The organism is Streptomyces sp. NPDC048600, from assembly GCF_055587025.1.
In genome coordinates this window covers 230,554-286,754 of record NZ_JBVJGZ010000005.1, presented here as the reverse complement: position 1 = coordinate 286,754, position 56,201 = coordinate 230,554, and the positions used below count along the sequence as shown (strand labels likewise).

Sequence of the window (56,201 nt, the reverse complement as noted above, 5' to 3'; positions counted from 1 at the left end):
TGATGCTGGCGGTGGTGCTCGGCGGCGCCCGGCTGACCGTCCGCGCCCAACTCCTCATGTCCGGCGTGGAACTGGTCGTCCTGGTCCTGTTCGTGGGCCTCGCACTGTTCCACTCCGGCGGCGCCCGCGCCTTCGACTGGTCCTGGCTCGGCTTCGGCCACTTCGACGGGGTGTCCGGCTTCGCCGCGGGCGCGCTGGTCGCCGCGTTCTGCTACTGGGGCTGGGACGTCACCGGCAATCTGAGCGAGGAGACCCGGGACAGCCGCCGCACGACGGGACGGGCGGCACTGATCGGGATCGTGATCGTCTTCCTGCTGTACGAGGCGTTCACGATCGCGGTGAACGTGATCCTCACCCCGCGGCAGATCCAGGAGAGCGGGGCGGACGTCCTGGCGGTGCTGGGCGAGGAGCTCTGGCCGGGCTGGGGCGGCCGGCTGCTGATGCTGGCGGTGATGCTGTCCACCGTCGCGACCCTGGAGACCACGCTGATCCAGGTGACCCGGTCGCTGTTCGCGATGGGCCGGGACCGCACCATGCCGTCGGCGCTCGGCCGGGTGCACCGGCGGTGGAACACCCCGTGGGTGGCGATCACCGTGGTCGGCACGGTGGCGCTGGCGATGTTCCTCGCCGCGGGCACCCTGGGCTCGGTCGGCGACATCCTCACCGAGGCGATCAGGGCGATGGGCCTGCAGATCGCCGTCTACTACGGGCTGGCCGGGATCGCGGTCGTGGTCGCCTACCGCGGGGTCCTGCTCAGTTCGCCGAAGCGCTTCCTGCTCGGCGGGGTGTGGCCGCTGTTCGGCTCGCTCTTTATGTTCTGGATTCTCGTGGAGTCGCTCGGCGAGCTGAGCGGCGCCTCGATCGCGATCGGTGCGGGCGGACTGGCGCTGGGGCTGGTGCCGATGTTCTGGTACCGGGGCAGCGACTACTACCGGCCCGCCCGGCTGGACGCGGCCCGGGTCATCGCGACGGAGTACGTGCCCGACCGCCGCGCGGCCGAGGCCGCCCATGTCCACGAGGGCCTCCCCACCGACTTCTGAGGGGACCCTCGATGGCACGCGACCGTTTCTCCCCCGACTTCGACCCCGACTGCGGCGACGCCGCGCTCACCGCCGCCCGGCAGGACATCCTCATCGGCCGCTGGCAGGGCCTGCGCGAACTGCTGCGGGCGACGGGCCCGCACTTCGCCGCGCGCGGCCATCGCGTCCGGCTGCTGGCACAGGCCTGCGCGGGCCGCTCCATGGTGGAGTCCTGGCTGGCCGCCGAGCCGCACAGCGCGGACGCCCTGGTGCTGCGGGCGGCCACCGAGACCGCCCGGGCCTTCAATACGGCCATCGCGGCGGGCCGGGGCGTGCCCATCGACCAGGACCGCGTCGACGCCGTGGTGCGGGCCTGTCTGACGGCGGCCGAGGCGGACCCGGCCGACCCGACGCCGTGGATCTCGCTGATCAGCGTCGCCCGGCTGTACGCCTCGGGCGCACGGCGGCGCGAACTGGCCCGCTGGTGGGACGAGTTGCACCGGCGCGACCCCTACAGCGTCGAGGGCCACCTCCAGGTGCTGCACTACTACTCGGCGCGCTGGCACGGCACGCACGGCCAGATGTACGACTTCGCCCGGGACGCGGCCGGCGCGGCACCGTTCGGCTGCCCGCTGCCGGTGCTGGTGCAGTACGCTCGTGCCGAGGAGTACCGCTACGCCCTGGACGCCGCCCGGGGCGATCACGCCCTGCTCCGTCTCGGCCAGCACTGGAGCCACGAGGTGGCCGTCAGCGATGTACGCCGCACCTGGCAGCGCTGGATCCCCGGGCGGTCGCGGGAGGCGGTCGAGCCGTGGGAGCTGCGTGACCTCAACCATCTCGCGCACGCGGCCTGTTACGCCGGCGCTCCGGACATCGCCGCCGCGCTGCTGGGGATGCTGGGCCGCCGTGCCACGCGCACCCCGTGGGTCTGCACGGGCGATCCGGGGAAGGAGTTCGCGCGGTGGCACGGCCAGGTGCGGCGCTGAGCGGCATCGCGGCGGGCGGCCGTGGGGGTCACAGCGCCCGGCGGCGCAGCAGCAGTCCCAGCACCAGCAGGCCCGGGAGCAGCGGCAGCCAGACGGTGAGCAGCCGGTATCCCATGACGGCGGAGGCGGCCGCGTCGACGGGGGCCCCGGCCGCCGTCAGCGCCAGGGCGAGCACCGCGTCCAGCGAGCCGAGGCCGCCCGGCGAGGGCAGCAGGGCCGCCGCGCTGCTCGCCGCGAGGTAGAGCAGGGCGACCCGGGCGGGCCCCAGCGGCAGGGCGACTGCCTCGGTGACGGCGACCAGGATCGCCACGTGCAGCAGCGCGAAGGCCAGCGAGCCGCCCCACAGCGCCGCCGCACGCGACGGACGACCGTGCACCTCCCGGAGGTCCTCGCGCACCCCCGCCAGCACCCGTCGGCAGCGGGGCGCGAGCGGGCCGGCCGACAGCAGGGCCAAGGAGACGGCCACCGCGAGGACGACGGCCACCGCCACGGGCGGCACGCGGGGCACCTGGAGGACACCCGGGCAGGCGAGCGCCAGCACGACGATGAGGACGCCGCGCACCAGGGCACCCGCGGCGGCCTTCACCCCGAGCGCGGTCATCGCGCGGGCACAGGGAATCCCGCAGCGCGTCAGGAAGCGCAGGTTCACCGCGCCCGCCCCGAGGCCCGCCGGCAGCAGATGGTTGGCGGCCGAGGCGGCGAACTGCGTGGCCACCAGTCGCCTCGGCGGCAACGGGCGCGCGATCGCGCCCTGTTGGGCCAATGCCGAGAACATCCAGGTCAGCAGCGTCGCGGCCGCGCCCACCAGCAGCCACCCCTGGTCGGCGACGGCCAGCCGCACCGCCCCGCTCTCCAGCACCGGCCAGTGCCGGTGGGCGAGGAACGCGGCGACCGCCACGACGGCGAGCGAGCCCGCGGTGCGCCAGTAGGCGCGCCCGCGGGCCGGGGCGACGGTGGTGTACTGCTGCGAGGTCATACGGCTTTGCCCTCCGGGACGACCCTCCACGGCTGTCCCCTCATACGGATCCGCCCTCCCGGATCGTCAAGCGGCGCGGTGTTCTCATCCGGCCGTGTCCTCCCGGACCGCCGGTGCCACGCGCACGTCGAACCCGCCGAAGCGGTGCTCGGACCAGGAGCGGGCGTAGCCGGGCGGTGGTCCGCCGGGCCTGCTCAGCGCGGCGACCGGGATCCGGCGGGCGGTGCGCAGGACGTCCGCGTCGGTGCTGTTGGCGTTGTGGCCGTGGGTGTTGGCGGAGGCGCATCCCGTGTAGTGGGCGAGCGGGATGGCCTGGTGGCCGGTGAGCAGACAGGGCGGGCGGACGCCCAGCCGGTGGAGCTCGCCCGCCGTGCGCGCCCAGTCCCGGCGGTCGCCCTCACTGCGCTCGGCCACGTGCCGGGCGATGAGGAACTGCACGCCGAGGTGCCCGGCGACCGCGACGAGGACCAGGGCCGTGACGAGGGGGCGCGGGGTGCCGCGCGGGCCTCGCACCAGATGCCACAGCGCATCCGCGACGGGGATCGCGACCAGGGCGTAGGCGGGCAGCAGGAAGCGCGGTGCCGCGTAGCCGATCATGAACAGATAGGGGAAGGCGGCGGTGCAGGCGCAGATCAGCGGGACGAGGGTGCGTTCGGTGCGCCGGGCCCGGACGGCGATCCACAGGGCGAACCCGGCCAGCAGAGGCAGCGCGAGCCACCACAGGGTGATCACCGGGTTGGGCAGCTCGCCCGTGCAGGGCCGGCACAGGGTACGGCCGGCGAGACCGCGCAGCTGGTCGCCGACGGCGACGTTCCAGCCGAGGCCGCCCTGGATGCGGGAGGCCTCGTCGAGGCGCTCGCCGAGGCCTCCGTGGCTGACGCGGGCCTCGATCACCCAGTCGGCCGCTCCTGCGGCGAGGCCCCCGAGGAGTGCGGCGAGCAGCCGCCACTGCCGTACCGCGAGGGCGAGGACGAGCAGCGGCACGGTCACCCAGACCGCGTCGGCGGGCCGCATCAGCGCCATCAGGGCGGCGCTCGCGGCGACGCCCCACAGGGCCGCCCGGTCGTGACGGTCGGCGCGGGCCCGCAGCAGGCAGCCGGCGCAGCTCAGGGCGCCGAGCGCGACCCAGTGGTTGGGCATGGCCTGCGGGCCGTAGAAGAGGGTCACCCACAGGGTGGCGAACAGGGCGCCCGCGGCGGCGAGGACCCGTTCGGGGAACAGGCCGCGCCAGGCGCGCAGCGCCAGGTACAGACCGAGTCCGGCGAGGACCGCGAGGTAGACGCGCAGCAGGGCGACGGAGTCCGACCAGGAGGCGACGGGCGCCACCAGCAGGGTGACCCCACGGGCGCGGGGTGCGCTGAAGAAGGCCGCGGGGGCGTGCTCGTCGACCTGGCTGACGTAGACGATCTCGTCCCAGCCGAGGCCCATGCGCGGGGAGACCAGGAGGAGTTGGACCAGTACGAAGCCGGCCGCGACGAGCGCGGTCGGGCCGGGGCGGGCCAGGCGCAGGGTCCCCGCGCGGGTGGCGCTCGCGGTGTCGGCCATCGCCTGTCCCTCCCCACGGCTCGCACGGCTCGCCGGACGGTCGGCCGGTATCAGGGAAAACAAGCAAAAACTAACCCACTTCACCGGCATGTGCCGACCGCCGTACGGCCGACCGCATGACCCGGGCCGGACCCGACGAGGTCCCGCGGCCCTGACGGGGCGGGTCCGCGGGACCACTGCCGGTGCGGTCAGCGGCTGTCCGGGCGGCGGCGCGGGCTGCCGCGGCGGCGGGAGCGGCACCGGCCAAGGGCCCTGGGTCCTGTCGTCGAACTCCCGTCGGCGCCCGGAGGGCGGCCCTGCGGCGTCAGGTGCGTGCTCTGGGGGTCCCCCCTCTGGGGGAGTGCCGGGTGCAAGCCCTCGTACCGGACGCACTCGGGCTGGTGCCCGGTGCGGCGAGTGGGGGCACCTCCCACGAAGTGGGGGAGCGTGCAGGGCGTCGCGGGGCAGGCGGGAGTTCGACGACAGGGCCCAGGCGTGGTGGGCGATCACGCCGTGTCTCCCAGTTCGGCGAGGTCCCGCACGACGACGTCGGCGCCGTGTGCGTACAGCGCGTCGGTCTGGCCGGTGCGGTCGAGGCCGACGACATAGCCGAAGCCGCCGGAGCGCCCGGCGTCCATGCCGGCCAGCGCGTCCTCGAACACCGCCGCCCGCTTCGCCGCCACGCCCAGGTCACGGGCGGCGGCGAGGAAGGTGTCGGGGCGCGGCTTGCCGGGCAGGCCGCGTTCGGCGGCCACGATCCCGTCGATCCGTACGTCGAACAGCTCCTCGGCGTGGACCGCGCGCAGCACGTCGCGGCAGTTGGCGCTGGCCGAGACGACGGCGGTGCGCATCCCCGCGGCGCGGACCGCGTCGATGTAGCGCAGTGTGCCGTCGTACGCCTGGACTCCGCCGGTGCGGATCCTCTCCAGCAGCAGGGCGTTCTTGCGGTTGCCGAGGCCGTGCACGGTGTCCGCCTCCGGGGGGTCGTCCGGGCCGCCGTCGGGCAGGGTGATGCCGCGCGCCGCGAGGAAGGTGCGCACGCCGTCGGCGCGGGGGCGTCCGTCCACGTACTCGGCGTACTCGGCGACCGCGTCGAACGGCCGGAAGCCGGGTCCGTCGCGCTCGCGCAGGAAGGCGTCGAACATCTCCTTCCAGGCGGCCGCGTGCACCACGGCCGTCTTCGTCACCACGCCGTCGAGGTCGAACAGGCAGGCCTGGATTCCTTCGGGGAGACCGAGATCCGTCACAGAGGTCACCCTTGCCCGCTCGGCGGCTTCCTGTCACCGACCCGCCCGCGGGCGGGTGTACTTCGCGACGTCCCGGGCGGGCCGCGGGGGCGGCTGCGAGACTCCCTCGTGTGGCTGTGACCTTCGACGACCTTCTCGACCGTGCCCGTGCCCTCGCCGCGGGCGGCGGACGTGCCCTGCTGGGCATCGCGGGCGCTCCGGGCTCGGGCAAGACGACGCTGGCCGAGGGGCTGGTCCGCGCGCTGGAGGCGGGGGGCGAGCCGTGGGTGGCGCATGTCCCGATGGACGGGTTCCATCTCGCCGACGTGGAGCTGGACCGGCTGGGCCGACGGGACCGCAAGGGCGCCCCGGACACCTTCGACGCGGCAGGGTACGCGGCTCTGCTGCGGCGTCTGCGGGTCGAGGCGGACGGCCCGGACACGGTGTACGCGCCGGGATTCGAACGGAACCTGGAACAGCCGCTGGCGGGCGCGGTGCCGGTGCCGCCGTCGGCGCGACTGGTGGTCACGGAGGGCAACTACCTGCTGCTGGGGACGGGTGCCTGGGCGCGGGTGCGGGCGGAGCTGGACGAGGTGTGGTTCTGCGAGCTGGAGGAGACCGAGCGGATCGGACGGCTGGTCGCCCGGCACAAGGAGTTCGGCAAGGCCCATGAGGAGGCGGTGGCCTGGGTGCTGGGCACCGACCAGCGCAACGCCGACCTGATCGCGACGACCCGGCAGCGGGCGGACCTGGTGGTGCCGGGGACGGCCGTGCCGGTGTCGTAGCGCGGGACCGGCACGGCGGTGCCGTGGCGCGGGGCCGGGCACGGCCGTACCGGTGCCGTTGCGCGGGGCGCCCGGCCCGGTGATCGTCCGCGCTTGAGTGTCCGGCCGCCTTTCGCCCGTACCCCTGCCCGGGGGGCGACTTATAGGGCGGTTCCGGTCTTCTCGCGGCGACCGGTGCGAAGGTGGGGTAATGCGGCGTTCACTGCTCATCGGGCTCCGGCGTGTCCTGCGGTCGCGCCGGGCGGTCCGCCTGGTCGTGGCGGTGCTGCTCGGGCAGATGGCTCTCGCCATGGTGACCACGGCCGTGCGGCAGACCCCCACCATCGACGAGCCGGTGTACGTGGGCGCGGCCGTCGCCCAGTGGCGCGAACACAGTCTGCGTCACAACCCCGAGCATCCGCCGCTGGGCAAGCTGCTGATCGGCGTCGGCGCGGCGTTCGCCGGGCCCCGGCTGGAGCCGCCGCTGCCCTCCCACCAAGGGCTTCTGGGACGGCGGCTGTTGTACGAGTCGGGCAACGACCCGTGGCGGGTGATGCTCTGCGCCCGGCTCCCGGTGATCGCGCTCACCCTGCTGTTCGGCCTGGTGGTCTTCGCCTTCGCCTGCGAACTGACCGGCCCCGCGGGCGGGTTGGCGGCACTCGCGCTGTACGCCTTCTCCCCCGACGTCATCGCCCACGGCTCGCTGGCCACACTGGACGTGCCCGCGGCCGGGTTCCTGCTGACGTCGGCGTGGCTGGCGTGGCGGGCGCGTCGCCGTCCACGGCCGTGTCTGCCGCTCGCGGGGGTCGCGCTGGGGGCGGCCGTCGCCACCCGGATGAACGCGCTGGCCGCGGTGCCGGTGCTGCTGGCCGTGGCCGCGCTGTCCGTACGGCACGCATGGCCGGGCACGCGGGCGAGGTCACTGGCAAGGGCGCTGTCGGGCGCGGGAGTTGTGGCACTGACCGCCCTGGCGACCGTCTGGGCGGTGTATCTGACGGTGGATCCGCGGCTGCGGTGGGCGCCGGAGCAGGTGCCGGACGTACGGGGGCTGCGCGGGACGCTGGTCGGTCTGCTGCCGCTGCCGGAGCCGTTCCGGGACGGGATGCGCATCCAGTTCGCCCTGGAGAACCGGCCCTGGAAGGGGTTTCTGTTCGGCCACCTCTACACCGGCTCTCTCTGGTACTACCTGCCGGCCGCGCTGCTGGTGAAGACCCCGCTGGGCATGCTCGCCCTGTGGACGGCCGGCTCGGTGTCGCTGCTCGCGGTACGGCGGCTGCGGCCGGCCGCGCCCTATCTGCTGGCGCCCGCCGCGGTGCTGCTGGCGGCGGCGATGTGGGGCTCGCGGGACTTCGGGACGCGGTACGCGGTGTTCCTGCCGATGTTCCTAGGGGTTGCGGCGGCCGGGGTGCTCGCGCTCGGAAGGCGGTGGGTGCCGGGCGTGGCGGCGACGCTCGCGCTGTTCGTCGCGGTCAGCTCGGTGCGGGCGTACCCCTTCTATCTGCCGTACTCCAACGAGGCGTTCGGCGGTCCGGCCGCCACCCGGCTGCGGCTGCACGACTCCAACGTCGACTGGGGCCAGGACCTGGGCAGGCTCGCCGAGCGGCTGCGCGAGCGCTGGCCAGGACAGCGTGTGTGGCTCGTCTACAAGGGCAGCGGGGTGCCCTCCCACTACGGGATCAGGGCGGCCGACCCCCGGCATGTCCCCGTGAACCGGGTGCGCGGACTGCTGGTCGTCTCCGACTCGGCGGCGGCGAAGGCACGGGGGCGTCTCGCCGAGCTGCTGGACAGCAGCCGGGCGGTGGAGGACGTGGGCCACTCCATCACGGTGTACCGGCGCTAGCGCCGCGACGCGCGGTGCGTGCGACGGGGTGAACGTCCTCTGCGCGACGGGCGGTGTGTGCGACGGGGTGAACGTCCTCTGATCGGGCGCTAGCGCGCTGGTCAGAGGGTTCGGTGAGCTATGTTGAACGTCTGTGGGCAATGAAGGAGGCACACCGGTGCCATCGCAGCAGCAAGCACGCGCACAGGCGTCGGCGATCAGCTCGGGCAAGGCGGCCGCCGAGAAGGAGGCCGCACCGGCCTCACAGCTCAGGACGCTCTTCGACAGGCCGCGGCTCTCCCCCGGCCAGCGTCGCATCGCCCAGTACCTGATCGACCATCTCACCGAGGCCGCGTTCCTGTCGATCACCGACCTCGCGGACCGGGTCGGGGTGAGCCAGCCGTCGGTGACCCGGTTCGCGGCGGCGGTCGGCTTCAGCGGCTACCCGGCGCTGCGCGAGAAGTTGCAGGCCATCGCGCTGGGCTCGATCGGCGGGCCGTCGGTCACCGAGGAGACCGGCAACGAGCTCCAGGCCGCGGTGGACGCGGAGATCGAGAACCTGGAGAACCTGCGCCGCGACTTCGCCGCCCCCGGCCAGCTGATCGACATCGGCCGCAAACTGTCGCAGTCGACCCCGCTGACGGTCCTCGGCCTGCGCATCTCCGCCTCGCTCGCCGAGTACTTCGCCTACGCGGCCCGCCGCATCCATCCGGACGTACGCCTGGTGACGCGCGGCGGCAGTGTCGCCTACGACGCGCTGCTCCAGTCGCACGAGGCGGGCGGCACCTGGGTGCTGGCGTTCTCCATGCCCCGGCACGCGCAGGAGACCCTCACCGCGGTGCGGGTGGCGCGCGGGGCGGGGCTGCGGGTGGCGCTGATCACCGACCTGGCGCTCGGCCCGCTGGCCGACGAGGCCGATGTCACCTTCGCCACCGGAACCGGGTCCCGGCTGGTGTTCGACTCCTACGCGGCACCCGGCCTGATGGCCTCCGCCCTGCTCCAGGCCATGACCGACGCGGACCCCGAGCGCACCCACGCGCGGCTCGAGGAGTACGAGCAGATCTCCGAGCAACATCAATTCTTCCTCAAGGACTGAGGTCGTCGAGGGCCTCTCTTCGGCATGCTTCACCGCAAAAGCCGCATGAATTTTTTCATGCTTATTGCATACCCGGCGGTATATATAAATACTGTCGCGGACACCCGGCCCCGCCGTCACCTACCCGCGTCGGCAGCTGGGTGTCCGGTCGGGCATCGCTTGCGATAGCCCCCGTGGACGGCCCCGGTCATCCCCTAGGCCGGGGCCGCCCACGACCCCGTCGAGATCCCCACGACGCCGCACGACCCGGAAGCGATGATCATGACCATGATGACGATGCGCACAGGCCCGGACTGGCCGTGCCAGGTCAAGACTCCCGGCAGTTACGACTGGGAGCGCTCGGCCGCCAAGTGGCTGCGCGAGCTCGTGCCGGCGCGCTACGCCAGTTATCCCGCGCTGATGCGTCATCCCGTCCTGCTGGCCCGGCACGCGCAGATCCAGGTCCAGCAGGAGATCCGGGTCGCCCGTACGGCACTCCAGACCGCCCGCGCCGACCTGCCGCGGCTCGGCATGCCGGAGTCGGTCATCGAGCACACCATCAAGCTGTACGCGGCCGAGGTCATGCAGTTGCAGCACATCGCGCGCAGTGTGCGGGCGGTGAGCGAGGCACTGGCCGGCCGCACGACCGCGGGGCGCTGACACCCCGGTCGGCTCACCGACCGCGCCGGACTTTCCTCCGCCGGGCGCCGACCGCCCGGGCCGCACCCCCCGTACGCCGGCTGGGTCCCCGCTCGGACCTGCTCCCCATCCCACAGGTCCGGGCTCAGCCGGGCCGACGCCCGGGCCGACTCCCCTTGAGGCCCGGGCCGGTCGGCTGCCCGCGCGGGGCCCGGCCCGTCAGGCCTCGGCCAGGAAGCGCCGCAGGGACGCGGACATCGCCGCGACGAAGGCGTCCTGGCGCTCCTGCGGCAGGGCGTCGAGCGACAGATACGGGTTGAGGTCCTCCAGCTCCACCAGCAGCAGCTCACCGCCGGGCGCCCGGCAGGCGTCGACGCGCTGGATGCCGTGCGCGAGGCCGTTCCAGTCGATGAAGGACCGGGCGAACTCCAGGTCCTCCGCGGTCGGTTCGTACGGCCGCAGCTCCCAGCGCCGGTCCGGGTCGGGGGCGTGGAGAGCGTACTGGAAGTCGTGGTCGACGAAGTAGAACGAGACCTCGTACGTGAAGTCGATGTGCGGCTGGACCAGGACCTCGCCGTCGGTCACGTCGTCCGGTCCGACGGTGGTGACGATCCGCAGGCCTATGGAGTCGGCGCCGAGCTTGGGCTTGATCACATAACGCCCGGCCGGCGGCAGCCGGTGCAGGTCGGCCGCGCGGTCGACGGTCGGGATCACCGGGTACCCGGCCGCGCTGAGGTCCGGCAGATACTGCTTGCCCGCCATGTCCGCCTTGCCGGTGAGCGGGTTGTAGACCCGCACCCCGTCGCGCAGGGCGCGGGCGCGGAAGTCGTCGTGGGCGTCGAGGTGGCCGAGGACGGGGCCGCTGTTGCGCACGACCACGGCGTCGAAGGCGTACATCAGCGCCGCCGCGTCGCGCGGATGGCACAGCGCGAGGTCGAAGTCCTCCCGCAGCCGGGCGGTGAGCCGGATGTCCTCGTCGCAGTAGCGCCGCCCGCGCGCCGGGTAGGCCAGGTCGGTGACGTACAGCAGGCGGTGCCGGGCGCCGGTCATGCGGGACTCCTCGATGGTGCGCGCCCGGGGCGGTCACCGGGCCCGGTCAGGCTACTCGGACGGTCCCGTCGGTATACGCGCAGGTGGGAACCCTGCGAGTGATCAAGGGCACTCAGTTCCCCGTTCTGCCTGCACTGAGTGCCATTCGGCCCCTCCCGACTGCTACGTTTCCCGTCCATGAGCTCCAGCAGCACGGCGCCCCGGCGCGACGAGAGGTCCGGCGCGGCCGGGAATCCGCCCATGCGGGACGCCCTGGTCGAGGCGGCGTTCCGGCTGTTCACGGAACGGGGGTACGAACGGACCACCGTGGACGACATCGTGGCCCTGGCCGGTGTCGGACGGCGTTCGTTCTTCCGGTACTTCCCGTCCAAGGAGGACGTGGTCTTCCCCGACCACGAGCGCTGTCTGGCCGACATGACGGCGTTCCTGGCCGAGGGCGACGGCACCGAGGAGCCGGTGCGCCGGGCGTGCGACGCGGCCCGGCTGGTGCTGCTGATGTACGCCGGGGACCCGGGCTTCTCGGCCCAGCGCTACCGGCTCACCAGGAAGGTGCCCGGCCTGCGGGCGTACGAGCTGTCGGTCGTGTGGCGCTACCAGCTGGCGCTCGGCGACTATCTGCGCCGACGGCTGCGGCACCGTCCGGACGGGACCCTCCGGGCCGACGTGATCGCGGCCGCGGTGGTCGCCGCGCACAACAACGCCCTGCGTTCCTGGCTGCGTTCCGACGGCGCGAGCGATCCGGAGGCGGCGGTGGACCACGCGCTGGGCCTCGTGCGTTCCGCGTTCGACGCGGGCCCGGCGGCACCCGCCGTACGGACCGAGGAGGCCGAGGACGTCGTGATCGTTCTCGCCCGGCGGGACGCTCCGCTGTGGCGCGTGGTCCAGGAACTGGAGACCACGCTGACCCGCGGCTGAGGCCCCGGAGAACGCCTGGAACCCAGTACCGAAAATACTGGGACCGAGTACCTTTACGCCTGGCACTCAGTGCCATACGCTGTGGCCGTGCACGGTGGCACGGTCAACCGCGCACAGTCGTGCGCGGCCTGCCGCGTGCGGGATTCCGGCCGAGCGCAGGGAGTTGACCAGCGTGTACCACCACTCAGGAAGCGTCGCTCAGCAGGCGGGCGGCTTCGCCGCGGGCGTTCTCGACCACCGCCCCCTCGGCCGCGCCGCGGAGGCCGTCCCCGAGACGATCCACTTCCAGCGTTGCAACTGGTGCGGCACCGCGATGTACCACCGGCTGCTGTGTCCGGTTTGTCAGGGCAGCGACCTGCGCACGGAGCGCAGCGAGGGCGTCGGCACGGTCCGCCACTCCACGGTGGTGCACCGCAACACCCCCGCCGCGCGCAATGTGTCGCTGATCGAGATGGCCGAGGGCTTCGTGATCCGCGGGCGGGTGATGGGCCCGCCGATCGGCATCCACAGCGGCGACCGCGTCCGGCTCTCCACGGCCAAGGACCCGGTGCGCGGCGAGCCCGTCTTCCAGCTCGTCGACGAGCCCTACCGCGCCTGGACCTGACCGGACCCCGGCGTCAGCCGGAGGTGAGCACGACCCGGATGCCGAGAGTGCCACCGGTCCCGCGGCGCAGCCGGCTGCCGAGCAGCGTGAGCCGGCCGAGGACGCCGTACTTGCGGGCGACGAGCTTGCGGTAGCGGGCGCTCGCCGCCTCGTCGCAGATCTCGGCCGTACCGGGGACCTGCTCGCCGGTCGGGTTGCCGCGCATGTCGCAGGGGCCGACCAGGACGTCGGCCCGGTTGCGGATCCGCTTCACCTTCCAGGAGTCGGCGGCCGTCCAGACTCCCAGCGCGTCGCCGTCGCGCACGACCCACACCGGGGTCGGGACCGGGGTGCCGTTCTTGCGGTAGCTGGTGACCAGGAGGTACTTGCCCGCGGCGAGCCGGTCGAGTGTGGTGGTGTCCATGCCCGGCAGTCTAGGGTCCTGGTGCCGTCGCGACCGGTGGCCCGTGCGGGACCATCGCCCGCCGAGGAGTACAAGGCCGGCCATCTGCCGCGGGAGAAGAACCGCCCGGTCCTGGAAGCGGACAGTTCCTGGGGTCCGCCGACCGGCTGGTCGACGACGAGCGGAACATGCTCGCCCCGGGAGCGCGTCGCCCTGATCGTGGCGCGGGCCCGGCGCGCGGGCGTCGCCCTCGAATCGGTGCGCCGTGTCGACTCGCGCGACGGCGCGCGCGTCCAACTCGCCGCTTCCTCACGGGGACAGCCCGCAGGATCGCCTCCGAAGAGCCCGGCGGACACGGCGGCCCCCGGCTCACCGCGCTGCTGCGGCCGTACGCCGGCGCCGATTCGGTGCGGGACGGCGAACCGAGCCGGTCCCGACCGGGCATGGATGTGGCGGAGATCAACTGAGCTGTCTAGATTGCTCGTTGCCCCCCGTTTCGACCCGGCATCCCAGGAGCTGAATCCCGTGACCGAGAACCCGGCGGCCGCAGAACCCACCATGGAGGAGCTGCGAGCCCGCATCAACACCTCGCAGCCGCACACCGCGCGGATCTGGAACTACTGGCTCGGCGGCAAGGACAACTACGAGGTCGACCGCGCGGCCGGTGACCAGATCCGCCAACTCCACCCGGGAATCGGCGAGTACGCCCGCGCCGACCGGCTGTTCCTGGGCCGGGCCGTGCGTCATCTGGTCGCCGACCAGGGCATCCGCCAGTTCCTGGACATCGGCACGGGCCTGCCCACCGCCGACAACACCCACGAGGTGGCCCAGCGGACCGCCCCCGAGTCCCGGATCGTCTACGTCGACAACGACCCGCTGGTCCTGGCCCACGCCCGCGCGCTGCTCACCAGCACCGACGAGGGCCGTACCGACTACCTCGACGAGGACCTGCGCAACGTCGACGCGATCCTCGAACACGCCTCCAGGACACTGGACTTCAGCAAGCCGGTGGCACTGATCCTGCTCGGCGTGGTCATCTTCGTCGGCGACGACGAGGACCCGTACGGTCTGGTGAAGCGGCTCACGGACGCGCTGCCCTCAGGCAGCCACCTTGTGCTCTCGCACACCATCACCAGCCCGTCGATGCCGGACGTGGACGAGGCCGTGAAGTTCTGGAACGAGCACGGCACCCCGAAGCTGACCCAGCGCACGCCCGAGGCCGTGACCCGCTTCTTCGACGGGCTCGACCTGCTGGAGCCGGGCGTGGTGTCCTGCTCGCGCTGGCGGCCCGAGCGGACGGACGGCGCGGAGCCGGAGGAGGTCGCGATGTTCGGCGGGGTGGCCCGCAAGGCCTGACCGGCTGAACACCCCGGGGACGCGGTGCGTATGGAGGGTGGGCGCTCGACTGCGGAAGCGCCCGCGCGGTGTGAATGCCGCGTCCTTGAGGGGTTTTGGAGCCATGCATGGGGCACGCACGACGACGGATCGTCCGGCGAGTGACACGGCTGGCGGCCGTCGGCGGCCTTCTTCTGGGGGGCACCATGGTCGGCAGAGCGGTCGCGAGCGAGCCCGCCCCGCCGAACGCCTCGGTCACGGCCGCGCCCGGTGCCGCCGGGGCGGATCTGGTGGCCCGGCTCGGTGACTCCCGGGCGGCGGGCAGCTGGATCGACGCCGACGGGCGGCCGGTGGTCGCGGTCACCGACTCCCGTGCCGCCGCCGAGGTGCGGAAGGCGGGTGCCACGGCGAAGGTCGTCCCGCACAGCCTCGGCGAGCTGAGGTCGGCGACCACGGCCCTGAACGCGATGCCGGTGGTGGCGGGCACGGCCTGGGCGGTGGACTACCGCGCCAACGAGGTCGTGCTGCGTGCCGACCCCACGGTCTCCGCAGCCGACTGGGGCAAGCTGAAGGACCTGGCGGACGACCTCGGCGCCCCGGTGCGCATGGAACGCACGGACAGCGTCTTCACCACCCGGCTGAACGGAGCGCGGCCGATCCTGTCCACGGCGGGGCGCTGCTCGGCCGGCTTCAATGTCACCGACGGCCGCTCGGACTTCATCCTGACGGCCGGTCACTGCGGGCCCACCGGCTCGGTGTGGTTCTCCGACGCGCGGGGCAGCCAGGAGGTCGGCCGGACCGTGCGCAACAGCTTCCCCGGCGACGACTACTCGCTGGTGGCGTATGCCGGGGGCCGCGCGGGCGAGGGCGCCGACGTGGTGGACGTGGGTGGCGGCCAGGGGGTGCGGATCACGGGCACGGCCGAACCCTCGGTCGGGCAGCGGGTGTTCCGCAGCGGCAGCACCAGCGGTCTGGACGACGGGGTGGTCCGCAACCTCGATGTGACCGTCAACTACCCCGAGGGCAGTGTGAGCGGCCTCATCGAGACGGATGTGTGCGCCGAACCCGGGGACAGCGGCGGCCCGTTGTTCTCCGAGGGCATCGCGCTGGGCATCACCTCGGGCGGCAGCGGCGACTGCACGGTGGGCGGCACGACGTTCTTCCAGCCGGTGACCGAGGCCATGGAGGTGCTGGACGTCCGGCTGATCGGCGCGGGACAGCAGCAGGGCGGCGGCGCGCCCGCGCAGAACGGCGGTTCGGACCCGGCGGGCGCCGGTGCGGTCGCACCCGGTGACACCACGCCGGGGGCGTCGGCGCCGGTGAACGGGGTTCAGGCGTCGACGCTGCTGTCGAGGCTGGCCGACCCCAGGAACGTGGGGCCGGGGTTGCTGATCATCGCCGGAAGCCTGGTGGCCCTGGCCGCCACGCGGTTCATCCGCGCGGAACAGGACCGCCAGGCCTATCGCAGGTACTACTCGGCGACCTGGGGGTGAGCGGCGCTCACGCCGCCCGCGCCTGCTGCGGGGCCACGGCGGCCCACTCCATCACGAGCCGCTGGTATTCCTCGCGCTGCTCGATGGTCAGTGTCCCGCCCGCCCGGCGCCACAGCGCCCGGATCTCCTCGTTGACCTCCGCGGCCGATCGCTCGGAAACGGTTTCAACACTGGTGGACATGCTGTGAAGCATACGGCGCCAGGAGTGAAGGCCGCGTGAGTAAGAACGTACAAGACAGGCATATCGGACCGTGTTGCTGATCACGTCCCAGCGGCCCGGACTTCGAGCGGAATTCAAGTGTCCAGAGGGTGGACGGGGCCTGACCCGCGCGCGGTTCACGGCCCCGACCTGCCCGGCTTCGGCTCAGGTGCCCGGCTTGCGGCCGTACACGAAGACGTCGTCGCCCTTCTTCAGCAGGCCCCAGTACTTCTTGGCTGTGGTCGTCGTCATATTGACGCAGCCGTGCGAGCCCGGCGGGTTCCACATGCTCACCTTCACCGAGTGGAAGGCCTGGCCGCCGTCGAAGAACTGGCTGTAGGGCATGGGGACGTCGTAGATCGACGAGACATGGTCGATGTCACGCCAGTAGATCTTCTTCAGTCCGGTCCGGGTCTCGTAGCCGTTGCGGCCGGTGCGCACCGGCACCGGGCCGTACACCAGCCGGCTGCCGTCCTGGATCCAGCTGATCTGGAGCGTGAGGTTCACACAGGCGATACGGCCCTTGTTCGTCGGGCACTTGCCGTCCCTGTTGGGGTTGTTCCCCACGGCCCGCTGCTTGAGCATGAGGTCCATCACGCCCCAGGTGACGGGGCCCGCGTAGCCGATGTTCGGCTTGATGCCGTGCTTGTCCTGGAAGGCCTTGATCTTCGTGCAGTCGGCGGGCGACTGCACGCCGTCGACCGGGAGGCCGAGGAACTTCTCGACCTTCTTCTGGTAGGGCCCGGTCTGCGTGGTGCAGCTCGCGGCCTGCGCGGGAGCGGCGCCGAGACCGAGGGCGAGCGGCGCCATCAGCGCACCCGCCCCGACGACGGCGGCTCCTCGTCTGCGTATGTCCCCCATGGGTGGTTCCGACCTTCCCGTACCGCGCACGTGTGCCGTGCGACTCTGTGTCCTAGACCGGCTCCGCCGGATCGGGGTTGTATCCCCGGGCGTTTCGCAACGAAACGGTGACATGGGCCACCCCGGCACGGCGGACACGAAGCGGGGACAGGAGCACGGGCAGGAACGAGAGCGAGGCCACCACGGCGCCCGCCCACAGCGTCACGCGCACCCCGGCCATCTCGCCGAGCAGCCCCGACAGCGCGGCCCCGACGGCGAGCGCGCCGGTGAGCATGAACCGGAAGGTGGCGTTCATTCGGCCGAGCAGTTCGTCCGGCGTCATCCGCTGGCGCAGACTCACCGAGAGGACGTTCTCCGTGCCGATCCTGGCCATCGCCAGCACCCAGCCCGCCCCGGCGGCCCACAGCCAGGGCCCCTCCGCGACGAGCGGCACCAGCAGGACGGCGGGCGCGAGGAGCGGCCCGACGAGGGCGAGGGTACGGCCGTCGCCGAGGCGTGCGGCGAGCGGGCGGGCGCACCGGGCGCCGAGCAGCAGACCGAGGCCGCCGGCGGCCCAGAACAGGCCCAGGGCGCTCGCCGGCAGGCCGAGCTCACGGACGAACAGCACCGGCAGCATGGTGTTGACCAGTTGCACGCCCAGGTTGGTGAGGGCGGCGGTGAGCACGAGGGCGCGCAGTTCGGGGCTGCCGAGGACATGGCGCAGGCCCTCGGCGATCTGGGCGCGCAGCGGTGCCCGCCGGGCGGCGGGGGACGGCGCCTCCCGGCCGCCGAGGGCGATGAGCCGCAGGGCGGAGGCGAGGTGGGCGAGGGCCGTGAACAGGACGGCGACGGGCGCGGTCAGCGCCTGGACCAGACCGCCGCCCGCCCCGCGTCCGGCGATGTTGCTCACCGCCTGGAGGCTGACCACGGCGGAGTTGGCCCCCACCAACGCCTCCCGTCCGACCAGGCCCGGCAGGGTGCTCTGCGAGCCGACGTCGAAGAACACGGTCGCGCAGCCCGTCAGCAGCACGATCACGAAGAGGTGGCCGAGGGTGAGGGCGTCCAGCCACCAGGCCACCGGCACCGAGGCGTTGAGGGCGGCGCGGGCCAGATCGGCACCGATCAGGACCCGTCGGTGGCGCATCCGGTCCACCCACGCCCCGGCCGGCAGACCGATCAGCAGGAACGCCAGGGTGCTGAGCGCGGCGAGCGCCCCTACCTCGCCGGGGCTCGCGTCGAGCGCGGCCACGGCCACCAGCGGGACGGCCACATAGCCGACGTTCGTGCCGAGTTGGCCGAGCGTCGTGGCGGTGAAGAGCGTACGGAAGTCGCGGACGCGCCAGGGCGAGCCGGAACGGGAGTCGGTCACACCGGCACGCTCCCCCACCCGACCGTCGCAGGACAAGTGAAAGGATCTACCACAACGCTTAAGCAGAGCTGAGGAATTGAGGGTCGGTCACAGGTCCGGCCACAGGTCGCCGAGCCGTGCCGAGCCCTGTCCTGCCGCGCCCTGCCGTGCCCTGTCCAGACGTGCCCTGCCGGTCAGCGGTAGCCGGTCGTGTCCGCCGGCTTGCCCGGGTCGGAGACCTCGACCAGATATCGCCAGGCGTCCGGGCGGGTGCCGTCGAGGTCGGTGAAGCCGTAGACCTGGGCGAGGCCTCCGCTGGAGAGGGACCGGCCGTTGAAGCGGGCGACCGCCGGGTCGGCGGCGAGCGCGACGACCGCCCGGCCGACGTAGCGCGGGGTCTCGGAGATGGCGAAGTGGGGCACCCGCTCCAGCGCGTCGCGCCAGTTGTCCTCGCGGACGCCGAAATGCTCCAGCATCATCTCCGAGCGCAGCCAGCCCGGTGTGAGCGCGACGGCGGTCGCCCCGCGCGGGCCGAGTTCCTCGCCGAGGGCGAAGCCCATGCGCAGCACGGCCGTCTTCGCCAGGTCGTAGAAGAAGGAGTTGCGGTAGTTCCTGCCGTTGTACTCGGCCGTGCCGTCGGTCATCTCCACGACCAGACCGCCGGGGTGGCGCAGCAGCAACGGGAGGGCGTAATGGCTGGTGATCGCGTGCGTGTCGACGGCCAGCCGGAGCATCCGCAGTCCGTTGTCGAGGTCGTGCTCCCAGACCGGCGACTCCCACTCGAAGAGGTTCTCGCCGCCCCAGATGTCGTTCACCAGGACGTCCAGGTGCCCGCGCTCGGTGTCGATGCGCTCGACCAGGGCGCGCACCTGGCCCGCCTCCAGGTGGTCGGTGGGCACGGCGATGCCCTCGCCGCCCGCCTCGGTGACCAGGTCCGCGGTGTCCTCGATGGTCTCGGGACGGTCGTACTCGGAGCGGCGCTCGCGGGTGGTGCGCCCGGTGACGTACACGGTGGCGCCCGCCGCTCCCAGTTCGACGGCGATGCCCCGGCCCGCACCCCGGGTCGCCCCGGCGACGAGCGCCACCCTGCCCTGCAACGGCTTGTCCATGTCCTTCAGCGGCCTCTCTCGCTCGTGCTCTTCCACGTGCTTCGAGACTGCCCGCTCATCCGGACACCTTCTGTCGCCTTTTGCGGCGGGTTCACCTGGATGCCGCGGTCGTCAGTGGCCGCGGTCGATCCACTCCTTCAGGTGCGGGGCCTCGGCGCCGACGGTCGTGGCGTCGCCGTGGCCGGTGAGCACCTTCGTCTCGGGCGGCAGGGTGAGCAGCCGGTCGCGGATGGAGTCGATGATCGTCGGGAAGTGCGACCAGGAGCGCCCGGTCGCGCCCGGTCCGCCCTGGAACAGGGTGTCCCCGGTGAACACCGCGCCGAGGCCGGGGTCGTACAGGCACACCGCGCCGGGTGCGTGACCCGGGGTGTGCAGCACCCTGAGGTCGGCGCCCGCGGCCTCGATGACCTGGCCGTCGTGCAGCCAGGCGTCCGGCTCACGCTCCGGGTGGGTCTGGCGCCACAGCGGCAGGTCGTCGGCGTGCAGCCAGATCGTGGCGCCGGTGCGCTCGGCGAGGGCGGGCGCGGCCCCGATGTGGTCGTTGTGGGCGTGCGTGCACACGATGGCCGTCAGCCTGCGGGAGCCGACGGCCGCGGTGATGGCGTCGACGTCGTGGGCGGCGTCGATGACGACGACCTCGTGGTCGTCGCCGACCAGCCAGACGTTGTTGTCGACGTCCCAGCTGCCGCCGTCCAGCGTGAACTGGCCCGAGGTCACCAGGCGTTCGATGCGCGGGGCGGTCACAGCACCACCACCGAGCGCAGCACGTCGCCCTGGTGCATCCGCTCGAACGCCTTCTCCACGTCGTCGAGTCCGATGGTCTCGGTGACGAACGCGCCCAGGTCCAGACGGCCCTGCCGGTGCAGGTCGATCAGCATGGGGAAGTCGCGCGAGGGCAGACAGTCGCCGTACCAGGAGGACTTGAGGGACCCGCCGCGTCCGAAGACGTCCAGCAGGGGCAGTTCGAGCTTCATCTCCGGCGTGGGTACGCCGACCAGCACGACGGTGCCCGCCAGGTCACGGGCGTAGAAGGCCTGGCGGTAGGTCTCGGGGCGGCCGACCGCCTCGATGACGACATCGGCGCCGAAGCCGCCGGTCAGTTCCCGGATCGCCTCGACGGCGTCGGTGTCCTTGGAGTTGACGGTGTGGGTGGCGCCCAGTGAACGCGCCTTGTCGAGCTTGCGGCCGTCGATGTCGACGGCGATGACCTTCGCCGCTCCGGCCAGGTTCGCGCCCGCGACGGCGGCGCAGCCGACACCGCCGCAGCCGATCACGGCGACCGTGTCGCCCCGGCCGACGTGGCCGGTGTTGAGCGCGGCGCCGATGCCCGCCATGACTCCGCAGCCCAGCAGGCCGGCGACGGCCGGGGAGACGTCCGGGTCGACCTTGGTGCACTGGCCCGCGTGGACCAGGGTCTTCTCGGCGAACGCGCCGATGCCGAGCGCCGGGGAGAGCTCCCGGCCGTCGGTGAGGGTCATGCGCTGCTTCGCGTTGTGGGTGTCGAAGCAGTACCAGGGACGACCGCGCAGACAGGCCCGGCAACGTCCGCACACCGCACGCCAGTTGAGGATCACGAAGTCGCCGGGCGCCACGTCCTCGACGCCGTCGCCCACCGACTCCACGACGCCCGCGGCCTCGTGGCCGAGCAGGAAGGGGAACTCGTCGCTGATTCCGCCCTGTTTGTAGTGCAGGTCCGTGTGACAGACGCCGCAGGCCTGGATCCGCACCACGGCCTCGCCGGGGCCCGGGTCGGGCACGACGATCGTCTCCACTCGGACCGGCTCGTCCTTGCCGGGTGCGATCACGCCGCGTACTTCCTGCGCCATGGCTGCTGGATCCCCTTCCGTCTGCGGACGTTGTGTCCCTGCGCCCGACCCTACGCGTGAATCGCCGCGGCGGAAGCGGACGGCGGACACAACACGCCCGGCCGCGTCGGGGACGCGGCCGGGCGGGCGGGAGGCTCGGTGTGCGGTGCCGGGGATCAGTACTCGACGCCGGGCAGCAGCCCGGTGACCGGGGCGGCCAGGTCGGTGACCTGCCGGAGCTGGCCGAGGTCGTTCAGCCGGCTCAGCTGCCGCACCTGGTCGGACGGCCGTGGGAGCGTCTCCTTGTGCTGCTCGGGGATGTCGCTGACGGCGAGCGAGTCCAGGGTGCTGAGCGGGCTCAGCTTGCCGTCGGGCTGAGCGACCGCGTCCGCCGCGCTCGCCGCGGGCGCGGCGATGGCGGTGACCCCGGCGGCGAGGCACGCGGCGGCGAGAATACGACGAGGAGAGATCATGCCCTCAGCAACGCCCGTCGCCCGCGCCGGACACGGTCTGCGGCCGCCACTCACCCGTCAGGCGGAGACCGGCCCCGGGGCCCTCGTTCACCCGTGCGGTGCGGATCCCGCCGCCGTACGGTACGCGTCCTGCCGCTGTGCGGTGCGCAACCTGCCGCCGTGCGGTGCGGATCCCGCCGCGCTTGCCGGTCCCCGCGGGACGGAGGACGCTCGTACTGAGGCCGCGACGCCCGTCGCCAGCCGGATCGCGCGCGCCTCGAAGGAGGTCATCATGGGCACCAGCACGAGCCCCGCCTTCAGCGCCGACACACTGCGCCGGGGTCTGGAAGGCCAGTCGGCGGACGGCCTGATGTCGCTCTACGCCGACGACGCGGAACTGCGGGTCGTCGACCGCAACACCCAGCCGAGCCATCCCATGGTCATGCACGGCCGCGACCAGATCGAAGCCATGCTCAACGACGTCTACAGCCGGGACATGACGCACAAGATGGAGGAGTGCATCGTCCAGGGCGACCGGGCCGCCTACAGCGAGTCGTGTCTGTACCCGGACGGTGTCCGGGTGCTCTCCGAGTCGATGATCCGGCTGCGGGACGGCAAGATCGTCGAGCAGATCATGATCCAGGCATGGGACGAATAGCGCGCCGCCTGCCGCTCATCCGGTTCAGCACCCGGATGAGCTGGAGCTTCTCGGCGCGCGCGGGGCTGGCACCGGCCCCCGCGCGCCGGGCCCGCCGCTCGGGGCCGGCCGCCGTGGCGCGGCAGCAGATGGCCGTGGCCGCGCTGCGGACCCTGCTGCGCCGCGCCCGGCCGCACCCGCTCGCCGCCGTCCGGTCCTCCCGCGTGCCGCGCCCGCTCCCCTCGGCCCGGCCCCTGCGCCGGGGCCGGCCGAGGTGACCGGGTCGGCCGAAGTGACCGGCCCGTCCGAGGTGACCGGGGCCGGCGCCGCAAGGGGCGGAGGCCTCGGTTAGGCTGACCGTGGGCCGTGACTGGCGCTGAGGTGGAGCACCACCGGGGAGCGGTCCTCATCCACTGACATGCCGTGCGCCTGGGCGACGAGATCGATCGACCCAGGAGTGGATCATGGCTCAGGCACGCCTCATGGACGGCACCGCGCTCGCCCGCACCATCGTCGAGGAGACCGGCAGGCGCGCCGCGGACCTCACCGCCCGCACCGGCACCGCCCCGTGTCTGGCGACGGTGCTCGTCGGCGCGGACCCGGCCTCCGTCACCTACGTCCGGATGAAGCAGAACCGCTGCCGCACGGCCGGGATCGCCTCGCGGCACGTCGAGCTGCCCGCGACGACCACCACCGGGGAACTGGTCGCCACGCTGCGGGAGCTGTCCGCCGATCCGGCCGTGCACGGCATCCTGCTCCAGCACCCGATGGGCGAACACATCGACGAGCGGGCCGCGTTCGAGGCCGTCGCACCGGAGAAGGACGTCGACGGCGTCACCTTCGCCTCCTTCGCCACGATGAGCTTCGGCCTGCCCGGCTTCGTGTCCTGCACGCCCGGCGGCATCATGCGGCTGCTCGACGCGTACGACGTCGACCCCTCCGGCAAGCGCGCCGTGGTGGTGGGCCGCAGTGCCATCCTGGGCAAGCCGGCGGGCATGCTGCTGCTCGCCCGGGACGCCACGGTGACCTACTGCCACTCCCGGACCCGGGATCTGTCCGCGGCAGTGAGCGAGGCGGACATCGTGGTCGCCGCGGTGGGCCGGGCGCGGCTGATCAAGGGCCAGGACATCAAGCCCGGCGCGGTCGTGATCGACGCCGGCTACAACGCGGGCAACGTCGGTGACGTCGACTTCGACTCGGCCGTCGAGCGGGCCTCGCTGATCACGCCCGTGCCCGGCGGTGTCGGCCCGATGACCATCGCCACGCTGCTGGAGCAGACGGTGGACGCGGCCGCCCGGCAGCTCGGCGTCGCGGAGTAGCCGGATCCGGCGCGTCCGGGGCGGGCTGCCGTTGGGCGGGCCGCGAGGTGGGCATACTCCCCCCGTGCGAGTCGCGATCATGACAGCGGGTTCCCGGGGCGACGTGGCCCCGTTCACCGGTCTCGGGCACGGTCTGGTGCGCGCCGGTCACGAGGTGACCCTGGTGACCCACGCGAGGTTCGAGCCGCTGGTGGCCGGGTCCGGGGTGCGCTTCCACGGGCTGCCGGTCGATCCGAAGGACGAACTGGAGTCCCCGCGCGGACGGAGACTGCACCGCAGTTCGACGGGCGCGGGGAAGCTGCTGCGGATGGCGTCGATGGCCCGGGCCGTGATGGGCCGGATGACGGAGGACCTGGTGGCCGCCGCGCGCGCCGCCGACGTGCTGTTGCTGGCCGCGCCGGTCGCCCCGCTGGGCCTGGCCGTGGCGGAGGGCCTCGCGCTGCCGAGTCTGGGCCTGAACCTCCAGCCGATAGCCCCCACCCGGGAGTTCGGGCCACCCCTGCTGGGCGACCGTTCCCTCGGCGGTGTCGCCAACCGGGTCGCCGGACACGGGGTGAACGCCGCCGTGGAACAGGTCTTCGCGGCCGTCGTGCCCGGCGTACGGGCCGGGCTGGGACTGCCCGCCGTCCGCGCCGGTGCCCTGCGCCGGGACCGGGAACGGCGGCGCTGGCCGGTGCAGCACGGCTACAGCCCGCTGGTGGTGCCCCGCCCGCGCGACTGGCGGCCCGGCCTGGACATCGCCGGGTACTGGTGGCCGTACGACGACCGGGCCCGGCTCCCCGACGCGGTGCGGGAGTTCCTCGCCGCCGGACCGCCGCCGGTGTTCGTCGGGCTGGGCAGCGCGACGGTGCCCGACCCGGACGGGCTGAGCGCGCTGATCGTGCGGGCACTGCGCCGGGCGGGGCTGCGCGGGGTGATCCAGCGGGGCTGGGGCGGGCTCGCGGCGGACGGGGACGACATGCTGACCGTCGGGGAGGCCGCGCACTCCCTGCTCTTCCCGCACATGGCGGCCGTCGTGCATCACGCGGGCGCGGGCACCACGGCGGCCGGGCTGCGGGCCGGGGTGCCGGCCGTGCCGGTGCCGGTGCAGTTCGACGAGTCGTTCTGGGCGGCCCGGCTGGTCGCCCTGGGCGTGGCCCCGTGCGCGGTGCCCCTGCGCCGGGCGACGGAGGGCGCCCTCGCCGCCGCGCTCGGCCGTGCCGTGTCACTCCCGGCGTACCGCACCCGGGCGGCGGCGCTCGGGGCGCGGCTGCGTGAGGAGGACGGGGTGGCGCCGGTGGTGGCCGCGCTGGACCGGCTCGGCGGCTGAGCGCGCTCCCGGCTCAGGAATCCCCCTCCAACGGCCGCAGTATGGAGAGCAGTTGGCGGACGAGTTCGTCGACCACGTCGTCGAGCGTCGCGTCCACCCAGCCCGCGCTCCAGTCGTGCAGAAGCCCGTTCACGCTGCCGATGAACGCGGCGGCGGCGAGGCGGTGGTCGCTGCGGGTGGCCTCGCCCCGGGTGACTGCGGCGGCGGCCTCGTCGCAGATGAGGTCGACCCAGCGCGAGCGGCGGGCGAGCCGCTGTTCCTCCAGGCGTGGGCTGACCCCGATGATCTCGACGAAGGTGATGCGGATGCGGCGCGGGTCGGCGGTGACGTTCCCGGCGTAGGCCCGGAAGATCGCGTCGGCGCGTTCGCCGAGCGGTCTGCCCTCCGTCGCCGCGGCCGCTGCCAGCACGGCCTCCTCCGCGAGGCCGTTGACCTGGAGATGCAGGTCGGCGAGGACGTCCTCGAGGGTGCGGAACTCCTCGTAGAACTGGCGGGTCGAGAGTCCCGCGGCCTCGCTGAGCGCGGCGACGGTCGTGCCGCGGTAGCCCGGAGTGTCGCCGAACAGCTGGAGCGCCGCGTCGAGGAAACGCCGGCGGCGCTCGGCCTGGCGTTCCTGGGCGGACCTGCCGCCGTAGCGCCCGGTCGGCCCTCTGAGCCTGCCCGTCACCGTGCCTCCCCGTGATCCGCCCGCGCCGAACCCCGATTTTGTCGTGCACGGAGTCTTGTGGAGAAGGGCACCCCTTCCTTACTTTCCAGTAAGTCACTCTGAACGAGGCTGTATTCAGACTGCCCCCCACCCCCGAGGAGAGTGCAGCCATGTCTGCCTTCCGCTCCCGGCACCTGTGCACCGTCGCCGCCGCCCTCGCCCTGGCGGCCTGTCTCCCCGCCGCCTCGGCGTCCGCCGACTCCCCCGCCGCGCTGCGCGAGGTGATGTTCGTCGGCAACAACTGGGACGGCACCGCCGATGTCATCGGCTCCTCCGGCGACTTCGCGAGGATCGGCCGGGTGAACGTCGTGCCGGACAAGGACCGGCGCATGGCGGAGATCAACGCCGATCCGATCAAGTGGATCTACTTCATGGCCATCCGCAACGGAGTCGGCGAGGGCCACGACCAGTTCGTCGACGACATGTACGCCACCCCGGACGGCCGCTCGATGGTCGTCTCCCGGCCCAGCTTCGCCGATGTGGTCTCCATCGACCTGGCCACCGGTGCCGTCAACTGGCGCTTCGCGGTGTCGGGTTACCGGGCCGACCACATGGCGGTCTCCCCCGACGGCACCCGGGTCGCCGTGTCGGCCTCGACCTCCAACACCGTCCATGTCCTGGACATCGTCACCGGCGCGCAGCTCGGCTCCTTCGGCACCGGCGACAAGCCGCACGAGAACGTCTTCAGCCGGGACGGCCGGTTCCTCTGGAACATGTCCATCGGCGACGTGAACACGGCCCTGGACGCCCCCTGGCTGGACTGGACGAAGGGCGACCGCCGTATCACCGTCGTCGACACCACGACCTTCCGCCAGGTCAGGGTGATCGACATGCGACAGCGCCTGGACGCGGCCGGGCTCGGCGAGTACTCCGACGCGGTGCGGCCGGCCGCGTTCAGCCCCGACGAGTCCAGGCTGTACTTCCAGGTGTCGTTCTTCAACGGCTTCTTCGAGTACGACGTGGCGAGCGACCGGATCACCCGGACCAAGGTCCTGCCGAAGAACCCCGCGACGAGCGAGGACCGCACCACCTGGGTCAACGACTCGCGCCACCACGGCCTTTCGGTGAGCCCCGACGGCTCCAAGCTCTGTGTGGCGGGCACGATGGACGACTACGCCACGGTCGTCGACCGCGCCACCCTCCAGGAGGGCCCGCTGATCACCGCGTCCAAGCCCTACTGGGCCACGGTCAGCGGCGACGGCCGGTCGTGCGTGGTCTCCGAGAGCGGCGCCGACCAGGTCACCGCCATCGACTTCGCCACCGGCCGCAAGACGGTCTCGGTACCGGTCGGCGACCATCCGCAACGCGTCCGCCTCGCGCGCATACCTGCCGACTGGACCGGCACACCGAAGGGCTGAGGCCGCGGCCCAGGGTGTGTTCCCAACACTCCCTGGGCGGGCGGCTGCCTTATGTCAGCAACCGACGAACTCGTGGGACGCGTTCTCGTTCTTCAACGTGGCGTTCAGATTCGCCCAGCTGTAGCGCGGGATGAACTGCCGGGCGCCCCGCTGGCCGGTGTTGTAGTAGATCCACACATCGCAACGGGTCTTGTTGTGCACGGAGGCCGCGTTGTTCCACACGGGACTGCCGGCACCGTTGCAGATGTTCAGGCCGCCGCTGCCGTCCTTGGAGCAGATGAAGCGCTCACCGTCGTAGCTGAGCAGGTCGCCGCTGACGTCGAACATGGCGCCGTAGAGGTTGGAGTTGTAGTACAGGCACACCTCCTCCTTGTCGCACCAGCCGTCCCTGTTCACGGTCGCCAGCGGCGACGCCGCCGCGCCGTTCGCCGTCACCAGATTCCCGCCGAGTACCGCGAGAGCCGCGGCCGCGACCGTGGCGATGCGCTTGAGTGACATGTCGTTCCCCCTGGGATTCAAACTGATGATCCAATTCGGCCGAGGCGAGTTTAAGTCAGGCGGCCGCCGTGGGCGGACACGCCGATCGCCGCCCGCCGGGCGGGGGCCGGCTCCGGTCCCGCGCAACGCGCCTGCGGCGTCGGTGCGGGCGGGAGTGCCAAGATGGAACGTGTGCCCGGAGCGTCATGTCCTCGACGGAGCGGCTCGGGGAGGGAACCGTTCCTTCCGGGGCCACGGCGCCGGATCGAAGGAGCCCCGCGGTGCGTGAGATTCTCCCGGCGCTGAACGGCTGGTGGTCGGCCGGCAGCCCGTTCGGGCTGGCCACGGTGGTGGCGGTCAGCCGCAGCGCGCCCCGCGATCCGGGCGCCGCGATGGCGGTCGGCCCGGACGGCGAGGTCCTCGGCAGCGTGTCGGGCGGCTGCGTGGAGGGCGCGGTCCACGAACTGGCCCAGGAGTCCCTGGCCGACGGGCGGGCCCGGCTGGAGACCTTCGGCTACAGCGACGAGGACGCCTTCGCCGTCGGGCTGAGCTGCGGCGGTGAGATCACCGTGCTGGTGCGCCCCGTGACGCCCGAACGGGACCCGGCCTTCGGCGCGGTCGCCGAGTCGGTGGCGGCGGGCCGGCCGGTCACCACGGCCACGGTGACCGACGGCCCCGCGGCGCGCGGGGCGGTGCTCGCGGTGTGGCCGGACGAGGTCCGGGGCACCCTCGGCGCGCCCGGCCTGGACGCCGCCGTCACCGCCGACGCGCGCGGTGAACTCGCCCTCGGCGCCACGGGCGTACGGCACTACGGCCCCCAAGGCGAGCGTCGCGAGGACGCCGTTTCGGTGTTCCTGCACTCCTACGCGCCGCCGCCGCGGATGCTGGTGTTCGGGGCCATCGACTACGCGGCCGCCGTCGCCCGAATCGGTGACTTCCTCGGCTACCGGGTGACCGTCTGCGACGCCCGCCCGGTGTTCGCGACGCCCCGCCGCTTCCCGCCGGGCACGGAGGTCGTCGTGGACTGGCCGCACCGCTATCTGCGCGGCGCCGCGACGGACGGGCGCACGGTGATCTGCGTGCTCACCCACGATCCCAAGTTCGACGTGCCGCTGCTCCGGGAGGCACTGCGCCGGCCCGCCGCCTACATCGGGGCGATGGGCAGCCGCCGCACCCACGACGAACGCCGGGCGCGCCTGGTCGAGGCGGGGCTCGACGGGACCGAGCTGGCCCGGCTGCGCTCTCCGATCGGGCTCGACCTGGGCGCCCGTACGCCCGAGGAGGTGGCGGTGTCCGTGGCCGCGGAGATCGTGGCCCTGCGATGGGGCGGCAGCGGCGTTCCACTGACCGGGACGGAGGGGGCCGTACACCCTCCGTCACCCTTCGAAGATTCTTCCTCCCCGAAGGTGTGAACCCGGACGAATCGGGTAGTCGCCGGTCCACGGGGATGAACGTGTCCCCGGTGCGACCCAGCGGGAAGGAGGTCTGTGACAGACAGCCCACACTCGCAGCGCGCGGGCCGTTCCCGACAGACCGGGACGGCCCGCCTTCACATGACGCCGCCGTCCCCCGCCCGGCGCGGCGGCAGCCGGTGCAGCACCACGTCCGTGAGTATCCCGTCGGCGGCCGACGCGGTCAGATAGGTGTGGTGCGGCTGTCTGCGCCGGTCCGTGGGCGAGCCCGGGTTGAGCAGCCGCAGGCCGGTGGCCGCGGTGCTGTCCCAGGGGATGTGACTGTGCCCGAAGACCAGCACGTCCAGCTCGGGGAACCGGGCCGCGCAGCGCGCCTCCCTGCCCCGCGCCGGGCCCGTCTCGTGGACCACCCCGAAGCGCAGGCCGCCGAGCTCGGCGTACGCGATCTCGGGCAGCCGCGCCCTGAGGGCGTCCCCGTCGTTGTTTCCGTACACGCCGACCAGGCGGCGGCTGCGGTGCTCCAGCAGGTCGAGCGTGGCCGTGTCCACCCAGTCGCCGGCGTGCAGCACGACGTCCGCGAGCGGCAGTTCGGCGAGCAACTGTTCGGGCAACTCCCTTGCCCGGAGCGGGATGTGGGTGTCCGACATCAGAAGCAGACGCATGCGGTCAGCGTAGGCGCGCGGCGATCGCCGGAGCGGCGAGCGGGATAAGATCGGGCAACGCGTAGCAATCCTCGACGCGAACGGCAGACGACCCAGGGGGCCAGGAGGCCATGCCGGTGAAGGTCAGTGTCATCGTTCCGGTCTACAACCCCGGACGCTACATCGAAGACTGCGTCGGCTCTCTTCTGCGCCAGTCGCTCCCCGACGACGAATACGAAGTGATCTTCGTCGACGACGGCTCCACCGACGACACGCCGGCCCGGCTCGACGCGCTCGCCGCCGAGCACCCCCATGTGCACGTCTTCCACCAGGAGAACTCCGGCTGGTCGGGCAAGCCCCGCAACGTCGGCATCGACGCCGCCAAGGGCGAGTACGTGATGTTCGTCGACAACGACGACTATCTCGGCGACCAGGCGCTGGAACGGATGTACGAGTACGGCGTCGCCAACGCGGCGGACGTGGTGGTCGGCAAGATGGCCGGCAAGAACCGCGGGGTGCCGGTGGAGCTGTTCCGCCGCAACCACCCGCGCGCCACCGTCGCGAACGCCCCGCTGATCGACAGCCTCACCCCGCACAAGATGCTCCGCAAGGCCTTCCTGGACCGCACGAACCTGCGCTTCCCGGAGGGCCGGCGCCGCCTGGAGGACCATGTCTTCGTCACCGAGGCGTATCTGCGCGCGGAGAACGTCTCGGTGCTCAGCGACTACGTCTGCTACTACCACGTACGCCGTGACGACGCCTCCAACGCGGGCTTCCAGCGCTTCGACCCGGCCGGCTACTTCGGCAATCTGCGCGAGGCGCTCGACGTGGTCGAGCGGTACACCGAGCCGGGCCCGCTGCGCGACCGGCTGTACCGGCGCTGGCTGCGCAACGAGATGGTCGAACGGCTGCGCGGCAAGCGGCTCCTGACGGCGCCCGAGGACTTCCGCAAGGACCTCTTCCAGGAGATCCACAAGGTGGTTGTCGAGCGGTTCGGCCCCGAGGTCGCGGCCGGACTCCCGGCCACCCAGCGGTACGTCGCCAAGCTGGCGGAGCAGGGCCGGTACGGCGACGCGCTGGCCTTCGCCGAGTGGGAGGCGGCCATCGGGGTGAAGTCGGTCCCCGAGCGGGTCGAGTGGCAGGACGGTGCGCTGCGGATCGTGTTCTCCGCCCAGCTCGCCCTGCACGGCGAGCCCATGACCTTCCCGGCCGGCGCCGAGGCCCCGGGGGCCGAGCCGCCGGAGAGCGTACGGGACGCGATCGACTGGCTGGGCGCGGAGGCGGTGACCCGGTTCGGCAAGAGCACGCTGGACCTGGTGTTCAAGGAACGCTCCAGCGCCGCCCCGCACTTCCAGCCCGTCCAGGTCGACCACGAGACCGTCCCCGCGGGCGACGGACGGGTGCGGCTGGTGCTGCGCTCGACGGCGGTCGTCGACCCCGCGACCGCGGCCGGCGACACCCCGCTCACGGCCGGGCTGTGGGACGCGGTCGCGCGGCTGAAGCTGGCCGGCTGGACCAAGGAGGTGCGGCTCGGCCCCGCGCCGAAGGGCGAGCGCTCCCTGCCGCCCGCCGGGGTGGCCGCGGGCCATGTGGTGCTGCCGTACTGGACCGAGCCGCACCGCAACCTCTCGCTGGACGTGGACAAGGCCGCCAAGCGGCTCGGGCTCGCCCGGATCGCGAAGGACCAGGTCACCGTGGTGGACGGCCGGCTGAGCGCGCCACTGCCGCTCTATGTGCCCACGGCCACCGAGGTGGCGGTGCGGCTGACGTCCCCGGCGTCGCCGACCCCGGTCGAGGTGCCCGGCACCCTGGCGCCCGACCCGTCCGGCGGGGGCTCCCTGCTGACGGCCGCGCTGTCCGGCGGCCTGCCGGCCGACGGTGTGTGGCGGGCCGCGTTCGTCCCGGTGCCGGGCGGACCGGCCCGGCACGGGCTGCCGATCGAACTGCGGTCCCGGTCGGGGCGCGTCGACCTGGTGCGCGCCGCCGGGCCGGGTCTCGCCGGGCGGGTGGCACGCAAGGTACGAGGGCTGTTCGGGGCGGGGAGGTAGCGATGCGTTCGCTCGGCATCGAGGGCGCCTGGATCCTGGAGCCCAAGGTGTTCCCGGACGACCGGGGCAGCTTCCACGAGTGGTTCCGGGGCACGGAGTTCGCCGAGGCGACCGGCCATGACCTGTCCCTCGCCCAGGCCAACTGCTCGGTCTCGCGGCGGGGCGTGCTGCGCGGGCTGCACTTCGCCGACACGCCGCCCGGCCAGGCCAAGTACGTCACCTGTGTGCGGGGCGCGGTGCTGGACGTGGTCGTCGATCTGCGCGTCGGCTCGCCCACGTTCGGGCAGTGGGAGGCGGCCCGCCTGGACGAGGACACCCGGCACGCGGTGTACGTCTCCGAGGGCCTCGGACACGCCTTCATGGCGCTCACCGACGACGCCACGGTCATCTACCTGTGCTCGACGGGCTACGCCCCGGAGCGCGAGCACGGCGTGCACCCGCTGGACGCCGGCCTGGGCATCGAGTGGCCGCGGGGCATCGAGCCGGTGCTGTCGCCGAAGGACGCCGAGGCACCGTCCCTGGCGGAGGCGCGAGAGGCCGGGCTCCTCCCCAGCTACGAGGCCTGCCGTGCCCACTACGAGCGGCTGCGCGCGGGCGCCCGGCCGCTGGACGACTGACCCACGACGCAGACCCACGACGCAAGGGAACGGGCCGTCAGCCTCCGGGGCTGACGGCCCGTTCCTCGTGTGCGTCTCAGCCGCCGACCGCGTACTCCGCGAGCGCGCGGCGCAGCGGCGGCAGGCCCCGCGAGCGTCCCGCGCCGATGTTGCGGGCGCGCACCAGCGGGCGCCAGAATCCGGCCGACAGCAGCGTCTCGGGCCGTACCGCCGGCACCCGCTCCAGGATGCTCTCGGGCACCTTCTGCGGGTCGGGCACCTCGAACTCGGCGATGATCTCGTCGTACTTGTCCTTCAGGACGGTGTTCGACGGGTCCGCGCCGAAGACCACCAGCTGTCCGGTGGGCTCGGTGTCGACCAGGACGGTCACCAGGTCGGGCCGGTACCGGTTGAGGATCTCGACCAGCTTGTAGACGTCCCCGGTCCAGGCGCCGGTGTGCCGGTCGCGGGCGGCCTCGTCGATGTTGCGCGGCAGCATGTCGTCGAAGACGATGACGCTCGCCCAGTCCGAGTGCTTCTCGATGTTGATGAAGTCGCGCAGGGCGTACTCGAACAGGTGCATGCCGTCGATGAAGGACAGGTCGAGCGTGGTGCGCTTCCAGTAGCCGACCGGGCTGCGGCCCCTGGCGAGGTTGCGCAGCGGATGGCGGCCGCCCCTGAGGTGCGCGAGGGGGTTCTCACGGGCGAAGAAGTCGTCGCTGGTGGCCTTCACCAGATGGACGTCGCACTTGATTTCCGTGACGACCTTGAAGGCGGGGTCGATCGCGATGCTGGGCACGCGCGACAGCTTCAGACTGCGGCCGTCGTTGACGCCGATCTCCAGGTAGTTGCGGTTCGCGGTGACCTTGTGCAGGTCGCGCAGGAACTCATGGCGTTTCACGAAGGGGACTCCTTGCGGATGAGGGGTAGTGCCTCGTGCAGGGCGTCGCGCCAGGCGCGCGGCGGGGGCAGGCCTGCCTCCTGCCATCGGTCGTGCGCGAGGACGCTGTACGCGGGGCGGGGCGCGGGCCGGGGGTAGGCCGCGCTGCTGGTGGGGCGCACCCGGTCGGGGTCGGCGCCGACGCCGTCGAAGACCGCGCGGGCCAGGTCGTACCAGGTGGCCTCGCCGGCCGAGGTGGCGTGGAAGACGCCGTGCAGGCCGGGGCCGATCAGGGGGCCGAGCGCGGCGAGGCACTCTGCGACGTCGGCGCTCCAGGTGGGCTGGCCGCGCTGGTCGTCGACGACGTCGACGGTGTCGCGGGAGGCCTCGAGGCCGAGCATCGTGCGCACGAAGCTGCGGCCGTGGACGCCGTAGAGCCAGGCGGTGCGCACGACGGCGGAGCCTTCGGGCAGTTCGGCGAGGACCGCCTGCTCACCCGCGAGTTTGCTGCGGCCGTACGCGGTGCGCGGGGCGGGCGCGTGGTCCTCCGGGTAGGGCGCCGTGCGGGTCTCGCCGGAGAAGACGTAGTCGGTGGAGACGTGCAGCAGGCGGGCGCCGGTGGCGGCGCAGGCGCGGGCCAGGTTGCCGGGGCCGTCGCCGTTGACGCGCAGGGCCTGTGCCTCGTGGCTCTCGGCGTCGTCGACGGCGGTGTAGGCGGCGCAGTTGACCACCAGGTCGGGGCGGTGCGCGGCGAACGCCTCCTCCACCGACGCGGGGAGGGTGATGTCGAGGGCGGTGCGGTCGAGGCCGGTGACCTGCTCGCCGCGCCGGGTGAGGGCGGCGACGGTGTCCCGGCCGAGCATGCCGCCGGCGCCGGTGACCAGCCAGTTCATCGGCGCTCCTTGAGCGGCTCCCACCAGGCGCGGTGGTCGCGGTACCAGTCGACGGTGGCGGCGAGGCCGCTCGTGAAGTCGTGGCGGGGCCGGTAGCCGAGTTCGGTGCGGGCCTTGGTCCAGTCGACGCTGTAGCGCAGGTCGTGGCCCTTGCGGTCGGGGACGTGCTCGACCATGTCCCAGCCGGCCCCGCAGGCGTCCAGGAGCAGTCCGGTGAGCTCCTTGTTGGTGAGCTCGGTGCCGCCGCCGATGTTGTAGACCTCGCCGGGCCGGCCCGCCGTGCGCACCAGGTCCACGCCGAGGCAGTGGTCCTCGACGTGCAGCCAGTCGCGGACGTTGAGGCCCTCGCCGTACAGCGGCACCTTCCTGCCGTCGAGCAGGTTGGTGACGAACAGCGGGACGACCTTCTCGGGGAACTGGTGCGGGCCGTAGTTGTTGGAGCAGCGGGTCACGCGCACGTCGAGGCCGTGGGTGCGGTGGTAGGCCAGGGCGAGCAGGTCGGAGGAGGCCTTGGAGGCGGAGTACGGGGAGTTGGGGCTCAGCGGGTGGGTCTCGGGCCAGGAGCCGGTGTCGATCGAGCCGTAGACCTCGTCGGTGGAGACGTGCACGAACGGGCCGACACCGTGCCTCAGGGCCGCGTCCAGCAGGGTCTGGGTGCCCAGCACATTGGTGCGCACGAACTCGGCGGCGCCCTCGATGGAGCGGTCCACATGGGACTCGGCCGCGAAGTGCACGACCTGGTCGCTCTCACCGACCAGCTTGTCGACGAGCGGGGCGTCGCAGATGTCGCCGCGCACGAACCGCAGCCGGGGGTGTCCGTCCGGCAGGTTGGTGAGGGTGCCCGCGTAGGTGAGTTTGTCCAGCACGGTGATGTGCGGGGCGTCCGGCCCGTCGTCCGCCAGCAGGGTGCGGACGTATGTCGAGCCGATGAATCCGGCGGCGCCGGTGACGAGGAGGTTCATGTACGGATCTGCACCTTGCTCAAGCTGGCACCTTGCTCGGTACGGGGTCACGCACCTGCTCAGGTATGGATCTGGACCTTGCTGTGGTCGCCCAGGACGAGCCGGTGGGCGCTGGGCACGCTGGGCGCCGGGGTGACCTCGACATGGCGCCCGATCAGGGAGTTCTCGATACGGCCGACGCCGTCGATCGAGGAGTCGCGCAGCACGATCGAGAACTCCAGCTCGCTGTCCGTGATGCGGCAGTTCTCGGCGACGGAGGTGAACGGGCCGACGTAGGAGTCGGTGACGACCGTGCCGGCGCCGATCACGACGGGGCCGACGATGCGGGAGCCGACCACGCTCGCGCCCCGCTCGATCACCACTCGGCCGACCGTCTCGGAGGTGTCGTCGACCTCGCCGTCGATCCGCCGCTCCAGGCCCTCCAGAACGGTGCGGTTGACCTCCAGCATGTCGACGACGTTGCCGGTGTCCTTCCAGTAGCCGTGGATCACGGTGGAGCGGACTTCGGCGCCGTCGTCGAGCAGGTGCTGGATGGCGTGGGTGATCTCCAGCTCGCCGCGCCAGGACGGGCCGATGGCGCGCACGGCGTCGTGGATGGCCGGGGTGAACAGGTACACGCCGACCAGGGCGAGATCGCTCTTGGGCTTCTCCGGCTTCTCCTCGAGGCCGACGACCTGTCCGTCGGCGCCGAGCTCGGCCACACCGAAGGCGCGCGGGTCGGGGACATGGGTGAGCAGGATCTGCGCGTCGGGCCGGCTGCGCCGGAACTCCTCGACGAGGCCCGTGATGCCGCCGACGATGAAGTTGTCGCCGAGGTACATCACGAAGTCGTCGTCGCCGAGGTAGTCCCGGGCGATGAGCACCGCGTGGGCGAGCCCGAGGGGGCGTTCCTGGGGGATGTAGGTGATGTCGAGGCCGAACTTCGAGCCGTCGCCCACCGCCTCCTGGATCTCCTCGGCGGTGTCGCCCACGACGACTCCGACTTCGGTGATCCCCGCCGCGGCGATCGACTCCAGGCCGTAGAACAGCACAGCTTTGTTCGCGACCGGAACGAGTTGCTTGGCCGAGGTGTGGGTGATCGGCCTCAACCGTGTTCCGGCGCCTCCGGACAGCACGAGTGCCTTCATCTGCTTCACCATAGCGGGGATCTTGCGGACCGGCGGTCGCTTGCCGTACTTCCTCCGTACTCCCCCGACTACCCGTTCGTTCGCCTCTCGGTCGCCTCATCTGTCACGGACAGGCGGGGACACCGTCCAGCCACGCGGGTCCCCGGAGATAGATGTTGGTCATCCAGGCGCGGTAGTCGGGCAGGTAGGACCAGACGTCGTTGGTGTAGCCGTCGGAGGTGACGCGCTCGGCGTGCTTCTGGCAGCGGACCCGGACGGTGGTCGGCCCGGGGAAGGCGTACACCCGGGCGGCCGCGGTGGCGGGCTCGGCCTTGGTCCACACCCCGCTGCCCCAGGTGTCGAGGACGAGGCCGGACACCGCCCCGGTCTGTACCCGCACGGCCCCGAAGTACGTGCTGTTCAGGCGGACGTCACTGACCGTCAGCCGGGTGCCGGACTGCCGGGCCTCGACCATCCGGCCCGCGCCGAGGTAGATCGCGATGTGGGCGAGGTGGTCGGAGGTTCCCCAGGCCAGCAGGTCGCCGGGCAGGAGCGGCGCGAGGCCCTGGTCGGGCGTGAAGCGCTCGGCGGTCCGGTGCGTGTAGTGCTGAGCGCTCGCCACGCCGTTCAGGATGTCCTCGCCGGTGGCGCGGGCGTAGGCGTGGCGGACCAGTCCCGAGCAGTCGAAGCCGAGGCGTTCGGGGTCGTGCTCGCTGGCCGGGTCGTCGGGGTCGACCTGCCCGTACGTCGGGCCGGGCGTGGGGCCGTGGCCGCCGCCCCACGCGTACCAGGTGCCCGCGGCGACCTCCTCGCAGGCGGCCGCGACGGCCCGTTCGGCGGCCGGTGAGGCCCCCGGGGCGAGAGGGCGGCAGTCGTCGGCGGGGGCACCGGCGGCGGGGGCCGGGGTGCCCAGGAGGAGGGCCGGGAGGGCGGCGAGCAGGCTGCCGGCGAGGATGCGGCGGAGCATGGGCGGGTCCCCGTTCCGTGGTGTGGAGCGACTGGTCGGCGGCCAGCCTGCCGACCCGGACCCGGTGTCGTCCCGCCCGGCGCGCGGCCCACTCGAAAGAGGCAACGGGAAACAGCCGGGAAACCCTCACCCGGGAGAGTGATGTGACGGGTGCGGGGGCCGGGCGCAGGGGTGGTGCGGGTCGGCCGGGACCTCCGACAGGAGCGGTCCGCGGGCGTCCGTGCCGAGCGTCCCGCGCAGCCGGCAGATCCGGGCGAGCCGAGCGTCCGGTTCGAGGTCCCACAGCCGTACGGTGCCGTCGTTGCCGGCGCTGGCCAGCGTCCTGCCCCCGGGCGCGAACTCGATGCCCCACACCGCGCCCGTGTGTCCGGTGAGGGTGGCCCGGAGCCGCCGGGCGGTGACGTCCCACAGCCGGACCGTGCCGTCGCCGCCGCTGCTGGCGAGCGTGCGGCCGTCCGGCGCGAGGGCGACGCCCCGGACCGATCCGGCGTGCCCGGTGAGGGTTGCCGCGAGGCGGTGCCGGCGCGGGTCCCACAGGCGCACGGTGCCGTCGTTGCCGCCGCTGGCGAGGGTGCGTCCGCCGGGGCCGAAGGCGACCGCGCGCACCGCCCCGGTGTGGCCGGAGAGGGTGGCGCGCGGCCGGTGCGAGACCGTGTCCCAGAGCCGTACGGCGAGGTCGTCGCCCGCGCTGGCCAGGGTGCGGCCGTCGGGGCTGAAGGCGAGGTCGTTGACGAAGTCGGTGTGGCCGCGCAGCACGGCGGGCGGGCGGTCTCCGGTGAGGTCCCAGAGGCGGACGGTGCGGTCGGCGGAGGCGGAGGCGAGGGTGCGGCCGTCGGGGGCGAAGGCGACGGCGAACACGCTCTGCGGGTGGCCGCGCAGCGTGTCCACCGCACGCCCGGTGGACACGTCCCACAGCCGGATGTCGCCGTCGGCGCCCGCCGAGGCCAGTCGGCGTCCGCCGGGGGCGAAGGCGACCGCGAGCACGCTCCGCCGGTGTCCGCGCAGGGTCCCGGCCGGGCGCCGGGTGGTGACGTCCCACAGCCGTACGGTGTGGTCGGTCCCGGCCGCCGCCAGCAGCCGCCCGTCCGGGCTGTGCACGACATGGGCCAGCTCGGTGAAGGGGCGCGCGGTGAGCGTGCGGCCGCCCAGGTCCCACAGCACCGTGCTCTGGTCGAACCCGGCCGTGGCCAGGGTGCGGCCGGCGGGGTCCACGGCCGCCGAGAGCACATAGTCGGTGTGTCCGGCGAGGGTCGCGACGGGCCGGGCGGCACGCACGTCCCACAGCCGGGTCGTGCCGTCCCCGCCCGCGCTGATCACCGTGGTGCCGTCGGGGGTGTAGGTCACGGCGTTGACGTCGTCGCCGTGCCCGGACAGGGTCGCCGTGACCTGCCCGGAGCCCAGGTCCCACAGCCGTACGGTGCGGTCGGTGCCGCCCGAGGCGGCCGCCCGGCCGTCCGGTGCGACGGCGAGCCCGAGCACCTCGCCGGTGTGCCCGCGCAGGACGCCGAGCGGCCGGTCCCGGACGGCTCCCGTTCCGGCGTTCGTGTCCCAGACACGGATCGTGCCGTCGGCGCCGCCGGAGAGCAGCCGGGTTCCGTCGGGGGTGTGGGCGAGCGCGTCGACCACGCCGGAGTGACCGGTGAGAACGGCCTCAGGGCGGCTGTGGCGCCCGGTGCGCCACAGCTGGACGGTCCCGTCGGCGGCGGCCACGGCCAGACGCGTGCCGCGCGGGTCGAAGGCGAGGGCGCGGGCGCCGGTGGTGGCGGCGGACAGGAGACGGGGCGGGTGCGCGGCGGCGGATGGAGCGGACGGGGCGCGGGGCGGGTGCGCGGCGGCCGCGTCCCGTGTGAGCCGGTCGACCCCGAACAGCCGCACCGGGCCCTCGGTGGACGTGGCCGCGAGGGTCGACCCGTCCGGCGAGAACGCCACCGCGCGGACCCGGCCGGGCAGCCGCAGTACGGCGACGGGGGCGTGGCCGGCCGTGCGGCGCAGCCGGACCGTGCCGTCGGAGCCGCCGGTGGCCAGAAGGCCGCCGCCGGGCGCGAAGGCGACCGTGTTGACGGGACCGCGATGCCCGGTGAGGCGGGCGGAGAACGGCTGGGCCTGGGTGCTGAGCAGGGCGCCGCGCGCCTCGGCGGTGGCGTCGGCGCGATAGGCCTCCTCGGCGAGCAGCATCGAGGCCTCGGGGCGGCCCCCGGCCAGGGAGGTGGAGCGTACGGCGAGGGCCTGGGAGCGGGCGGTGCGCTCCGCGGAGAGGGCGGCGGAGCGCTGGTGCGCGGCGAGGGCTCCGGCGGTCAGCGCGAGGCCGAGGAGCGCCGCGAGGGTGGCGAGGGTGGCCTGCCGCAGCCGGGTGCGCCGTCCGGCGAGCCGCCGCGCGGCGTCCTCCTCGGCGAGGGCCGCCGCGAGGAACGCCTCCTCCAGGGGACCGAGTCCTTCGGCGTCCGCGGCCCAGGACCTGGCCGCCTCCAGGCGGCTGCCGCGGTACAGGGCGGACGGGTCACGGCCCTCGCGCTCCCACTCGGCGGCGGCCTGGGCGAGCTGCTGGTGGACGAGCAGCCCGGCCCGGTCGGCCTCGATCCACTCGCGCAGCCGGGGCCAGGCGTGCAGCAGTGCCTCGTGGGCGATCTCCACGGTGTCGCGGCCGACGGTGACCAGCCGGGCCCGGACGAAGGCGTCCAGGGCGCTGTAGGCGCCCTCGGCGTCGGCCAGGAGGGCCGTCAGATCGGTGCGCCGGACCCTGCGGCGGGTCGGCGCCGCCTCGTCGGAGACGTGCACGAGCCGGGAGAGCAGCCGGCGTACCGTGCGCTGTTCGGCCGGGTAGAGCCGGGCGAAGACGCTCTCGGCGGTGCGGGCGACCGCGCCCTGGATGCCGCCGGTGCGCTCGTACCCGGCGACGGTGAGGGCGCCGCCCTCGCGCTGCTGCCAGGTGGCGAGCAGGGCGTGCGAGACGAGGGGCAGGGCGGCGGGCGCGTGCGCGGGCTGACCGGCGTCGCGCAGCAGCAGGGGGACGAGGCCGGGTTCGAGGGGGACGCCGGCCAGTTCGGCGGGGCGGGTGATCGACTCGCGCAGCTCGTCGGGGGTCATCGGGGGCAGGACGAACAGGCCGTCGGTGAACACCTCGGCGAGTTCGGGCAGTTCGAGGCAGCGGCCGGAGAAGTCGGCCCGCACGCCGAGCACGACGAGCGCGCCTTCGTCGGGCTGTGCGGCGAGCGCGGTGAGGATCCGGACGAAGGCGCGGCGCTCCGGCTCGTCGGCGCACAGGGTGAAGAGTTCTTCGAACTGATCAATGATCAGCACGGGCCGTACGGGTGGAGGTTCGCGTTCGGCCGCGGGTGCGGGCGGTGCTGCGGCCCGTACGGCGGCGAGCAGCCGGTGGGGGTGCCGGGTCAGTTCCCCGGCGGTGAGGCCGAGGTCGGCGCCGATGGCCTTGGCGGTGCGTTCCAGCAGTTCCCCGACCGGGTGGGCGGTCGGGGTGAGCGTCACCCGCGGCCAGCGGTCCGCGCCCGGCATGGGGAATCCGCCGGGGCGTGCGAGGGCGGTCGTCAGACCGGCGTCGAGCAGGGAGGACTTGCCCGCGCCGGAGGGGGCGACGACCATCAGCGGGCCGCTGCCCACGCGCCGGAAGGCCCGTTCGACGAGGGCGGCCGTGGCCCGTTCACGGCCGAAGAAGCGGTCCGCGTCCTCCTGGGTGAACGCGGTGAGGCCCCGGTAGGGGCAGGCGGGTTCCCCGGTGTCGCCGGGCGGGCGCGGCCGGGTCACGAGGGCGAGCAGTTCGCCCCGGGCGCGCAGGATCTGGTCGCAGCGACGGGCCACGTCGGCGGTGGCGGGTTTGACGCCAGTCTCGATCTTGCTGAGGTAGCCCTTGCTGTAGTGCGTGTGGCGGGCCAGGTCCGCGAGGGACAGGCCGCGTTCCCTGCGCAGTCGTCTGAGCTGTGCGGGAAAGGAGGCGGTGGTCGGCGCGGCGGGCCCGGACAAGCCGTGCTCCCCGTCCGCCGGGTCGTGCTGGTGGTCCCCCAAGACGTCCCCCATGGCATGGTGCGCCCACATCGTGAGACGGTGGACGCCCAGGTTACTGCGGGGATCTGACGGACCGACATCTCATTCACCCGTAGTGGCGAAAAGACGCGGATGCACGCGGAGGGGCGCGGTGGACGCGGAAGGGGCGCGGACGCGCGAGGGCGGGCGTCCGCGGCCGTCCTGCGACGGCCACGGACGCCCGGCTCCCCCGTGGCGGATGGTCAGGGACGGTTCAGCCGCACCGAGTTGACGGGCGTGAGGTCGGCGTACACGGCCGTACCGGCGGCGATCTCGCCGCCGCAGCCGCCGCCGTTGTACTCGGTGCACAGGTTGGCGCCGGCTCCGCCGGTCTGGTTGTTGTAGACCCAGTGCTGTCCGACCTGGTTGCTCAGGTTGTGGGAGCCGTAGCTCCAGAAGACATGGGTGGGGTTGACACTGGGGTCGGCCTCGGGGTCCTTGCCCTCGGGGTAGATGCAGACCGCGCCGTCCGGGCAGCGGTCCCAGTCGGCGGCGCGGGCCTCGGCCGTGCCGGCCAGGGTGAGGACGGCGGCCGCGGCGGTGGCGAGTGCGGCGGCGCCGCGGATCTTCTTGCGCATGGTTCCCCCTTGCGGGTGGCCCACGGTTCGTGGGCCGGGCTTCTTCGGTCGGCAACAGCCTGTCCGGCGGGCCGGGCGAGGTCGACGGGTTGCCCGTCGCCCACCCGCGGGACGTCCGGGAAACCCCCGCCGACCTGGTACTTCCGCGGCGCGAAGGCAACGCGTGTCGGTCACCGGTGGAGGTTGATCTCGCTCCAGACCTGCTTCCCGCCGCTGACCGGCAGGGTTCCCCAGGTCGCCGAGGAGGCCTCGACCAGCAGCAGCCCCCGCCCGCCGGTGGCCTCCCAGCCGATGCTGGTCGGCTTCACCGGTGTGCGCGGCGAGGAGTCGGCGACGGCGATGCGCAGCCGGCTGTTGACGAGGGTGAGGTCGAGGCGGACCCGGCCGTCGGTGTGGATGAGGGCGTTGGTGACCAGCTCGGAGACGATCAGCAGAACCGCGTCGATCTCCTCGGTGACGTCCCAGGCGCGCAGGGTGCGCCGGGTGAAGCGGCGTGCGTGCCGGACCGCCTCGGGCACCCGCCACACGGTCCAGCTCTCGCGGCGCGGCCGTACGGCCATGCCGTCGTAGCGCATCAGCAGCAGGGCCACGTCGTCGCTGCGCTGGGCGCTGCCGAGCAGGGTGTCGGCGACCGTGCCGAGGTGGGCGGGGTCGCCCGCACCGAGGTCGGCGGCGAACCGGGCCATGCCGGTGTCGATGTCGGAGTCGGCGGACTCCACCAGGCCGTCGGTGGTGAGGGCGAGCACCGTGCCGGGCTGGAGGCGCAGCGGGCTCATGGGGAAGTCGGCCTGGCGTTCCACGCCGAGCGGGAGGCCGCCCTCCGCCTCGGCGATCTCGGTTCGGCCGTCCGGGTGACGCAGCACGGGTGGCAGATGTCCGGCGCGCACGCTCCAGGCGGAACCTTCCTCCATGTCGACGTCGACGTAGCAGCAGGTGACGAAGAGCTCGGTCTCCAGGTCGACGAGGAGCCGGTTGGCGTGCGAGACGACGACGTCGGGCGGGTGGCCCTCGGCGGCATAGGCGCGCAGGGCGGTGCGCATCTGGCCCATCAGGGTGGCGGCGGCGGCGCTGTGGCCCTGGACGTCGCCGATGACGAGGGCGACATGGTTGTCGGGCAGCGGGATCACGTCGTACCAGTCGCCGCCGACCTCCAGTCCGGCGGTGGTGGGCAGATAGCGGGCGACCGCCTCGGCACCGGGCAGTTTGGGCAGCCGGCGGGGCAGCAGCTGGCGCTGGAGCATGCCGACGAGTTCGTGCTCGGCGTCGAAGGCGCGGGCGCGCATCAGGGCCTGTCCGGCGAGACCGGCCGAAGCGGTGAGCAGGGCGCGTTCGTCGGGGCCGAACTCGTGCGGGGTGTCCCAGCCGATCAGGCAGGCGCCGGCCATGCGGTTGCCCGCGGGCAGCGGGAGCACGGCCAGGCCGCCGGGGCCGACCTCGGCGAGGGCCGGTTCCAGGTCGGTGCCGGCGGGCCAGATGCGGGCCCTGCCCTCGTCCAGGGCGGCGGCGAGGCTGGGCATGGCCCGCACGGGGGCGTCGGGCCACTCCGTGCGCCACTCCAGGCGCCACAGCTCGGGCCAGGACTCCGGGTCGGGCGGGTCGAGGAGGGTGACCACGAGCCGGTCGCCCTCCAGCTCGGCGAGAGCGAGGCGGTCGGCGCGCAGCGGTGCGCGCAGCGCGGTGACGACGGCCTGGCCCACGTCACGGACGGTGCCCGCGGTGGCGAGGGCGGCGGCCAGCCGCTGGACGCGGGCGACGTCGGTGACGTCGGCCCGCAGGGTGGAGGCGTCGGCGACGGTGCCGACGAGCCGGTCGGGGCGGTCCTGCCCGCCGGGCTGCAGCCGGCCGCGCAGCCGCAGCCAGCGGGGCGCGCCGGTGGGCTGGAGCACCCGGAACTCCAGTTCGCGCTCGCCCGTGGAGATGTGGTCGGCCTCGGTCACGCTCATCAGCGACGGGAGGTCCTCGGGGACGGTGAGGCGCAGCAGCGTCTCGACGTTGCCGTCGAACTGCTCGCGGCCGAGGCCGAACAGGTCGAGGAGTTCGTCGCCGACCTCGACCCGCCCGGTGTCCACGGCGAGGACGAACCCGGCGGGACCGGGGGTTCCGGCCTCGACGGTCTCGGCGGGGACGGGGCAGGCCACGGCGTCGGCGATCAGCTCCAGGCAGGCGCGCTCGTCGGTTCCGAACCCGCCGGGACGCTCGGTGACCGCGACCAGGCAGCCGCCCTCCCGGTCCCGGTCGGTGGGCAGCGCGGCCATCCAGAAGCCGCCCTCGGGGGCGCTCAGGGCCGGGCCGCCGCCGTCGGGGCCCACGGGGCCGCACCACACCGGCCGGGCGATGCGGTGGGCGTCCGCCGCCGGGGAGTGCCCGGCCAGCGGATAGCTGTCGCGCAGGCCGTAGAGCGTGCGGGGGACGCCGACCGAGTCGACGAGACGCAGCAGGTCCGCGGAGGTGGCGTAGACGGCGGCGAACGTGGCGGTGGTGAAAACGAGCGCCTGTTCGAGGACACGGCGGAGCCGTTCGGGTGAATCCGGCTCGGCGGTCAAGGCCTTGAGCGCGATATCGGCACGCAGAGCCCCGCCTCCCCGTCCCTCGGTGCCCGCACTGACCACGTCCGTATTACAGCGCGGATGGCGCGCCCGCGCAGCCCCTGCGGGCGTTCCGGGGAGCCCACCGCGGGCAGCGGCTCGAAAACCGCCCAACAGATCTCGACTCCTGCGTTCCGCGCGGAGAGCGCGTGTCTCGGGCCGCCCGGGGACGGCGGCGGGACGCGGGTTTCCACCGGGCCCTGTGCCCGTGCGCGGCGGGCGGACCGGGGCCGGCCGGGCCGGGCTCGTCGGTGCCTCGCCGTGCGCGGCAGGCCCGGTGGGGGCAGATTTGAAGGCCTGGACCCTCGCGCGGTGCACGCGGGGAACCCGCGCACGACCGGGCGAGGAGGTGGTCGGCGTGTCCGACGGGCAGGCACCGGCGGCCCACCACGCGCCGGCCGGCCGGCCGCTGCTGTCACTGTCGCTCGCGGCGATGATGGACGAGGTGCACGCGCACTCCGGTGCGGTCTATCTGCTCTCGCCCGACCAGCCGCTGCTGGAGATGGCGGTGATGGCCGGGCTGCCGCGGTCGTTCGCCGCGCCCTGGGAACGGGTCGGGCTGAGCGCGCACATCCCCGTGGCCGACGCGGTCAACGAACGGCGGCTGGTGTGGGTCGGCGGCGAGGAGGAGATGGCCCGGCTGTATCCGCGGATCGCCGTCGTCCTGCCGTATCCGTTCGCGCTCGCCGCGCTGCCGGTGGCGACCGACGGCACCGTCTACGGCGCGGTCTTCGTGACCTGGCCGGGCTCGCATCCGCCGGAGATGTCCGACCACGAGCGCGACCACCTGACGGCCGCCTGTCACCGGCTCGCGGTGCGGCTGGAGCGCGCCGCCGAGCACAGCGTGCCGCTCGCCCCCGAGCCGGATCTGGTCGGTTCCCCGCCCGTCGGCGGCGTCTCGGCGACCCTCGGAACGGTCGAGGCGGCGCGGATGGCGGCCCGGCTGCCGTACGGGCTGTGCTCGCTCGATCTGCACGGCCGGGTGGTCTTCGCCAACGCGGCGGCGGCCGAGCTGCTGGGTGTGCCGGTCAACCGGCTGCTGGGCACCCAGCCGTGGGCGTCGGTGTCCTGGCTGAACGACCCGGTGTACGAGGACCGCTACCGGGGCGCGCTGTTCAGCCAGCAGGTCACCTCCTTCGTGGCGCTGCGCCCGCCCGGCGACTGGCTGTCGTTCCGGCTGTATCCGAGCACGACCGGGCTCAGTGTGCGGATCACGCGCGCGCGGGCGGTGGCGCGGATGGGGCGGTCCGGGGCGCGCCCGGGGGACGCCGCCGACCCGCCGCCCCGGCTGGTGACCATCTCCCAGGTGCTGAATCTGGCGGGCGCGCTGACCGAGGCGGTGGGGGTGCAGGACGTGGTGCAGCTGGTCGCGGACGAGATCGTGCCGGCGGTCGGCGGCCACGCGGTTGTCGTGTTCGCCTCGCGCTCGGGCCGACTGCATGTGCTGGGGCACCGCGGCTACCCGGACCCGCACATCGTGGAACGCTTCGACGGGACCCCGCTGACCGCGCAGACCCCGGGGGTGCACGCGCTCAGCAGCGGGGTACCGGCGTTCTTCGAGTCGCGCGAGCATCTGGAGCGGCTGTACCCGGCCCGGCACAGCACACCGGACGGCTTCGCCGCCTGGGCGTATCTGCCGCTGATCGCCTCCGGGCGGCCGGTGGGCACCTGTGTGATCGCGTACACCGAGGCGCACATGTTCCCCACCGAGGAACGGGCCGTGCTCACCAGCCTCAGCGGTCTGATCGCGCTGGCCCTGGAGCGGGCGCTGCTCTACGACGCCAAGCACCAGCTCGCGCACGGGCTGCAGGCCGCGCTGCTGCCGCACACGCTGCCTCCGCTGCCCGGGGTGAAGGCGGCCGCGCGGTATCTGGCGGGCACCCGGGGCATGGACATCGGCGGTGACTTCTACGACCTGGTCCCGACGCCGGAGGGCGCGGCCGCGGTCATCGGGGACGTCCAGGGGCACAACGTGACGGCGGCCGGGCTGATGGGCCAGCTGCGCACGGCCGTACGGGCCTACACGACCGTCGGCCAGGCGCCGGAGCAGGTAATGGGCAGCACCAACCGGCTGCTGATCGACCTCGGCTCGGACCTGTTCGCGAGCTGTCTGTATCTGCGGCTGGATCCGGCGCACGGCCGGGCCGTGATGGCGCGGGCCGGGCATCCGCCGCCTCTGCTGCTGCGGCCCGACGGGCGAGTGCGGGTGCTGGACCTGGCGGGCGGGCCGCTGCTGGGCATCGACGCCTCGGCGGTGTATCCGACGACCGAGGTCTCGCTGCCTCCCGGCTCCGTCCTGGTGCTGTACACCGACGGGCTCATCGAATCCCCGGGCGTCGACATCGAGGACGCCCTGGCGGCGCTCGGTGAGCGGCTCGCGGGCGCCGGGGAGCGGCCGTTGGACCGGCTGGCCGACATCCTGGTCGGGCATCTGGCCGAGGCGGAGGAGCGGCTGGACGACGTGGCGCTGCTGTTGCTGCGGGCGCAGCGGTGAGGTCGGTCGCCCGGAGCGGGGGGCAGGCCGGGCGGGAGCCAGGGTCTGCCCGGTGGGGGTGAGGGTCTGCCCGGTTAGGCGTTCGGGAAGGCCCGGTGGGCGGGCGGGAAGGCCCGGTGGGAACGCGAGGCGGCCCGGTCCTCCCGCCGAAGGACCGGGCCGCGGCCACCGACCGCTGGTGGGTACGGCCAGTGGGGCTCGGGTGTGCCGAGAACGAGCTCGGAGCGTGGGGTCAGTGACCGCCCTCCAGGCCGGGCTCCTCCTCCTGGCCGGCACCGGCACCGTCGCCGGGGTTCATGGCGTCACCGGCGCCGTCCCCCGCTCCGGCCTGCTCGCCACCGGCTTCCTCGCCGGCACCGGCCTCGGCGCCCGCGTCACCGCCGGCACCGGCCTCACCGTCTGCACCTGCTTCGGCGCCCGCGCCGGCCTCGCCGCCTGCACCGGCCTCACCGCCGACGCCTGCCTCGCCGCCTGCTCCGGCTTCGCCGCCCGCGCCCGCGCCGTCACCCGCGCCGAGCGTCGCGCCGACCGCCTCCAGTGCCGTGGTGACCGGCTGGAAGAAGGTCTCGCCGCCGGAGGTGCAGTCGCCGCTGCCGCCCGAGGTGAGGCCGATCGCGCTGCCGTCCTGGGTGAACAGGGCGCCGCCGCTGTCGCCGGGTTCGGCGCAGACGTTCGTCTGGATGAGCCCGGTGACGGTGCCCTCCGGGTAGTTCACCGTGGCGTTGAGGCCGGTGACCTGGCCGTCGTTCAGGCCGGTCGTGCTGCCCATGCGGAAGACCTGCTGGCCGACCGCGGCCTCGGCGGCCTGGTTGATGGCGACGGTCTGGCCGTTGCCTATGTTGACGTCGCTGGGCGCCTGGGTCGCCGGGTCGTCGTACTTGACGAGCGCGAAGTCGCCCTCGCCGGGGAACACGGCCTGGTCGACGGTGCCGATCGGGGCGCCGTTCTGGGAATCGGACCACTGCTCGACCGCGACACCGCAGTGACCGGCCGTCAGGAAGGCCGGGCTGCCGTCGCCCGCGGTGACGTTGAAGCCGAGGGAACAGCGTGAGCCGCCGCCGAAGATGGCGTCGCCGCCGGAGACGAGCGGCTTGAACGTCCCGCTGGACTTGCGGATGGTCGCCATGCCGGAGCCGAGACCCTCCACGGTCGACTCCAGGGTGTCCCACTTGTCACCGGTGACCGTGCGGTCGGCGGTGACGAGGATCTTGTTGGTGCGCGGGTCGACGGCCCAGGCGGTGCCGGGGATGGTCGCGTCGGCCTTCAGGGTCCCCGCGGCCGCCTCCAGTTCGGCGGTGCTGTTGTCGACCTGGCGTACGGCGGCACCGGCCCGCTTGGCCTGCACAATGAGCTGGTTGTTGTCGCCGACGACGTTGACGACGAGTTGCTGCCGGTCGGCGTCGTAGTAGGAACCGGCGAAGGCTTCGCCGAGGGCGGCGGCGAGCTGTTCCGAGAGCGAGGAGGCGTCAGACGCCTTCAGGGTCCTGGGCGCCGCCGCGTCTGCCGCGCCGTCCTGGGAGGCGTTGGCGTGGGGCAGCAGCAGTGCCGCCGCTCCGAGCGCCACCACGCTGCCCGCCGCGATCGCGGCCTTGCGCTTCGGCATTCGCTTGTGACTCAAACTTCTCGACCTCCTGGGGGACGGGGTCTAGTGGGTCGCCGGTCGGCGACCGGGTCTGGGGCGCCTGGATGGTCACTGGTACGCAGGAGGCGCGTGGGCCGTTCAATTCCGTTTCGGGGCAAGGCGGTCCGCCACGCCGATCCGGCCATGCCTCTCGCCGGGCGGACGGGGGCCGGTCACAATCCCCGTTATGACGATGACCACGGCCGATGCCGACAAGATCCTCTCCGCCAACTTCGCTCCCTGGGTGCTGGAACTCGGCCTCACCGTGGAGGCCTTGGGCGATCAGCGCGCCGTGCTGCGGCTGCCCTGGTCCTCGGCTCTGGCCCGGGAGGGCGGGGCGCTGTCCGGGCAGGCGCTGATGGCCGCGGCGGACACGGCGACGGTGATCGCGGTGTCGTCGGCGCGCGGCGGGTTCGTGCCGATGACGACGGTCCAGCAGTCGACGTCCTTCCAGCGCGCGGTGACCGGATCGGACGTGCTGGTCGAGGCGGTGCTGACCAAGTTGGGCCGCCGGATGGCGTTCGCCGAGATCGCGATGACGGACGCGGCGAGCGGAGAGCTGGCCGCGAAGGCGAGCACGGTCTACGCCCTGCTGGGCTGACCCGCGGCGCTGGTCCGCGCCCTGCTAGGCCGACCCCCGGCACACAGGGCACGCACGGCGACCGTGCCGAGACGCACAGTCACCCCACAGGGCGGAATCCCGGCTTCAGGGAATCTGCACACCGAATGCCCAACCGGCCCACGGCGCACAGTGGATCCACACAAGCGCCGGGGGCCGGTTTCGCCTTTTACGGCGGGAGTGCCGGAATTCACCGGACCCGAATTCCGGACCCCGCTCCCCGATGCCGCGCGCATTGTGAAGAAGTCGGCACCAAGCCGTGCGCGCACCTGCACCAATGAGTCTCCCTCCGGGCTCATTTGCCCAGGTGAGGGGGTTGGGCGACTGGAACGGCGAGGCGGGAGCGTGCTTTTATCCATCGCACCGCGGCCGCTCGTCTGTTGCACAGAGGGGGCCGCTCTCCCCCTTGTGACGTATCCATATGAAGGGATGTTCCATCATGAACTCCACCCCCCAGGTCGAGACCGTCGAGATCGCCGACGCCGACCTCGACAACGTCTCCGGCGGTCTGCACGTGAACTCGCTCGGCACCGTCACCGGCCTGGTGGACGGCATCGCCCCGGTCTCCGGCCTGGTCAACACCGCCGTCGGCACCGTCGAGGGTGTCACCGGCCTGAACACCGCCCCGATCACGGGCCTGGTCGCCGGTCTCTGACCGCGTCCGAGCACACCTGACAGTGCTCCCGAGTCCCGGGGCCGGGCGACCGCCCCCGGGATTCCGTGCTGTCCCAACGACCGTCCCGACGCGCATCCCCGGGTGAGGAAGATCCCGTGCAGTTCCGCCAACAGGCCCTCGCCAAGCTCCAGTCACCGGAGGAGCTGGACCTTCCGGTGCGGCTGGCCCGCCCGCAGGGCTGGCTCGTGCTGTCCGTGACACTGGTCGCGATGGCGGCCGCGTCCGTGTGGGCGGTGACGGGCTCGGTGTCCACCACCGTGAGCGCGCCCGCCGTGCTCACGCACGGCCGGGGCAGCTACATCCTCCAGAGCCCGGTCGCCGGCCAGGTCACCGCGGTCCTCGCCGAGCAGGGCGAGCAACTGCCGCCTGACGCAGCGGTTCTGAGGGTCCGTACCGCGGAGGGCGAGATCGTCGTGCGGGCCGTGTCCGCGGGCCGGGTGACCGCGCTCGCCGCCTCCGTCGGGCAGATCGTCGCGACCGGCACCGACCTCGCCGCGGTGGAGAAGGTCACGGACGCCGGCGCACCGCTGTACGCGACGGTCTACGTACCCGCGAGGAACGCCGCGTCGATCCCCGTGGACGCCGTCGTGGACCTGACCGTGCAGACGGTCTCGGCGCAGAGCTACGGCGTGCTGCGCGGCCATGTGAAGTCGGTGGACGCCACCCCGCAGTCGGCGCGGCAGATCGGCGCGTTCCTCGGGGACTCCCAGCTCGGCGAGCAACTCACCCGCGACGGACGCCCGGTGGCGGTCCTGGTGCGTCTGGACCGGGCGCCGGGCACCCGCAGCGGCTACCGCTGGTCCACCTCCGACGGCCCGCCGCACCCCCTGGTGTCCATGACCCTGGCGGACGGCTCCGTCCACCTGGCCGATCAGCGCCCCGTCGACTGGCTGCTGCCGTGACCGCCGCCCGGCGCCGCGCCGCCACCACCGTTCCCAGGACCCGGGTGAAGGCCGTACGCACCCCGACCGTGCTCCAGATGGAGGCCGTCGAGTGCGGCGCCGCCGCGCTGGCGATGGTGCTGGGCCACCACGGCCGGCACCTCCCGCTGGAGGAGCTGCGCATCGCCTGCGGTGTCTCCCGCGACGGCTCGCGCGCCTCGAACCTGCTGAAGGCGGCCCGTGGTTACGGCCTGACCGCCAAGGGCATGCAGATGGACCTGGCCGCGCTCGCCGGCGTGCGGGGGCCGGCGATCCTGTTCTGGGAGTTCAACCACTACGTCGTCTACGACGGCATGGGCCGCCGCTTCGGCCGCCGCGGTGTGTTCGTCAACGACCCCGGCAAGGGCCGCCGTTTCGTGCCGGTCGAGGAGTTCGACGGCAGCTTCACCGGTGTCGTGCTGGTGATGGAGCCCGGGGAGGACTTCACCCGCGGCGGGCGCCGGCCGGGTGTGTGGGGCGCGATGCCCGCCCGGCTGCGCGGCACCGCGGGCACCCTGCCCGCCGCCGTGCTGGCGAGCCTGCTGCTGGTGCTGGTCGGCGCGGCGGTGCCCGCGCTCAGCCGTACCTACATCGACACGTTCCTGATCGGCAGTCAGACCTCGCTGCTGGGCGTGCTGTTCGCCGCGATGGGTGCCTGTGTCGTGCTCACGGTCGTGCTGACCTGGCTCCAGCAGGCGAACCTCCATCATGGCCGGATCATCTCCTCGACCCTGTCCAGCGCCCGCTTCCTGCGGCATCTGCTGCGGCTGCCGGTCACCTTCTTCGCCCAGCGCAGCCCGGCCGACCTGGTGCAGCGTCTGCAGTCCAACGACGCGGTCGCCGAGACCCTGGCCCGCGACCTGGCGGCGGCCGGGGTGGACGCGGTGGTCGTGGTGCTGTACGCGCTCCTCCTCTACACCTACGACCCCCAGCTGACGTTCGTGGGCATCGGTGTGGCCCTGCTGAACATCCTCGCGCTGCGGATCACCGTACGGCTGCGCGCGACGCGGACCGCGAAGCTGCGGGCGGACAGCGCGCGGCTGACCAACACCGCCTACACCGGGCTGCAGTTGATCGAGACGATGAAGGCCACCGGCGGGGAGGACGGCTACTTCCGCAAGTGGGCGGGGCAGCACGCCACCACGCTGGAGGAGCAGCAGCGGCTCGGGGTGCCGGGGGCATGGCTGGGTGTGGTGGCTCCGGCGCTGGCGACGGTCAACAGCGCGCTGATCCTGTGGATCGGCGGACTGCGGGCCGTGGAGGGGCACATGTCCGTCGGCCTGCTGGTGGCGTTCCAGGCGCTGGTGACCCGCTTCACCGCTCCGCTGTCCCGGCTCAACGGCGTGGTCGGGCGCCTCCAGGACTTCGCGGCGGACGTGGCGCGGCTGAAGGACGTGGAGAACTTCCGCGCCGATCCGCTGTACACGCGCGGCGGCGGTGAGTCGACGCGGCGGCTCCAGGGGCATGTGGAGCTGGAGAACATCACGTTCGGCTACAGCCCGCTGGACAAGCCGCTGCTGACCGGGTTCGACCTGACGGTGGGTCCGGGGCGGCAGGTGGCGCTGGTGGGCGGCTCGGGCAGCGGGAAGTCGACGGTGTCGCGGCTGATCGCGGGGCTGTACACGCCGTGGGACGGCGTGATCCGGATCGACGGGCGGCGTCTGGAGGACATTCCGCGCGGGGCACTGGCGGCCTCGGTGTCCTTCGTCGACCAGGAGGTGTTCCTGTTCGAGGGCAGTGTGCGGGACAACGTGGCGCTGTGGGACCCGTCGATCCCGGACGAGGCGGTGGTGGAGGCGCTGAAGGACGCGGCGCTGTACGACGTGGTGGCGCGCCGGCCCGGGGGCATCCACAGCCGGGTCGGCCAGGACGGCCGGAACTTCTCCGGCGGCCAGCGTCAACGCCTGGAGATCGCACGGGCGTTGGTGCGCCGGCCGAGCATCCTCGTGCTGGACGAGGTGACCAGCGCGCTGGACGCGGAGACCGAGCGGGTGGTGATGGACAACCTGCGGCGGCGCGGATGCGCCTGCGTGGTGATCGCGCACCGGCTGAGCACGGTGCGGGACAGCGACGAGATCGTCGTTCTCCAGCACGGCGCGGTCGTCGAACGCGGCCGGCACGAGGAGCTGGTGTCGCGCGGCGGGGCGTACGCGGCGCTGGTCGGGGAGCGGTGAGATGACGGCCGTACACGAGGGCGACCTGGTGCTGGCCGCGCTGGGCGGGATGGGGACCCGGCTCGACTGCGCGGGCCACGGCACCCTGGACCTGGAAGGCCCGCAGGTGCTGTGGCTGGTCGTGTCCGGCGCCCTGGACCTGTTCGCGGTGGACGCAGCCCAGCAGGGCCACTGGCACCATGTGGGCCGGCTGGAGCCGGGCGCGCTGCTGCTCGGCCCGGTGACGGGCGCCCGGCACACCCTGGTCGCACGGCCGTCGCGCGACTGCGCGGTGCACCGGATCGCGCTGCGGGAGCTGTACGAGCCGGCCCCCGCCGACGGCTGGACGTACGACGAGTGGGGCAACCCGCGGTATGTGCCGCCGGCGGCGAGTCCGCTGGAGCACGCGCTCGCGCTCGGCGTGGGACGCGGGCTGTCCGTGCTGTTCCAGGCGCCCATGGCCGCGGATCCGTCGGCGGGCTCGACCGACGACGACGTGTTCTGGATGCCGGTGCCGCCGGGCGGTGTGCAGTACGGCTCGCTGTACGGCGCGGAGGCGGCGGCGGATCTGCTGATGGATCCGGCGCTGTGGCAGAGCATGGTCGAGCAGCAGTACCGGCTGCTGACCACGCTGGACCGCTGGATCGAGCAGTTGGAGCACACGCACGAGACCCGGACGGCCGCCGGGATCAGGGCCGGTGAGGCGGTCCGCGCGCAGGCCGACCGCACGCTGCTGGCGGCCATCGGCAAGGGCTCGGCGCACCGCCGTACGGCCGCCGACGCCGACGCGACGTACGCCGCCTGCAAGCTGGTCGCGGACGCGGCCGGGATCGCGCTGGCGGAGCCCGCGCACGGCGGCACCGGGAGCGAGCGCCTGGACCCGGTCGAGCGCATCGCCCTGGCCTCGCGGGTGCGCGTCCGGGCGGTACGCCTGGAAGGGCGCTGGTGGCGTGACGACGTGGGCCCCCTGGTGGGACGGCGTGCCCTGTCGGGGGTGCCGGTGGCGTTGCTGTGGCGGCGCGGCGGATATGTCGCGGTGCAGCCGGCCACCGGGCGCGAGACTCCGGTGGAGAAGGCCAACGAGGCCGAGTTCGAGCCGCGCGCGGTGATGCTCTACCGTCCGCTGCCCGAGCGCCGGCTCGGCCCGCTGGGGCTGGCCCGGTTCGTCCTGCGCGGCACGCGGGGCGATGTGGCGGGGCTGGTGCTGGCCGGTCTGGTGACGGTGGCGATCGGCGCGCTGGTGCCGGTGGCGACGGGCAAGGTGCTGGGCGAGTACGTGCCGAAGGCGCAGTCCGGGCTGATCGGCCAGGTGTGCCTCGCGGTGATGGTGAGCAGTGTGGTCGCGGCCGCGTTCACGCTGGTGCAGAACCTGACGATCCTGCGGCTGGAGGGGCGGGTCGAGGCCACGCTCCAGCCCGCCGTGTGGGACCGGCTGCTGCGGCTGCCGACGGAGTTCTTCGCGGGGCGCTCCACCGGCGAGCTGGCCAGTGCGGCGATGGGCGTGAGCGCGATCCGCCGGCTGCTGGCGGGCGTCGGGCCGACGGTCGCGCAGGCGGCCGCGGTCGGCGCGGTGAACCTGGCGCTGCTGCTGTACTACAGCGTGCCGATGGCGCTGGCAGCGGTCGGGATGCTGGTGGCGGTGGCCGCCGTCTTCCTCGGCCTCGGGCTGTGGCAGGTGCGCTGGCAGCGGCGGCTGGTGAAGCTCACCAACCGGCTGAACAACCAGGCCTTCCAGACCCTGCGCGGGCTGCCGAAGCTGAGGGTGGCGGCAGCGGAGAACTACGCGTACGCCGCCTGGGCGGGCGAGTTCGCGCGCGGTCGGGAGCTGCAGCAGCGGGTGGGGCGGATCAGGAACCTCTCGGCGGTGCTGGGCGCGGTGTATCTGCCGCTGTGCTCGCTGCTGATGTTCATGCTGCTGGCGGGGCCGGCGCGCGGGGCGATGCCGGCGGCGGACTTCCTCGCGTTCCACACCGCGGTGACCATGCTGCTGACCTCGGTGACCCAGCTGACGGGCGCGTTCGTGTCGGTGGTGGCGGCGCTGCCGCTGTTCGAGGAGATCGAGCCGGTGCTGGCCGCCGCGCCCGAGGTGCGGACGGCGAGCACCCGGCCGGGCCCGCTGTCCGGGGCGGTGGAGGCGCGGCGGCTGTCGTTCCGCTACTCCGACGACGGGCCGCTGGTGCTGGACGACGTGTCCTTCGAGGTGCGGCCGGGCGAGTTCGTGGCCGTGGTCGGCCCCAGCGGCTGCGGCAAGTCGACGCTGCTGCGGCTGCTGATCGGCTTCGACCGTCCGGTCTCGGGCGGTGTGCTGTACGACGGCCAGGACCTGGCGGCTCTGGACACGTCGGCGGTGCGGCGCCAGTGCGGGGTGGTGCTCCAGCACGCGCAGCCGTTCACCGGCTCGGTCCTGGACGTCATCTGCGGCACCGAGCCGTATACGCCGGAGGAGGCGATGGCGGCGGCCGAGCTGGCGGGTCTGGCGGAGGACATCCGGCGGATGCCGATGGGCCTGCACACGATCGTGTCGGCCGGGGGTTCGGTGTCGGGCGGTCAGCGCCAGCGGCTGATGATCGCCCAGGCGCTGATCCGCCGCCCGCGCATCCTCTTCTTCGACGAGGCCACCAGTGCCCTCGACAACGAGACCCAGCGGCGGGTGATGGAGTCCACCAAGGCGCTCGACGCCACCCGTGTGGTGATCGCGCACCGGCTGTCGACGGTGCTGGACGCGGACCGGGTGATCGTGATGGAGAACGGCAGGGTCGTCCAGCAGGGGCCGCCCGCGCTGCTGCTCGCGGACCCGGGCGGGCGGCTGCACGAGCTGGTGCGGCGGCAGCTGGCCTGACGGGGCCGCCGCCGCTGGGCCGGACGGGTCAGTCCGCTCCGGGGACGGGGGCGCCGGAGGGGAACCCGGCCTCGATGTAGCCGTCGTAGGCCTCGCGCCACGGAGCGCCCGTTCCGGCGTGCGGCCCGGCCGGGGTCTCGTCGCGGGCGAGGGCGTCCAGCGCGGTCAGGCAGACCTCCCAGCCCGCCGCGTTGCGCGCGGCGGCCTCCGGGTCGGCGAGTACGTCCGTGAGGGTGAGCCGGGTGCGGCCGTCGTCCTGTTTCTCGAGGTCGAGGCGGATCTCGTCGCCGCCCCATTCGAAGGCCAGCCGGCGGGGCGGGTCGGCGGCCAGGACGAGGCCGGTGGAGTCGGGCTGGTTCGGGTCACCGACGAACCGGGCCGTGCCGCCGGGCCGCAGCTCGAACTCGGCCCGGGAGGGGAACCACCGGGCGAGCTCACGGGGGTCGGTCAGCAGGGACCAGACGCGCTCGGCAGGACGGGCGTAGACGCGGCCGAGGACGACGGCCGGGCGGCCGTCGTCCAGGGCGAGGAAGCTTCCGGTGAGATCGGCGGGCATGCTGGATCACTCCTTAGGAGCCGTGCTGTGCCCCCATACCTCCCGCGAAGGCGGCATGCGTACACCCCCCCGCCCGTCCGGGCAGGGGGTGCGGCTGTCGTGGAACGACGAAAGCCGGGGTCCGGGGGGGGGGGGCCCCCCCCCCCCCCCCGCCCCCCCCCCCCCCCCCCCCCCAAAACCCCCCCCCCCCCCCCCCCCCCCCCCCCCCCCGGTGCCCGAAGTCCCGGTGAATCGTTGGTCGAATGGGTTGGCCA

Annotated in this window: 49 protein-coding genes and 1 riboswitch (1 of these 50 running past the window's edge); of the genes, 24 read left to right on the top strand and 25 right to left on the bottom strand. The window is 73.4% G+C overall.

All coding sequences use genetic code 11. The annotated features are described in order from the left end of the window. Positions 1-1,040, top strand: partial view of an APC family permease gene (locus tag ACZ6SQ_RS09345; protein ID WP_469558461.1) — the 3' portion only. Its footprint begins 427 nt before the window's first position; only the last 1,040 of its 1,467 coding nucleotides appear in the window; the start codon falls outside the window, past its left edge; it ends in the stop codon at positions 1,038-1,040. Between the two features lie 11 nt (positions 1,041-1,051). Then, entirely contained in the window at positions 1,052-2,005 is a 954-nt protein-coding gene (locus ACZ6SQ_RS09340; protein WP_469558458.1) for a hypothetical protein, read from the top strand. Positions 2,006-2,033: 28 nt separating this feature from the next. Here the strand turns inward: ACZ6SQ_RS09340 and ACZ6SQ_RS09335 are convergent, their stop codons facing one another. From ACZ6SQ_RS09335 to ACZ6SQ_RS09325, 3 genes are all read right to left on the bottom strand, one after another. Next, complete coding sequence (locus tag ACZ6SQ_RS09335; RefSeq protein ID WP_469558455.1) at positions 2,034-2,981, bottom strand: lysylphosphatidylglycerol synthase transmembrane domain-containing protein; 948 nt, start codon at positions 2,979-2,981, stop codon at positions 2,034-2,036. A gap of 84 nt (positions 2,982-3,065) precedes the next feature. Continuing rightward, positions 3,066-4,526 (bottom strand): hypothetical protein, encoded by a 1,461-nt coding sequence (locus ACZ6SQ_RS09330; protein WP_469558452.1) that lies wholly within the window; start codon positions 4,524-4,526, stop codon positions 3,066-3,068. 485 nt (positions 4,527-5,011) lie between these two features. Then, positions 5,012-5,752: an HAD family hydrolase gene (locus ACZ6SQ_RS09325; protein ID WP_469558450.1), complete on the bottom strand. Its 741-nt coding sequence runs from the start codon at positions 5,750-5,752 to the stop codon at positions 5,012-5,014. A 110-nt stretch (positions 5,753-5,862) separates the two neighbouring features. Here ACZ6SQ_RS09325 and ACZ6SQ_RS09320 point away from each other — a divergent pair, with 110 nt between their 5' ends. The 4 genes from ACZ6SQ_RS09320 to ACZ6SQ_RS09305 all read left to right on the top strand — a co-directional run bounded on the left by ACZ6SQ_RS09320 (position 5,863) and on the right by ACZ6SQ_RS09305 (position 10,049). Further along, positions 5,863-6,516, top strand: a complete 654-nt coding sequence (locus ACZ6SQ_RS09320; protein WP_469558448.1) for a nucleoside/nucleotide kinase family protein — start codon at positions 5,863-5,865, stop codon at positions 6,514-6,516. A 190-nt stretch (positions 6,517-6,706) separates the two neighbouring features. Then, the gene (locus ACZ6SQ_RS09315; protein WP_469558445.1) at positions 6,707-8,335 is read left to right on the top strand and encodes a phospholipid carrier-dependent glycosyltransferase; all 1,629 of its coding nucleotides are present in this window, start codon (positions 6,707-6,709) and stop codon (positions 8,333-8,335) included. A gap of 157 nt (positions 8,336-8,492) precedes the next feature. Continuing rightward, positions 8,493-9,410 (top strand): MurR/RpiR family transcriptional regulator, encoded by a 918-nt coding sequence (locus ACZ6SQ_RS09310; protein ID WP_469558443.1) that lies wholly within the window; start codon positions 8,493-8,495, stop codon positions 9,408-9,410. A 255-nt stretch (positions 9,411-9,665) separates the two neighbouring features. Beyond that, entirely contained in the window at positions 9,666-10,049 is a 384-nt protein-coding gene (locus ACZ6SQ_RS09305) for a hypothetical protein (protein WP_469558442.1), read from the top strand. Between the two features lie 198 nt (positions 10,050-10,247). Here the strand turns inward: ACZ6SQ_RS09305 and ACZ6SQ_RS09300 are convergent, their stop codons facing one another. Next, positions 10,248-11,078 (bottom strand): hypothetical protein, encoded by an 831-nt coding sequence (locus ACZ6SQ_RS09300; RefSeq protein ID WP_469558439.1) that lies wholly within the window; start codon positions 11,076-11,078, stop codon positions 10,248-10,250. Between the two features lie 177 nt (positions 11,079-11,255). On the opposite strand from ACZ6SQ_RS09300, the gene ACZ6SQ_RS09295 reads away from it, so the two are divergent. After that, the gene (locus tag ACZ6SQ_RS09295; protein WP_469558436.1) at positions 11,256-11,993 is read left to right on the top strand and encodes a TetR family transcriptional regulator; all 738 of its coding nucleotides are present in this window, start codon (positions 11,256-11,258) and stop codon (positions 11,991-11,993) included. A gap of 172 nt (positions 11,994-12,165) precedes the next feature. After that, complete coding sequence (locus ACZ6SQ_RS09290; RefSeq protein ID WP_469558434.1) at positions 12,166-12,597, top strand: Zn-ribbon domain-containing OB-fold protein; 432 nt, start codon at positions 12,166-12,168, stop codon at positions 12,595-12,597. Between the two features lie 13 nt (positions 12,598-12,610). On the opposite strand, the gene ACZ6SQ_RS09285 is transcribed toward ACZ6SQ_RS09290, so the two are convergent. After that, complete coding sequence (locus ACZ6SQ_RS09285) at positions 12,611-13,000, bottom strand: PPOX class F420-dependent oxidoreductase (RefSeq protein WP_469558431.1); 390 nt, start codon at positions 12,998-13,000, stop codon at positions 12,611-12,613. 504 nt (positions 13,001-13,504) lie between these two features. On the opposite strand from ACZ6SQ_RS09285, the gene ACZ6SQ_RS09280 reads away from it, so the two are divergent. Continuing rightward, positions 13,505-14,335, top strand: a complete 831-nt coding sequence (locus ACZ6SQ_RS09280) for an SAM-dependent methyltransferase (protein WP_469558429.1) — start codon at positions 13,505-13,507, stop codon at positions 14,333-14,335. Between the two features lie 107 nt (positions 14,336-14,442). Further along, entirely contained in the window at positions 14,443-15,807 is a 1,365-nt protein-coding gene (locus ACZ6SQ_RS09275; protein WP_469558426.1) for a S1 family peptidase, read from the top strand. Between the two features lie 7 nt (positions 15,808-15,814). On the opposite strand, the gene ACZ6SQ_RS09270 is transcribed toward ACZ6SQ_RS09275, so the two are convergent. The 7 genes from ACZ6SQ_RS09270 to ACZ6SQ_RS09240 form a co-directional block, all read right to left on the bottom strand. Next, positions 15,815-16,000 (bottom strand): hypothetical protein, encoded by a 186-nt coding sequence (locus ACZ6SQ_RS09270; protein ID WP_469558424.1) that lies wholly within the window; start codon positions 15,998-16,000, stop codon positions 15,815-15,817. Between the two features lie 171 nt (positions 16,001-16,171). Then, positions 16,172-16,867, bottom strand: coding sequence for a L,D-transpeptidase family protein (locus tag ACZ6SQ_RS09265; protein WP_469558421.1), 696 nt, complete (start codon positions 16,865-16,867; stop codon positions 16,172-16,174). A 52-nt stretch (positions 16,868-16,919) separates the two neighbouring features. After that, positions 16,920-18,215, bottom strand: a complete 1,296-nt coding sequence (locus ACZ6SQ_RS09260) for an MFS transporter (RefSeq protein ID WP_469558418.1) — start codon at positions 18,213-18,215, stop codon at positions 16,920-16,922. Positions 18,216-18,388: 173 nt separating this feature from the next. Further along, complete coding sequence (locus ACZ6SQ_RS09255; RefSeq protein WP_469558745.1) at positions 18,389-19,303, bottom strand: SDR family oxidoreductase; 915 nt, start codon at positions 19,301-19,303, stop codon at positions 18,389-18,391. 111 nt (positions 19,304-19,414) lie between these two features. Beyond that, positions 19,415-20,047, bottom strand: a complete 633-nt coding sequence (locus tag ACZ6SQ_RS09250; RefSeq protein ID WP_469558414.1) for an MBL fold metallo-hydrolase — start codon at positions 20,045-20,047, stop codon at positions 19,415-19,417. Then, the gene (locus ACZ6SQ_RS09245; protein WP_469558411.1) at positions 20,044-21,129 is read right to left on the bottom strand and encodes an S-(hydroxymethyl)mycothiol dehydrogenase; all 1,086 of its coding nucleotides are present in this window, start codon (positions 21,127-21,129) and stop codon (positions 20,044-20,046) included. Before ACZ6SQ_RS09245 ends, ACZ6SQ_RS09250 begins: the two co-directional genes overlap by 4 nt. 155 nt (positions 21,130-21,284) lie before the next feature. Then, positions 21,285-21,581 carry a hypothetical protein gene (locus ACZ6SQ_RS09240; RefSeq protein ID WP_469558409.1) on the bottom strand — a complete coding sequence of 99 codons (297 nt, stop codon included), beginning with the start codon at positions 21,579-21,581 and terminating at the stop codon, positions 21,285-21,287. A 271-nt stretch (positions 21,582-21,852) separates the two neighbouring features. Here ACZ6SQ_RS09240 and ACZ6SQ_RS09235 point away from each other — a divergent pair, with 271 nt between their 5' ends. The 4 genes from ACZ6SQ_RS09235 (at position 21,853) to ACZ6SQ_RS09220 (ending at position 24,825) form a co-directional block, all read left to right on the top strand. Beyond that, on the top strand, positions 21,853-22,218 hold the full coding sequence (locus ACZ6SQ_RS09235) for a nuclear transport factor 2 family protein (protein WP_469558407.1): 366 nt from the start codon (positions 21,853-21,855) through the stop codon (positions 22,216-22,218). Beyond that, on the top strand, positions 22,206-22,475 hold the full coding sequence (locus ACZ6SQ_RS09230; RefSeq protein ID WP_469558404.1) for a hypothetical protein: 270 nt from the start codon (positions 22,206-22,208) through the stop codon (positions 22,473-22,475). Before ACZ6SQ_RS09235 ends, ACZ6SQ_RS09230 begins: the two co-directional genes overlap by 13 nt. A gap of 78 nt (positions 22,476-22,553) precedes the next feature. After that, positions 22,554-22,639: riboswitch (ZMP/ZTP riboswitch) on the top strand. 22 nt (positions 22,640-22,661) lie between these two features. Then, the gene (locus tag ACZ6SQ_RS09225) at positions 22,662-23,516 is read left to right on the top strand and encodes a bifunctional 5,10-methylenetetrahydrofolate dehydrogenase/5,10-methenyltetrahydrofolate cyclohydrolase (protein ID WP_469558403.1); all 855 of its coding nucleotides are present in this window, start codon (positions 22,662-22,664) and stop codon (positions 23,514-23,516) included. Positions 23,517-23,595: 79 nt separating this feature from the next. Beyond that, positions 23,596-24,825 (top strand): glycosyltransferase, encoded by a 1,230-nt coding sequence (locus ACZ6SQ_RS09220; RefSeq protein WP_469558742.1) that lies wholly within the window; start codon positions 23,596-23,598, stop codon positions 24,823-24,825. Positions 24,826-24,838: 13 nt separating this feature from the next. Here ACZ6SQ_RS09220 and ACZ6SQ_RS09215 read toward each other — a convergent pair whose 3' ends face one another. Beyond that, complete coding sequence (locus ACZ6SQ_RS09215) at positions 24,839-25,492, bottom strand: TetR/AcrR family transcriptional regulator (RefSeq protein ID WP_469558401.1); 654 nt, start codon at positions 25,490-25,492, stop codon at positions 24,839-24,841. A gap of 149 nt (positions 25,493-25,641) precedes the next feature. On the opposite strand from ACZ6SQ_RS09215, the gene ACZ6SQ_RS09210 reads away from it, so the two are divergent. Further along, positions 25,642-26,889, top strand: coding sequence for a YncE family protein (locus ACZ6SQ_RS09210; RefSeq protein WP_469558398.1), 1,248 nt, complete (start codon positions 25,642-25,644; stop codon positions 26,887-26,889). 54 nt (positions 26,890-26,943) lie between these two features. Here the strand turns inward: ACZ6SQ_RS09210 and ACZ6SQ_RS09205 are convergent, their stop codons facing one another. Beyond that, positions 26,944-27,387: a peptidase inhibitor family I36 protein gene (locus ACZ6SQ_RS09205; RefSeq protein WP_469558396.1), complete on the bottom strand. Its 444-nt coding sequence runs from the start codon at positions 27,385-27,387 to the stop codon at positions 26,944-26,946. Between the two features lie 260 nt (positions 27,388-27,647). On the opposite strand from ACZ6SQ_RS09205, the gene ACZ6SQ_RS09200 reads away from it, so the two are divergent. Further along, on the top strand, positions 27,648-28,778 hold the full coding sequence (locus ACZ6SQ_RS09200; protein WP_469558393.1) for an XdhC family protein: 1,131 nt from the start codon (positions 27,648-27,650) through the stop codon (positions 28,776-28,778). Between the two features lie 137 nt (positions 28,779-28,915). On the opposite strand, the gene ACZ6SQ_RS09195 is transcribed toward ACZ6SQ_RS09200, so the two are convergent. Further along, positions 28,916-29,440 (bottom strand): metallophosphoesterase family protein, encoded by a 525-nt coding sequence (locus tag ACZ6SQ_RS09195; RefSeq protein WP_469558389.1) that lies wholly within the window; start codon positions 29,438-29,440, stop codon positions 28,916-28,918. 110 nt (positions 29,441-29,550) lie between these two features. On the opposite strand from ACZ6SQ_RS09195, the gene ACZ6SQ_RS09190 reads away from it, so the two are divergent. Continuing rightward, positions 29,551-31,467 carry a glycosyltransferase family 2 protein gene (locus ACZ6SQ_RS09190; protein WP_469558387.1) on the top strand — a complete coding sequence of 639 codons (1,917 nt, stop codon included), beginning with the start codon at positions 29,551-29,553 and terminating at the stop codon, positions 31,465-31,467. Between the two features lie 2 nt (positions 31,468-31,469). After that, a complete protein-coding gene (rfbC, locus tag ACZ6SQ_RS09185) occupies positions 31,470-32,084 on the top strand; it encodes a dTDP-4-dehydrorhamnose 3,5-epimerase (protein WP_469558385.1) in 615 nt (204 codons plus the stop codon). Between the two features lie 76 nt (positions 32,085-32,160). Here rfbC and ACZ6SQ_RS09180 read toward each other — a convergent pair whose 3' ends face one another. From ACZ6SQ_RS09180 to ACZ6SQ_RS09145, 8 genes are all read right to left on the bottom strand, one after another. Further along, a complete protein-coding gene (locus ACZ6SQ_RS09180) occupies positions 32,161-32,964 on the bottom strand; it encodes a class I SAM-dependent methyltransferase (RefSeq protein WP_469558383.1) in 804 nt (267 codons plus the stop codon). Next, positions 32,961-33,836 (bottom strand): dTDP-4-dehydrorhamnose reductase, encoded by an 876-nt coding sequence (rfbD, locus tag ACZ6SQ_RS09175; RefSeq protein WP_469558381.1) that lies wholly within the window; start codon positions 33,834-33,836, stop codon positions 32,961-32,963. Before rfbD ends, ACZ6SQ_RS09180 begins: the two co-directional genes overlap by 4 nt. Continuing rightward, entirely contained in the window at positions 33,833-34,798 is a 966-nt protein-coding gene (gene rfbB / locus ACZ6SQ_RS09170; protein WP_469558378.1) for a dTDP-glucose 4,6-dehydratase, read from the bottom strand. Before rfbB ends, rfbD begins: the two co-directional genes overlap by 4 nt. Before the next feature lie 59 nt (positions 34,799-34,857). Then, complete coding sequence (locus ACZ6SQ_RS09165) at positions 34,858-35,925, bottom strand: glucose-1-phosphate thymidylyltransferase (RefSeq protein ID WP_469558740.1); 1,068 nt, start codon at positions 35,923-35,925, stop codon at positions 34,858-34,860. A 103-nt stretch (positions 35,926-36,028) separates the two neighbouring features. Then, complete coding sequence (locus ACZ6SQ_RS09160; protein ID WP_469558376.1) at positions 36,029-36,871, bottom strand: C40 family peptidase; 843 nt, start codon at positions 36,869-36,871, stop codon at positions 36,029-36,031. Positions 36,872-36,997: 126 nt separating this feature from the next. Further along, a complete protein-coding gene (locus ACZ6SQ_RS09155; RefSeq protein ID WP_469558374.1) occupies positions 36,998-40,900 on the bottom strand; it encodes an nSTAND1 domain-containing NTPase in 3,903 nt (1,300 codons plus the stop codon). Positions 40,901-41,109: 209 nt separating this feature from the next. Continuing rightward, complete coding sequence (locus tag ACZ6SQ_RS09150) at positions 41,110-41,484, bottom strand: hypothetical protein (protein ID WP_469558372.1); 375 nt, start codon at positions 41,482-41,484, stop codon at positions 41,110-41,112. A gap of 170 nt (positions 41,485-41,654) precedes the next feature. Continuing rightward, positions 41,655-44,093, bottom strand: coding sequence for a SpoIIE family protein phosphatase (locus ACZ6SQ_RS09145; RefSeq protein ID WP_469558370.1), 2,439 nt, complete (start codon positions 44,091-44,093; stop codon positions 41,655-41,657). A 325-nt stretch (positions 44,094-44,418) separates the two neighbouring features. Here ACZ6SQ_RS09145 and ACZ6SQ_RS09140 point away from each other — a divergent pair, with 325 nt between their 5' ends. After that, positions 44,419-46,563, top strand: a complete 2,145-nt coding sequence (locus tag ACZ6SQ_RS09140) for a SpoIIE family protein phosphatase (RefSeq protein ID WP_469558368.1) — start codon at positions 44,419-44,421, stop codon at positions 46,561-46,563. Between the two features lie 232 nt (positions 46,564-46,795). On the opposite strand, the gene ACZ6SQ_RS09135 is transcribed toward ACZ6SQ_RS09140, so the two are convergent. Further along, the gene (locus ACZ6SQ_RS09135; protein ID WP_469558365.1) at positions 46,796-48,181 is read right to left on the bottom strand and encodes a S1 family peptidase; all 1,386 of its coding nucleotides are present in this window, start codon (positions 48,179-48,181) and stop codon (positions 46,796-46,798) included. Positions 48,182-48,371: 190 nt separating this feature from the next. On the opposite strand from ACZ6SQ_RS09135, the gene ACZ6SQ_RS09130 reads away from it, so the two are divergent. The 5 genes from ACZ6SQ_RS09130 (at position 48,372) to ACZ6SQ_RS09110 (ending at position 55,391) form a co-directional block, all read left to right on the top strand. Next, positions 48,372-48,785: a PaaI family thioesterase gene (locus ACZ6SQ_RS09130; RefSeq protein WP_469558360.1), complete on the top strand. Its 414-nt coding sequence runs from the start codon at positions 48,372-48,374 to the stop codon at positions 48,783-48,785. 457 nt (positions 48,786-49,242) lie between these two features. After that, the gene (locus tag ACZ6SQ_RS09125; RefSeq protein WP_386380073.1) at positions 49,243-49,458 is read left to right on the top strand and encodes a type A2 lantipeptide; all 216 of its coding nucleotides are present in this window, start codon (positions 49,243-49,245) and stop codon (positions 49,456-49,458) included. 116 nt (positions 49,459-49,574) lie between these two features. Further along, the gene (locus ACZ6SQ_RS09120; RefSeq protein WP_469558357.1) at positions 49,575-50,381 is read left to right on the top strand and encodes a hypothetical protein; all 807 of its coding nucleotides are present in this window, start codon (positions 49,575-49,577) and stop codon (positions 50,379-50,381) included. Further along, positions 50,378-52,573, top strand: coding sequence for an NHLP family bacteriocin export ABC transporter peptidase/permease/ATPase subunit (locus tag ACZ6SQ_RS09115; RefSeq protein WP_469558355.1), 2,196 nt, complete (start codon positions 50,378-50,380; stop codon positions 52,571-52,573). The genes ACZ6SQ_RS09120 and ACZ6SQ_RS09115 overlap by 4 nt, the downstream gene beginning before the upstream one ends. Position 52,574: 1 nt before the next feature. Further along, positions 52,575-55,391: an NHLP bacteriocin export ABC transporter permease/ATPase subunit gene (locus ACZ6SQ_RS09110; protein ID WP_469558352.1), complete on the top strand. Its 2,817-nt coding sequence runs from the start codon at positions 52,575-52,577 to the stop codon at positions 55,389-55,391. Positions 55,392-55,419: 28 nt separating this feature from the next. Here ACZ6SQ_RS09110 and ACZ6SQ_RS09105 read toward each other — a convergent pair whose 3' ends face one another. Then, on the bottom strand, positions 55,420-55,947 hold the full coding sequence (locus ACZ6SQ_RS09105) for an SRPBCC family protein (RefSeq protein ID WP_469558350.1): 528 nt from the start codon (positions 55,945-55,947) through the stop codon (positions 55,420-55,422). Between the last annotated feature and the right edge of the window lie 254 nt (positions 55,948-56,201).

Coding starts and splice junctions, on each gene's coding strand:
- ACZ6SQ_RS09160 (WP_469558376.1), bottom strand. CDS start 36,871: ATGCTCCGCCGCATCCTCGCCGGCAGCCTGCTCGCCGCCCTCCCGGCC.
- ACZ6SQ_RS09205 (WP_469558396.1), bottom strand. CDS start 27,387: ATGTCACTCAAGCGCATCGCCACGGTCGCGGCCGCGGCTCTCGCGGTA.
- ACZ6SQ_RS09330 (WP_469558452.1), bottom strand. CDS start 4,526: ATGGCCGACACCGCGAGCGCCACCCGCGCGGGGACCCTGCGCCTGGCC.
- ACZ6SQ_RS09165 (WP_469558740.1), bottom strand. CDS start 35,925: ATGAAGGCACTCGTGCTGTCCGGAGGCGCCGGAACACGGTTGAGGCCG.
- ACZ6SQ_RS09255 (WP_469558745.1), bottom strand. CDS start 19,303: ATGGACAAGCCGTTGCAGGGCAGGGTGGCGCTCGTCGCCGGGGCGACC.
- ACZ6SQ_RS09335 (WP_469558455.1), bottom strand. CDS start 2,981: ATGACCTCGCAGCAGTACACCACCGTCGCCCCGGCCCGCGGGCGCGCC.
- ACZ6SQ_RS09195 (WP_469558389.1), bottom strand. CDS start 29,440: ATGCGTCTGCTTCTGATGTCGGACACCCACATCCCGCTCCGGGCAAGG.
- ACZ6SQ_RS09230 (WP_469558404.1), top strand. CDS start 22,206: ATGGGACGAATAGCGCGCCGCCTGCCGCTCATCCGGTTCAGCACCCGG.
- ACZ6SQ_RS09300 (WP_469558439.1), bottom strand. CDS start 11,078: ATGACCGGCGCCCGGCACCGCCTGCTGTACGTCACCGACCTGGCCTAC.
- ACZ6SQ_RS09110 (WP_469558352.1), top strand. CDS start 52,575: ATGACGGCCGTACACGAGGGCGACCTGGTGCTGGCCGCGCTGGGCGGG.
- ACZ6SQ_RS09130 (WP_469558360.1), top strand. CDS start 48,372: ATGACGATGACCACGGCCGATGCCGACAAGATCCTCTCCGCCAACTTC.
- ACZ6SQ_RS09270 (WP_469558424.1), bottom strand. CDS start 16,000: ATGCTTCACAGCATGTCCACCAGTGTTGAAACCGTTTCCGAGCGATCG.
- ACZ6SQ_RS09235 (WP_469558407.1), top strand. CDS start 21,853: ATGGGCACCAGCACGAGCCCCGCCTTCAGCGCCGACACACTGCGCCGG.
- ACZ6SQ_RS09315 (WP_469558445.1), top strand. CDS start 6,707: ATGCGGCGTTCACTGCTCATCGGGCTCCGGCGTGTCCTGCGGTCGCGC.
- ACZ6SQ_RS09220 (WP_469558742.1), top strand. CDS start 23,596: ATGACAGCGGGTTCCCGGGGCGACGTGGCCCCGTTCACCGGTCTCGGG.
- ACZ6SQ_RS09305 (WP_469558442.1), top strand. CDS start 9,666: ATGATCATGACCATGATGACGATGCGCACAGGCCCGGACTGGCCGTGC.
- ACZ6SQ_RS09190 (WP_469558387.1), top strand. CDS start 29,551: ATGCCGGTGAAGGTCAGTGTCATCGTTCCGGTCTACAACCCCGGACGC.
- ACZ6SQ_RS09240 (WP_469558409.1), bottom strand. CDS start 21,581: ATGATCTCTCCTCGTCGTATTCTCGCCGCCGCGTGCCTCGCCGCCGGG.
- ACZ6SQ_RS09285 (WP_469558431.1), bottom strand. CDS start 13,000: ATGGACACCACCACACTCGACCGGCTCGCCGCGGGCAAGTACCTCCTG.
- ACZ6SQ_RS09210 (WP_469558398.1), top strand. CDS start 25,642: ATGTCTGCCTTCCGCTCCCGGCACCTGTGCACCGTCGCCGCCGCCCTC.
- ACZ6SQ_RS09265 (WP_469558421.1), bottom strand. CDS start 16,867: ATGGGGGACATACGCAGACGAGGAGCCGCCGTCGTCGGGGCGGGTGCG.
- ACZ6SQ_RS09245 (WP_469558411.1), bottom strand. CDS start 21,129: ATGGCGCAGGAAGTACGCGGCGTGATCGCACCCGGCAAGGACGAGCCG.
- rfbB (WP_469558378.1), bottom strand. CDS start 34,798: ATGAACCTCCTCGTCACCGGCGCCGCCGGATTCATCGGCTCGACATAC.
- ACZ6SQ_RS09225 (WP_469558403.1), top strand. CDS start 22,662: ATGGCTCAGGCACGCCTCATGGACGGCACCGCGCTCGCCCGCACCATC.
- rfbD (WP_469558381.1), bottom strand. CDS start 33,836: ATGAACTGGCTGGTCACCGGCGCCGGCGGCATGCTCGGCCGGGACACC.
- ACZ6SQ_RS09340 (WP_469558458.1), top strand. CDS start 1,052: ATGGCACGCGACCGTTTCTCCCCCGACTTCGACCCCGACTGCGGCGAC.
- ACZ6SQ_RS09105 (WP_469558350.1), bottom strand. CDS start 55,947: ATGCCCGCCGATCTCACCGGAAGCTTCCTCGCCCTGGACGACGGCCGC.
- ACZ6SQ_RS09150 (WP_469558372.1), bottom strand. CDS start 41,484: ATGCGCAAGAAGATCCGCGGCGCCGCCGCACTCGCCACCGCCGCGGCC.
- ACZ6SQ_RS09295 (WP_469558436.1), top strand. CDS start 11,256: ATGAGCTCCAGCAGCACGGCGCCCCGGCGCGACGAGAGGTCCGGCGCG.
- ACZ6SQ_RS09125 (WP_386380073.1), top strand. CDS start 49,243: ATGAACTCCACCCCCCAGGTCGAGACCGTCGAGATCGCCGACGCCGAC.
- ACZ6SQ_RS09155 (WP_469558374.1), bottom strand. CDS start 40,900: ATGGGGGACGTCTTGGGGGACCACCAGCACGACCCGGCGGACGGGGAG.
- rfbC (WP_469558385.1), top strand. CDS start 31,470: ATGCGTTCGCTCGGCATCGAGGGCGCCTGGATCCTGGAGCCCAAGGTG.
- ACZ6SQ_RS09275 (WP_469558426.1), top strand. CDS start 14,443: ATGGGGCACGCACGACGACGGATCGTCCGGCGAGTGACACGGCTGGCG.